Here is a 57671-nt window from a genome sequence, read left to right as displayed (position 1 = left end):
CTCATCGGCAGAGGGATCGGCCTCATCGCCGGAGGCATCGCCTTCATCATCGGCAACTGGCGATTCCGTGGCGTCATTTATCAGAGGACTTTGATTCGTCGTCAGCGGATTCGGATTCCTCAGCCGTGGTGTCGTCGCTGAGTTCGGCGTCCTTTGCGTCCTCCGCAGGCGCTTCGGTGGGGGTTGCTGGGGCGGTAATTGGAGCTTCTGTTGGTGGTTCAGTCGGCTCATCGGCGGTAGCAGGTAATGCAGCCAGTCCCATCGTGCTGAGCGCAAGCGCAGCAACGGCACTGATTGACCCACCCGCACGCATGCTTGCGCGGGACATATGGTTCCTTCACGTGAAACAATACGGACCACCTAAGGTTAACCCTTGCCAGTGAATTGCGCCATAACGATTTGCTATGTGGGAGCATAACATCGCGCTAACACTTGGCGTCCCACAAATAAACGTCCCTTGTTTCCGCGTTATTTCAATGTTCTGAGCAGACGAAAACTAGAACCTCAAAACAACCTGGCACCGTAGCTCAGGTATCTTTAAGGCACTTGATAGATACAATAATTTGGGTTGGCCATCCTCATAACAAGACCTTCATGTATTCGCGCAATCGGCGCTCTACACCCAGTTGACTCGCGTAGCGAGCTAGAACATCCAAACGTTTATCCGAGCGGCGCACATACCCCTTCAACGCTGCCGTGAAAGTCTGCTGGTCGATGCGGGAGCGGCTGCGTTCAAGGTCGCAGATAGTTCGCTCAAGGTCGTATGAGGCTACCGTGTTTCCGTCAGGAGTGAGTACTTCGATGCAACCCAGAGATAATAGTTCTGGCTTGATGAAGAAGGTGCGCACTCCATCACGACGTAGAAGTGAGGCGTTGTAACCCGAAGGAAGTGTTACTGTCAGGGCTTCCGGCTCACGCTCCACCAGACCGTGTAGCAACAAAGCAGACTCGTGGGAAAAGACGGCCCTATCGGAACGCAGAGATAACACGTACATCTCATCGACCCACGTATCCGGGGCGGCATACACTCCAGGAGAGATTCGTTCGAGCCTGTTGGCATGCACGAATTCCATGAAACTAGGACGACTCACACCGTTAGCCTCGGCGGAAGCAGTGCGTAGCACTCCGCCACCACTTGCAGAAAGCTCGAATAACTTCTCAGCAACACTCACCACAACCACCTCCTAACAAACATGCTTATATAATACTTTAAGTAAGCATGTAAGGTAAGCAGTGGATGCGTGCCAGTTCATCTGGCCAGCCCCACTCAACCTCTAACAGCAGCTGATCGCCCGTCGGACGGAGTTCGCACTTAGGACGCGAAGAGTTGTTAACAGATCCCCTGATCCACCATCGCATCGGCCACCAAGCGGAAGCCTGCCACGTTGGCTCCCAGCACGTAATCGCCAGGGTGCCCCATTTCCTCCGCCGCTTCGAGGCAGGTGTCATGAATGTTGATCATGATTTCATCGAGCCTTCCAGCGGCCTTATCAAAGTCCCACTGCTGGCGAATGCTGTTCTGCTGCATCTCCAAGGCGGATGTTGCCACGCCGCCGGCGTTGGACGCCTTTCCGGGGGCGTAGAGGATCCCGGCTTCCTTGTAGATGTCGATCGCTTCTGGGGTGGAGGGCATGTTGGCACCCTCAGCCACAAGCTGGACGCCGTGATTGGCGAGCTTACGGGCATCGTGGCTCGTGATCTCGTTCTGGGTGGCACAAGGAAGGGCGATCTGGCCTTCCTCGATGGCCCACACCTTCTTGCCTGAACGGAAGCTGGCGCCTGGACGGCGCGCGACGTAATCGGAAACGCGCCCGCGGCGCACTTCCTTCACATCCTTGAGTAGATCAAGATCGATTCCCTCAGGATCGTACACGGCACCGGCCGAATCAGAGATTGAGACTACCTTGGCACCGAAAGCCTGAGCGCGTTCGATCGCGTAGATCGCCACATTTCCCGATCCAGACACGAGAACGGACTTGCCCTCAAGAGATTCGCCCTTCGCCTCAAGCATGGACTGAGCAAAACGCACAGTGCCGTAGCCGGTAGCTTCGGTACGGGCGAGCGAGCCGCCCCAGCCCAGTGCCTTGCCGGTCAGGACGCCCGCATCAAAACGGTTAACGAGGCGCTTGTACTGGCCAAACAGGTAGCCGATCTCGCGGCCACCCACGCCAATATCTCCCGCCGGAACATCCGTGTTCGGGCCGATGTGGCGATGCAACTCCGTCATGAAAGACTGGCAGAAGCGCATGACTTCGCCATCCGACTTGCCGTGAGGATCAAAATCCGCGCCACCCTTGCCGCCGCCGATTTGCTGTCCCGTCAGAGCGTTCTTGAATACCTGCTCAAAACCGAGGAACTTGATGATGCCAAGATTGACGGATGGGTGGAAACGAAGGCCACCCTTGTACGGGCCAAGTGCGGAGCTGAACTCCACGCGGAAGCCGCGGTTCACGCGAACCTTCCCCTGATCGTCAACCCACGGCACACGGAACATGATCTGACGTTCCGGTTCGACGAGTCGCTCAAGAACCGCGTAATCAACGTATTCTGGGCGCGAAGCTCCCACCTCACCCAACGATTCGATCACTTCATGAACGGCTTGGTGAAACTCTGGCTCCACTGGGTTGCGTGCAACTACTGTCTCGTAAACTCGCTCAAGGCGGCGATCCATGGGTGACTCCCTCTGTTACCACGTGGAGGTCACTGCGCCTCCATGTTACGGGTACGTTTCTACCTCAGTATTGAGCATGAATGAATCCCTGTCCAAATGAGGAAACACTCTCCCCCTTTTAGTTGGCGCGTCGAGGATCCCCAAGTGAGCTGGTCCAGAGTGCATCAGATTTGGCGACGCCCCAACAGACGGGACCTTCTTCCTATGTTTTTCTATCGAAGTGCGAAAAAATAGACCCACGTCACATTATCCTGAATTTAGGAGAAAGCGATGAAAACCAAAAAAAACTGGGTCCGCGCTTGTGGCCACACTTGCACTTCTCGGATCGACACTGTTGGGAAGTAGCGTCGCAGTAGCGGACATCCAACCCCAAGACGAAACTCAACCAACACAAGTCAACTCACTTTCAGCGGGCGAGGTTCAAGAATTAGAAGATTTCTGGTCAGACTATGAGGTCCCAAAGACGACGCAGGCAGACCTTCTCTCCAAGCTCGAGCAAGGGAAGGTATGGGACTCTCTCGATCCCGAAACTTCACCAGCAACGACGGAAGAACTCACCGTCGATTCTAAGAACGTCGTGGTTGAAACCTACCCAGACGGATCTATTGCGGTGTCGAGTACATCAGTTCCAATACAGAAAACCGACGCAGTTTCCCCGCAAAGCGTCACGAATTGCAAACAAGGAAGCGGAAGCAACAACTACCAAATCAAGTACGTTGGATGTAAGGCTGACGTCAATTTTGGGTTAGTGCGTATGGGATTCAATTTTGACTACACCGCGTACAAAGGTGCTCACGGCGTGATCACTCGGTACTACAACCAATTCAATCACATCGTTGGCGGGGCACTTTCCAACCATAGGTTCAGTAAAATGTCTCAGAGCCAAGTCCGGTACTCAGCAGATTTCTCGGTTGCATTTGAAGGATTCCCGGCTGGATGGACGGCTTGGATGCAGGCCAATGTTACGGGCTCCAAGGCTTGGACAACACACAACTAGATTGGACAAATATGACCGGAGGAACAATCGCAGGAGTGATCGTTGTACTCATCGTTGTAGGACTCATCATCGGAGTTAGCTACTGGTTGCGGAAACGACCATCCAAAACAAAAAACGACCAATGAACAAGACTTGTGCCGAGGCACATTGATCTATTACAGAATTGTGGCGAGGCGAAAGGGAAGGTCGAGATTTCGATCTTCCCTTTCGCCTCGCCATTTACCTACCTCGCACAGACCGTCAGAAACATGGACTGGAAAGCTTCGCGACGAACTATTCGTCAATCGGCAACTTCCTGGCAGAGAACGTTAATCGAAGATCGACCGCAGCACCTGATCGGACTGAGTGGCAAACTCGGCCACATCGAACAAAATCGTGTCACTGCCGGACCATCCGGCCGGCTCGGCCGGGCTAATGGTGAGCAGTTCGCCGCCCGTGGTCCCGATCCGCACGGCCTGAATCGCTTCGGCTTCAGCTGCCGCATACACAACGTCCAGAAGGTGCTCGGGAACCTCCAGCAGAACGCGCGCTTGAGACTCGGAGAACAGAGCCGTGAAGGAATCGATACCGTCACGGTCGCACAGCGGCCGCAGATCGATCGCACCACCGATGCTATTGTTTCCCGCCATCTCCACCAGTGCCTGCGCGAGGCCTCCGGTGGACAGATCGTGGGCGGCCTCAATCACCCGTCCAAGTTCACCAGTCTGCGCACCGTGCAGGGCCAGCAGCACACGCCCAAGGGCCATCTCTTCGTCCAGATCCACCCGCGGCGGCACTCCGCCCAGATGATCGTGGACGATGCGGGCCCACGCGGAACCGTCCAGTTCCTCGTACGTCTTGCCCAGCAACACAATCGCGGAATCCTCGCGTTGGAAACCGGAGGGAGCTGCTTGGCGCACATCGTCCATCACGCCCAGCACACCTACCACGGGAGTGGGGTTGATGGAGGAGTCCATCCGTCCCTTCACCACGCCGGAGGAGTTGTACAAGGACACGTTGCCGCCAGTGACGGGAATACCCATCTGTTGGCATCCATCTGCCATCCCCGTCATAGCCTCCACCAGCTGCCACATCGCGTCCGGATCCTCGGGATTGCCGAAGTTCAGGCAGTCAGTGACGGCAAGAGGAGTGGCCCCCACCGTGCACACGTTGCGGTAGGACTCGGCGAGTGCTTGGCGCGCCCCCTCATACGGATTGAGCTTGGTGTACCAGCCGTTGGCATCGGTGGATAGTGCGATCCCACGGCCGGTGGCTTCGTCCACTCGGACCACTCCGGCGTCGTCCGGCTGCGAAAGCGCCGTGTTACCACGCACGAATCGATCGTACTGATCCGTAATCCACCCCTTCCCGGCCTGATTCGGACTCAAGGCGACTCGGCGAATCAACTCGCTCAGATCCTCAACGGACGTCGCGCTGGTCAGATTGGCGGTGGTGTTCTCGATCAGATCGTCCTGCCACGCGGGACGGGCGTACGGGCGGTCATAGACGGGGCTGTCCACGGCAACGGTGGCCGGATCCACGTCAACAATCCGCTGGCCGTGATGGTCAATGATCAGGCGGCCATCGCCCGTGACCTCACCGATGACGGCCGTTTCAACATCCCACTTCTGGGTGATCGCCATGAAGGCGTCCCGCTGAGCCGGCGTCACAATGGCCATCATGCGCTCTTGGGATTCGGACATGAGGATTTCACCAGCGGTCAGGGTGGGATCGCGGAGCAGCACATTCTCCAGATCCACGCGCATGCCCGTTCCGCCGTTGGCGGCCAGCTCGCTCGTAGCACACGAAATGCCTGCAGCACCCAAGTCCTGAATCGCCTCCACAACGCCTGCGTGGAACAGCTCTAGGCAACACTCGATGAGCACCTTCTCCATGAAGGGATCGCCCACCTGCACCGAAGGGCGCTTGGTGGGCATGCCTTCCTCGAAGGTTTCCGAGGCAAGAATCGAGGCGCCACCAATACCATCGCCACCCGTGCGCGCGCCGAACAACACCACAAGGTTGCCCACGCCTTCAGCGTTGGCCAGATGAATATCCTCGTGGCGCATCACGCCGATGCACAATGCGTTCACCAAGGGGTTGCCCTGATAGGACGGATCGAATTCGGCTTCTCCGCCAATGTTTGGCAGGCCAAGGCAGTTGCCATAGCCGCCAACGCCGCCCACCACGCCGTGCACCACACGCGCGGTATCCGGGTTGTCCACCGCGCCGAAACGCAGCTGATCCATCACGGCAACCGGGCGTGCACCCATTGCGATGATGTCACGAACGATGCCGCCAACGCCCGTCGCGGCACCCTGATAGGGCTCCACGAAGCTCGGGTGGTTATGCGATTCCACCTTGAAGGTGACAGCCCAGCCATCGCCAATATCCACCACGCCGGCGTTCTGCCCCATGCCTACCAGCATGTGCTCACGCATCTCGTCCGTGGTTTTGCCGCCGAACTGCTCCTTGAGGTGCTTTTTGGAGGACTTGTAGGAGCAATGCTCGGACCACATGACCGAATACATGGCCAGCTCAGCGTTCGTGGGGCGGCGGTCCAGCAGGGCGCAAATGCGCTCGTATTCTTCGGGTTTCAGGCCCAGTTCAGCAAACGGCATCTGCTGATCGGGTGTTGCTGCGGCATCGGAGATCGTATCGTAAGACTGTTCCATGAGTGCTCCGTATCGGCTAAACGGCGAGGGTTGCGTGCAATGCGCTGGTGAAGAACCGGAGGCCATCGGTGCCAGCCCGCGAGCCGGCGGGCGAATGGACGCCGAAGCCGGATTCCACGGCATGTTCCGGGTGTGGCATGAGGCCCACCACGTTGCCGCGCGCATTCGTGATACCGGCAATATCGTTCATTGAACCGTTCGGGTTGAGCCCGGCGTACCTGAATACCACGCGGCCCTCCCCTTCCAGTTCGGCCACGGTTTCTTCGGTGGCTTGGAAGTTTCCTTCCCCGTTCTTGAGCGGAATGGTGATGGTTTCGTTCGCTTGGAAATCTCGCGTCCATGCCGTGGAATTATTGACGACGACGAGTTCCTGATCCCTACACACAAACCTCTGTTGGGAGTTGCGGATCAGGGCTCCGGGCAGGAGGTGTGATTCACACAGGACCTGGAAACCGTTGCAGATGCCCAGAACGGGCACGCCCGCCGCTGCGGCGGTCACCACGGAGTTCATCACCGGGGCCAGTGCGGCGATTGCTCCACACCTCAGGTAGTCCCCATAGGAGAATCCGCCGGGGAGCACCACGGCGTCCACGCCTTTCAAATCATCGGAGGCATGCCAGAGAGCCACCGGGGTGGCTCCTGCTAGGCGGATAGCGCGGGCGGCATCGGCATCATCCAGCGTTCCGGGGAAGGTCACAACACCGATCTTCACCGGCCAACCTCCGCGTCATAGATCGCCACTACATCTTCGATAATCGGATTGGAGAGAACCGATTCGGCCGCCTTCGCAGCATCCGCGAGCGCCTCGGGAGTAACCGGCCCGTCCACAGTTAATTCGAATCGCTTGCCCTGACGGACATCCGTGAAAGCTTCGATACCCTGCCGCGGAAGTGCACCGCGCACGGCCTTCCCCTGAGGATCTAGGATTTCGGGTTTTGGCATGACTTCAACAATGATGCGCCCCACGCAGGAACTCCTCATCTCGCTATTTGGGCGGCATATGCCGCTAACTCGTCCAGTTTATGAAACTCGGTGGGCCGAGGCCACTTTGTACGCGTTGTGGGCGTGCGATACTGCCCACGTTCGCCACGCCTACTGCCAGTGGCGCCCAGTGAGAGTCTCATAGGCTTCGATGTAGCGGTCACGCGTGCGTGCCACGACCTCTTCAGGAAGCTCTGGCGGCAGTTCTCCGGAAGTGCGGTCCCATCCGGATTCTGGTGACATCAGCCAGTTGCGCACGAACTGCTTGTCCAGCGAGGGCTGAACCTTGCCGGGTTCATACTTGTCCATCTGCCAGAAGCGGGAGGAATCTGGGGTGAGCACCTCATCAGCCAGAATGATGTCCGGTTCGCCCGTATTAGTGGAGCGGCCAAACTCAAACTTCGTGTCCGCGATGATGATGCCACGTTCAGCGGCGATCTCGTGGGCACGGGTATACAGCTGGATGGTTTGGAGCCGGAGTTTGCGGGCATCGGATTCGCCAATGCGGGCGGTCATCTCCTCAAAGGAGACATTCTCATCATGCTCTCCAAGCTGGGCCTTGGCAGCCGGCGTAAAGATGGGCGAATCCAATCGCGAAGCTTCATCAAGGCCAGAAGGAAGAGGTACGCCGCACACCGCTCCCGTTTCCTTGTACTCGACTAGGCCGGAACCCGTCAGGTAGCCGCGCGCCACACACTCAATGGGGAACATGTTGAGGACCTGCGTGATCATCCCACGCCCTTGAACTTCTGCTGGAACATTGGTGGAGATGAGATGGTTGTACGCCAAATCCGATAGTTGCTCAAACCACCACACAGAGAGCTGGGTGAGGATCTTTCCCTTGTCAGGAATCTGGGTGGGGAGCACATAATCGAAGGCGCTGATGCGATCCGACGCAACCATGAGATAGGAATCTTCGCCCCGGTGGTTGGATGCTCCGGCGGCGACGTATACATCGCGTACCTTCCCCGAGTACACATGGGTCCACGAAGAAATCTCGTTGGTTTTGGTTTCCTCCGTCATCATGATCACTTTCTATTCGTGATGTTTGGCTGCAGTTTGTGCCGCAGCTTTTGGTGTATATCTGACGTTTCCGATGGGTGTACGTACGTTCTTATTGTGTGGCAATTCCTTGCCCGCCAATATCGGTTCGGTAGTGCGATCCCTCCAGCACAATCCGCTCCACCGCTTGGTACACGGCTTCCCGTGCAGCCTCGGGACTGTCCGCGCTGGCCACAACCGCAAGAACACGCCCCCCGGCCGAAACCACATGGTCCTGACGAACAGCTGTTCCGGCATGAATGATATCCACGCCCGGAACCTGTGCCGCCGCGTCTAGCCCACGGACCGTATCGCCGGTGCGCACCTTGCCGGGGTAGCCGTGGGCAGCAAGCACCACGTCCACCGCAGCGCCATCGCTCCACCTCAGTGGAGAACCGCTCAAGCGTCCCTGTGCAGCACTCATGAGGAGTGTCCCCAACGGAGTCTTGAGGAGGGGAAGCACCACTTGGGTTTCTGGATCACCAAAGCGAACATTGAATTCCACCACGCGTAGCCCTCGTGAGGTGAGCGCCAGCCCGCAGTACAAAAGGCCAATGAAGGGGGTGCCCCGATGGGCCATTTCGTCCACTACTGGTTGAGCAACGCGGGCCACAACCTCATCAACTAGACCATCCGGAATCCACGGAAGCGGCGCATAGGAACCCATACCACCCGTGTTGGGGCCCTCGTTGCCATCGAACGCACGCTTGAAATCCTGAGCCGGCATCAGCGGAACAACATTCTTGCCGTCACACACGCAGAACAGAGAGAGTTCGGGGCCGTCCAGATACTCCTCGATCACCACGGCTGGCTGCCCCTTGGTGGTGCGGTCCCCTTCGTCCTTTGCCAAGCATGCGTGCGCATGGCTCAGGGCTTGTGAACGATCCGACGTGACAACAACACCCTTGCCTGCCGCCAGACCATCATCCTTTACTACGAAAGGCGGGCCAAACGTGTCAAGGGCATCCTCCACCTGATCTGCCGTTGTACACACGCGCGCCATCGCGGTTGGCACATCAGCCACAGCCATGATCTCCTTGGCGAAAGCCTTGGACCCCTCGAGGCGGGCAGCCTCTTGCCCCGGCCCAAATACGGCAATGCCAGCTGCCCTTACCTCATCGGCAATTCCGGCGACTAGTGGAGCTTCCGGCCCAACAACAACAAGATCCACATCTTGGTCCTGTGCCAGTTCCACAATGGCACCGCCATCCAAGATGTCCACGTCAATGTTCTCACCAAGTACGGCAGTACCCGGATTGCCCGGAGCAATGAGTAGTTCGGTGACGGCTGGGTCCCTTCGGAGGGCGAGTGCTAATGCATGCTCGCGGCCCCCTGAACCGATAAGAAGGATCTTCACCCCTTTAGCCTATGCGAGCACCCCCTGAGAATTCACCCGTTTCAGAGTTTGGATTGTTTTCGAACCTGTTTGTCTCTCATGTCAGAACACGCAACGTTGGCAGTATGGAGAGCTTTGGGTGATCGAGCTGTGGGTTGTATCAATTCCATGCTATGAGAGAGTCAAGTTCTCCTCGCGCAAAGTAACCGGAGGTTCTCCTGCTGCCCATCGTAGCCGGTAGGAGATTAAATGCGACAAACGCCATGAAAACTTATACACTCAATGCGTAGTTATTCAGGGTTCCTAGGTATTCGTGTCCAGCCTCATACGGGTGCAAGCTAGCCCTACAAGTAGGCGATACCCTATGCTAGGATAGTTTCACACGATCGGTTATCTGTCACAAGCGGAAGGCGGTTATTGCATGCGCACCACAATCAAGCGCGTCGTCAATTTTCTAGCAGCTCTACATAAGTCCAACCCCCGGCACGAATGGGAACCACGGATCATGCCTGTGTTCATGCACAGGCCCTCCCCCACTCTGATTCGGTGAGCGTTGCCTCGTTGAGTTGATAAGCCGGCTGCCCAAGGTAGCCGGCTTTCACATTTTCATGGTTAACACTAGCGCTGACGTTGAGTGGCTAAAGTTATCCCATGACTCTCTACGGCGCGATCGGTTCGCTTCAGCCAACACCACAGGATGCCCCTGCCGTCGCCACGGCGTTGCGGATCATGGCGAATAGTCCCGAGCAGATGCTGGCACAGCCTGCCTCAGATTACCCGTCCATGTGCATTGACGGACGCCCGTATGCATCACACCCGAAATCACATGCACCACAGGTTGCGGGAGGCACACTCACCACGTGGGTGGCGGATCTTCTCCTCACCAAGATTTTCCAATCCTCTGTTCTAGGAGCTCGAAACACCGGCTACGGCCTCGGTGAGCTCAGCCGCGACTACTCCGGGCCGCCGGCCACGGCATCGCTCCATTCACAGGCGGCGCCGAATACTGAGGTTCACAACGCCTTGGCTACGTGGCTGGCGAATACGTGTGACGCCCTCCGGCAGGCCGGGCTTCCCGTATCTGATCACCGCGCAGATTCCCACGGTCCCGGCGCCGCTGGTTGTGGTGCCGCCGACTCTCTGGGAGCGATCCTCCACCTGCTCGGCAAACGCCCGGAGGGTATCACCACCATCCTGTCCCGGTGGGGCATTGATCCGCGAAAGGTTCCGGTTGACGCTCTGGACCACGCCTCCCGGTTGGCCAGCGAAGTTCCCTCGGGGGAGGAACTGGTGCAAATTCTTGCGAATTATTCGACCGAACGCATTCCTGTTGTGACGGGGCCGCATCGCGAAGTGGCCGTGGTGGCCAATACGCGGGCGCACACTGTCATCAGGCGCGATGCCATCACCGGCGCCCTCGCCAGCGCATCGATACCCAGCCAATCTGACGCCTCGGGCGCCCAGAATGCCAGCCCCACTGGGCACCCCCAAGCGTTCTGCGTGGATGTCTGGGCCTTGCCAGAAATCAGCACGTTCTTAACAAACACGGCCTCTGCCCACGAGATCGAGCTGCACTGGACACCCGAGCAGATCACCGCAACAGCGGCCGCCTTCAACGCTGCAGCCATCCTCGTGCTGTGCGGGCCCGAGGCTCAAGACATCGTTCTCTAAACCACCGTCCAGCCGAACCGCGGTTGCGTACGGGAGGCTCCGCCGTCGTCGTCAAGAAACCAGAAAACCCACCCACATGCAAACGTGGGGCCCGGCAACTACCGGACCCCACGATTTGGTGTTAGAGATTAGCGAGCAGCTGCGATGCGATCGCGGAACTTGCCGAGCTCCTTGGTGATTTCAGCAGGCAGCTTATCGCCGAACTGGGAGAAGTACTCCTCCGTGTCGTCGATCTCTGCCGCCCATGCATCGGGATCGATCTCGAAGAGGGCATCCCACTTCGCGCGATCCACATCGATGCCGTCCAAGTTGAAGTCCTCGAACTTGGGGTAGCGGCCGGTCACGCCGTCCTCTGCCTCAACTTCGCCAGCGGCGCGGCGGACAACCCAGTCAAGAACACGGGAGTTCTCGCCGAAGCCCGGCCACATGAACTTGCCTTCATCGGTCTTACGGAACCAGTTGACCTGGTAGACCTTCGGGAAGTTCTCGCCCAGCTTGTCCTGCATCTCGAGCCAGTGACCCCAGTAATCGGCCATGTTGTAGCCACAGAATGGGAGCATGGCGAACGGATCGTGGCGGAGCGAGCCAGCCTTGACGTCCGTTGCAGCTGCGGTGACCTCGGAGGCAACCGAAGCGCCGATGAACACGCCGTGGGCCGGATCGTACTGCTCAGCAACCAACGGGACGTTCGTTGCGCGGCGGCCACCGAACAGGATGGCATCAATCGGCACACCCTGAGGAGCTTCCCAATCCTCGCAGATAATCGGGCACTGCGAAGCGGGAACCGTGAAACGGGAATTGGCGTGTGCGGCAACCTTGCCCTCAGCTGCGTCAGCCGGGGTGAAGTCATTGCCGTGCCAATCGATCAGGTGATCGGGCATCGGGGCGTCGATGCCTTCCCACCACACATCGCCATCGTCGGTCAGCGCAACGTTGGTGAAGATGGAGTTGGCCTTCATGGTGTCCATTGCCATCGGGTTGGTGTCATATGACGTACCCGGTGCCACACCGAAGAAGCCGGCCTCAGGGTTGATGGCGTACAGGCGGCCATCGGGGCCTGGGCGCATCCACGCGATATCGTCACCCACGGTGGATACCTTGTATCCGGGGATTGTGGGCTGGAGCATCGCAAGGTTGGTCTTGCCACAAGCGGAGGGGAAGGCCGCGGTTACGTGGAACTGCTTGCCAGTCTTCTCGTTGGTGAGGCGGAGGATGAGCATGTGCTCGGCCATCCAGCCATCGCGGCGGGCCATCGTGGAAGCGATACGCAGAGCGAAGCACTTCTTGCCCAGCAGAGCGTTGCCGCCGTAACCGGAGCCGTAGGAGAAGATCTCGTTGGTCTCGGGGAAGTGCGTAATGTACTTCTCATCGTTACAGGGCCAAGCAACATCCGGGCGCTCGGTGCCATCGGCATCGCGCAGCGGGTAGCCAACGGAGTGCAGGGCGGGAACCCACTGAGCGCCATTGGCGATCTCATTGAGAGCACCCTTGCCCATGCGGGTCATGATCTTCATGTTGACAACCACGTAGGCGGAGTCAGTGAGCTCGATGCCCACCTGAGAGATCGGGCCGCCAACCGGGCCCATGGAGAACGGCACCACGTACATCGTGCGGCCGCGCATCGCTCCATCGAACACCGTCTTCAGGGTGGCCTTCATTTCAGCGGGATCTGCCCAATGGTTGGTGGGGCCAGCATCCTCTTCCTTCTCGGAGCAGATGAAGGTACGGGACTCCACACGAGCCACGTCTGAGGGAAGGGAACGGCCGAGGAAGCTATTGGGGCGCTTTTCCGGATTAAGGCGGGTCAGAGTACCGGACTCCACCATTTCATCGGTCAGCCGGGTCCACTCTTCTTCGGAACCATCGGCCCAGTAAATCTCCTCGGGCTTCGTGAGATTGGCCTGCTCGGTTACCCACTCAATGAGCTTCTCGGGGGCTTCGGCCGGAGCACCGGCGCGAACATCCTCAACGGAATAGGTCTTGTCGGTCATCGCGTATCCTTCCTTAGAGCGTGCGATGTGCATTGCCGTAGCGCCTAGGCACCGCGGCGTGAACAAGTTCTATTGTTCCCGATCACAAACCCGAATATCACAGTATTTCGTCCCAATTTCTTCCCGACGTATGGACTTTACGGAAACGCCGTCAAGCTCACGCACTGTGAAATCCGCCGAATCACGCCATTTGAGGGAATCGTGCATCGCATCACACAGTGATGCACATCTGACCACGTGGTTTCGAAGGGCCCACGAGGCAATCCAAAAACGACACGACGTGCTTCGAGCCGGGTTACTACACGGATCAGACGAACATACCTCGCCCATCCGCGGACGTCTTCTCACACTTTGCAACGCGAGTGACAGGACTTAGGTCCATCAGTAATGTATAGGCATGATCTCACAGCGCAAGAAACTTGTTCTCGCCGTGATACCCGCTGCCGCGCTCCTCGGTGCATGTCAGGTGGGCACCACGTTGAGCCTCAGTGAAGATGAAACGATCTCCATCTCCCTCGAAATGGAGGACGATGAAGGTTTGGCCGCAGGTATGACCTGTGCGGACTTTGAGGAGAACTTCGAAGGGGGTTTCCCTTACCTCTCAGACGTTGTTATTGATGATCTTGGCTCGGACCCGCTTTCGTGCCGGTTCACCGGAACGTTTGATCAGGAGTTCTACAGCATGGCGGTCACCACGTCAGGTGACTCCTACACAATGGACATCCCAGAAGAATTCTGGACTGCCTTCAATGACTCTTCACAGATTGAACAGTTCGGAAATATCGATTCCACGTTCACCATGGAGTTCCCGGGCAACGTGTCCGAAGCCAGCAACGGTGGCCAGATCGATGGCAATACCGTGACATGGGAAGGCTACGACACCCTGAGTGAGGGAGTCTCGGCCACGGGTGGCGCGCCCGGAGCCCCAGCGCCGGCAACCCCATCCGCAGAAGCGACAACTCCCGCGGGCGGCGAGCAAACTGCAACCGCACAGAACCCAGCGGCAGAACCAACAGATGCGGAATCCGATGAAGATTCTGGCGTTGACGTATGGGTGTGGATCCTTCTGGTGGTTGCTGTTCTTGCCCTGATCGGCGTATTCATCTACTTCATGAGAGCTCGTAACAAGAACCGCGGTGGCGAGGGAGATCCTCGAGTCCCCGGCGGCTACGTTCCTGACGGCCGCACGGCATATGGAGCTCCGGCCAATCCGATCCAAGGCGGCGCGCCGTACGTCAATCCTTCACAGTTCGAGCAGCCCGGTCAGGCACCACAACAGTTCGGACACCCACAGCCTGGCGGCCAAGAGCCATTGCAATACGGCCAAGACCACCAGACCCCTCCCAACCAACAGGACGGAACCGGCCCTTCGCAGCCAAGCTCTGGCAGCCCTCAGAACTAGCTAGGTTCCACCCCACGCGCCGGGCATCATTCCCGGGCGTGCCATACCACCACAGATGAGAGAGCAGGTAGACGGTATGACATCAACACATTCGCGCAAAGGGAGAGTGATGGCGGGAGTCTTACTCCCCGCCGCACTCCTTCTGTCCGCCTGTCAGTCAGCCAACACGGTGGAGATCACCGAAGATGGCGGCATGACCATGACCATGGACATGGTTGATACCACGGGCATGATGGCGGACTCTGGCATCACCTGCGACATGATGCAGAGCGAGGTTTCAGGCGAGGGAGATGACCTGATTCCCGGAGGAAGCTTCGATATTGAAGACATCAGTGAGGGCAGCAACCTCGGTTGCCGCTTCATCATGAGCACACCGGATGCAGTAGACGGTGAAGTACTCATCGACAATGGTGATAGCTTCACCTTGAACATCACGGCCGATGATATGGACATGGAAGACTTCACCGACGAGGATCTGGAAGAACTCGGCGGGCTTGACTTCACATTCAATGTCACCATGCCTGGCGAGATCACGGACGCAACGAATGGCGGTTCCATCAGTGGAAGCACCGTATCGTATTCGGATTACAACATCCTCAGCAGCGGCATTTCGGTAACTGGCGCGAAGTCTGGCGGCGGCGGTGGCGGAGCTCCCGCACCTGCACCTGCTCCTAGCCAAGGCCAAACAGTGCCCGACCCAGTTGCAGGAACCCCCGTGCCAGGCCCCGGTGCCGACGGCAATACAACTGATTCACAGAATAGCGATTCTGACGGCTTCCCCATCTGGGCGTGGATCCTGATCGGTGTGGGCGCTGTTCTCCTCATCGGCCTGATCATCTTCTTCCTTACTCGGGGCAAGAAGAATAAGAACGACGGCGGCTACCCCGGTGGTCCCGGCCAGCCGCCCTACGGTCAAACCCCTTACGGCCAACCCGGACAGCCTCAGGCCGGCTACGGCCAGCCAGCCCCAGGTCAGGCCCCCTACGGCCAGCCGACACAGCAGTTTGGCCAACCAGACCAGTCCGGTCAAGGCGGCCAACCGACTCAGCAGTTCGGCCAGCCCGGTCAACCAACCCAACAATTTGGCCAGCCCCAGCCTGGCCAGCAAGGTGGGCAGCCAACCCAGCAGTTCGGCCAGCCCCAGCCCGGCCAAGAAGGCCAGCCCGGTCAGAACGGCCAAAATGGCGGATGGACCCAGCAATAGGTAGTTAGCTGGCAAACACCGGCACTGCGAAGGAGGGGAGCAGCTCAGCGAGCTGCTCCCCTCCTTCATATGACTACCCGCCGAATCAGTCCAGCAGATCCTGACGAACGATGGTGGCCTCGCGCCCTGCGCCAACCCCGATCACGCTGATGCGGCAGCGCGACACTTCCTCGAGGTACAGCACATAATCCTGAGCGGCCTGCGGGAGGTCCTCGAAGGTGCGACACTCGGAGATATCTTCGCTCCAGCCGGGCCGGTATTCGTAGATCGGCGTGGCGGCAGCGAAATCAGCGGCGAAGGCTGGGACTTCGTCCACGCGTTCCCCGTTCACTTCGTAGGCAACGCACACGGGGATCTGATCGAGCCCGCCCAGCACGTCCAGCTTGGTGAGCGCGATGTCAGTCAGCCCATTGACGCGCGAGGAGTAGCGTACAACCGGGGCGTCATACCAGCCGCAGCGGCGCGGGCGCCCGGTTGTCACACCGTATTCGTGACCCTGCTCGCGTAGCCAGTCACCGGATTCGTCCAGCAATTCGGTGGGGAACGGCCCCTCGCCAACGCGGGTGATGTAGGCCTTGGCAACGCCGATCACGCGATCGATCTTCGTTGGCCCTACGCCGGTTCCGGTGCATGCACCGCCGGCTGTGGGGTTGGAGGAGGTTACGTATGGGTACGTGCCATGATCAATGTCCAGCATGGTGGATTGGCCACCCTCGAACACGATGGTCTTGCCGTCATCCAACCCGTTGTTCAGCTCCAGCGTGGTATCGATAACCATTGGCCGCACGCGATCCGCATATGAGAGCAGATCGGCCACGACCGCATCGGTTTCGAATTGCTCCGCACCGTATTCCTTAAGCAGGATGTTCTTCTGGGCTAGAGCAGCCTCTACCTTGGCCCGCAGCTCATCCTCGTGGAACAGGTCCTGCACGCGAATACCAGAACGCGATACCTTGTCCGCGTATGTTGGCCCGATCCCGCGGCCGGTGGTGCCGATCTTCTTGTCACCCAGCGCGATTTCTGACAGCGCATCCATCGTGCGCGTATAGGCGGTAATGATGTGTGCATTGGCCGAGATCTTGAGCCGGGATGTATCGATCCCGCGCGAGTCCAGATCCCCGATTTCCTCAAACAGAACCCCCAGATCAACAACAACCCCGTTGCCAATCACCGGCGTACACGTGGGCGAGAGTATCCCGCCCGGCAAGAGGTGTAGCGCGAACTTTTCCCCGTTTACCACCACGGTGTGCCCCGCATTATTGCCGCCGTTGTATTTCACAACGTAATCGGCGCGGGTCCCGAGCTGATCGGTGGCCTTTCCTTTTCCTTCGTCTCCCCATTGGGCGCCAAGGACGATGACCGCAGGCATACTGCTCTCCTTCATTGCTTTCGCTTCGTAAAGAGGCGGTGCCGCTTTACCTCCTCAGCATACTGAGGTTCGCCCGGCCCGTGTGATGAATACATCAGATGAGACGGATACCGCGCTCCACTACGTACGTGGGACACCGTCGTCGTCATTATTTTTTAACGACGACGGCGACGACGAACCTCTCCCTCATGTCCACACGTGGCGAACATCCATCCACGTTCCGAGATTCCCGCGCGCGAAGGCGCCTGCTCTGTAACGCTAACCACGTAGCACTTAGCCGGTATGGCAACGGACGCACGGATCGTCGGTTAGGCTAGGCGTGCAAGTTCTTTCGCAAGGAGATTCATTTATGTCCTCGGATCTGACGCAATCGCTCGGCTCGTTCGTTCGATCAGCCTCTGGAAAAACCACCGCAAATTCCTCAAGCACGGAGTACTGGGCGGGCCTATCCGGCCAAATCGTAAGCCAGCTGGCCGATAACTGGGAAGCCACCACGCACGCGTATCAGGCGGGCCGCCAGGAACACTACTTCTCGGCAGAGTTCCTCATGGGCCGCGCCCTCCTCAACAATCTGGCCAACCTAGGCCTGCTCGAAGAGGCTCAGGAAGCCCTTGCGGCTGGCGGTCAGGATTTGGCGGACGTGCTGGAATCCGAACACGACGCCGCGCTGGGCAACGGCGGGCTTGGCCGATTGGCCGCCTGCTTCCTTGACTCGTGCGCCACGATGGACCTTCCCGTGACAGGATATGGCATCCTCTACCGTTACGGCCTGTTCAAGCAGACCATTGATGACGGCTTCCAGAACGAGCACCCCGATCCATGGATGGAGGAGGGCTACCCCTTCGTGATCCGCCGCGAGGAGGAGGCACGCTACGTGCGCTTCGCGGATATGGATGTGCGCGCCATTCCTTACGATATGCCGATCACCGGGTACCAGACGAAGAACGTCAACACCTTGCGGCTGTGGAAATCTGAGCCCATCGAAGAATTCGATTACGATGCCTTCAACTCCCAGCGCTTCACCGATGCGATCGTCGAACGCGAGCGGGTCAACGATCTGTGCCGCGTGCTGTACCCGAACGACACCACGTACGAAGGCAAAGTCCTGCGCGTACGCCAGCAATACTTCTTCGTTTCGGCATCGCTCCAGACGATGATCGATGTGTACAAGCGCGAACACGGCGATGATCTACGCGGCTTCGGAGCGCTGAACTCCGTCCAGCTGAACGATACGCATCCGGTGCTTGCCATTCCTGAGCTCATGCGCCTGCTGATGGATGAGAACGGGCTGTCGTGGGAAGACGCGTGGGCTGTTGTACAGCAGACCTTCGCGTACACGAACCACACGGTGCTAGCCGAGGCGTTGGAAACATGGGAGATCTCCATCTTCCAGAAGCTGTTCCCCCGCATCCTAGACATTGTCAATGAAATCGATCGCCGCTTCCGCGAGGAACTGGCGGAGGCCGGGTGGCATCCCGGCAAGATTGAATACATGGCACCCGTTTCCGGAGGAAGCGTGCACATGGCGTGGATCGCCTGTTACGCCGCGTTCTCCATCAACGGCGTTGCGGCCCTGCACACCGAAATCATCAAGCGCGAGACTCTCCACGATTGGTATGACATCTGGCCGGAGAAGTTCAACAACAAGACCAACGGCGTGACACAGCGCCGGTGGCTGAACTCCTGCAACCGCCCGTTGGCCGGCCTGCTGACCGAGGAACTGGGTTCCGATGCGTGGGTCACCGATCTAGCTCAGCTAGAGAAGATCGAGGGCCGCGTGAATGACCCGGCGCTGCTACACCAACTCATCGATATCAAGCGCTCCAACAAGGAACGTTTTGCCACGTGGGTCAAGGGACGGCAGGGCGTGGACATCCCGATCGATGCCATCTATGACGTCCAGATCAAGCGTTTGCATGAATATAAGCGCCAGCTCCTGAATGCCATGTACATCCTTGACCTCTACTACCGGTTGAAGGACGATCCCTCGTTGGACATCGCTCCACGTGTGTTCATCTTTGGCGCCAAGGCTGCTCCCGGATACAAGCGGGCCAAGGCCATCATCAAGCTCATCAATGAGATCGGGCGCATCGTCAACAACGATCCCGATATTGCTGGCCGCCTGACCGTGCTGTGGGTGGAGAACTACAACGTCACCCCGGCCGAGTACATCATTCCCGCAGCGGATATCTCCGAACAGATTTCCACCGCCGGCAAGGAAGCATCCGGAACTTCCAATATGAAGTTCATGATGAACGGTGCCCTCACACTGGGCACGATGGATGGGGCCAACGTGGAGATTCACGAGGCTGTGGGCGATGAAAATGCCTACATCTTCGGCGCCCGCGAAGAGGATCTGCCCGAGCTGCGCAAGCACTACAACCCCCGCGATGCTTACGAAACCGTACCGGGGCTCAAGCGCGTGCTCGATGCATTCGTGGACGGCACCTTAGATGATGGTGGATCTGGTGATTTCCACGATCTGCTGGGGTCACTCCTGGATGGCAGCTCATGGGAAGATGCGGATGTGTACTACCTGCTCGGCGATTTCGCCGATTACCGGGATGTCCGCGATCGCATGGCTGAGGACTACAAGGATGAAGAAAAGTGGGCGAAGATGTGCTGGATCAACATCGTGCGCTCTGGCCGCTTCTCCTCTGACCGTACGATCAACGATTACGCCCAGCAGGTATGGAAGATTGAGCCGCGGGCGATCTAGGGCGGAGTTCTGAAACGAGGGGTGGCCCAGTGGGTCACCCCTCGTTTGTTCGGGCTGGTGGCACCGTGCGACGCTCCGTTGATGGGGCACTCTGTGTGGCATCTTTCGTTGAGGTAGGACAGTGCCGGCGGCTCATAGACGTTCGGACCTCCGGCCGGAATCACACGGAAACAGCAGGGTCGCTTGGCTATCCATTCCGCGTTGACGCACGGAATTTCGGGCAACACGGAAAGCTGTGTAACAGTTTGCAGAATGTTGCACACATGTGTTTAAATCGACACAAATGAACGGGCCACCGCCCACCCGCGGTGGCCGCACATGTCCAAAGGAGGGCAAACATGCGCGGTAAGAGGAAGATTGCTGCAATCAGTGCGGCAGCGACTCTCGCACTCGGAGGGCTCGCAGCTTGCGGCGGCGATGGTGACGATTCTGGAAGTGGCGATGGTGGGGACGGTAGCGTCTACTACCTGAATTTCAAACCAGAGCAAGAGGAGGCCTGGAAGGACGTTGCTGCAGCCTACGAAGAGGAAACTGGAGTCAACGTCAAAATCGTGACTGCCGCATCTGGAACATACCAACAGGTCCTCAAAACAGAGCTAGCTAAGTCTGACGGCCCCACCTTGTTCAACATCAACGGGCCAGTGGGTTACCAGACGTGGCAGGACTACACACTGGATGTCACTGACGAAGAATTCACTCAGCACCTGTCCGATCCAACAATGGCCGTCACAGGTGAGGACGATCGTATCTACGGCGTCCCGTTTGCCACCGAGGGATACGGCATTATCTACAACGATGCCATCATGCAGCAGTACTTCGAGACGGATGGAGCAAAGGCCTCCTCGGTTGATGAGATCAACAACTTCGATGTCCTCAAAGCTGTCACGGATGACATGCAGGCCAAGAAGGACGATCTCGGGATCAACGGTGTATTCGCAGCAACGTCGCTCGCTCCAGGCGAGGAATGGCGATTCCAAACCCATCTGGCCAATTACCCCGTGTTCTACGAGTTCCGCGATGAAGGCGTGGACGATAGCGCCGATCTGAAGGGGACGTACGGAGACAACTATCAGGATATTCTCGATCTCTATCTGACAAACTCCACCATCGACCCAAAGCTGACCAGCTCCGCTACAGTGACGGATTCAATGGCGGAGCTTGCGCTTGGCCAAGCCGCCATGGTTCAAAACGGTAACTGGGGGTGGAGCCAGATCTCCGAGGTGAGCGGCAACACGGTAGCAGAAGAGGACATTCACTTCCTCCCCATCTACATGGGCGTTGAGGGCGAAGAAGAGGCCGGAATCGCCATCGGAACCGAGAACTTCCTGTCCGTCAACTCTCAAGCCTCCGAAGCCGATCAGCAAGCATCCATCGATTTCGCGAATTGGTTGTTCACTACTGAGAATGGCACCAAAATGGCGTCCGAAGATTTGGGCTTCATCGCACCGTTCGATACATTTACCGATCTCGCACCTTCTGACCCTTTGGGCAAAGAAGTTGTTGAGTACATGAACAACGATGATCTTTACACGGTCAACTGGGTGTTCACCGTCTTCCCAAGCCAAGATTACAAGAATGGGCTGGGCGAATTGCTCGCACAGTATGCAGCTGGAAACAGCGAGTGGTCGGACGTCATCGACTTCATGACGGACCAGTGGAACGCCGAAAAGGCCGCAGCTAACTAAGTCCGCGATAGAGAGGGCTCGGTTCCATTCGCTAGATGGCTGCCGGGCCCTCTCCACGCACACTTCCTTTTTCCAACGTCCGAGAGAACATCATGACTCAAGCTCTCAAGAAATACGGCCTAGTGTTCACTGGGCCAACGCTTATCGCGTTCATCATCGCATTCCTTCTTCCCTTCTTCGTGGGCCTGTATCTCTCGTTCACACAGTTCACCACCCTCACAAATTCGGAATGGGTCGGCCTTGACAACTATCAAGCAGCCTTCGATGAGTCTCAGGGATTCGGCTCGGCGCTCCTGTTTACTGCACTTGTTGCAGTAGTTGCCATCATCAGCGTCAACGTTGGTGCCTTCTTCCTTGCTTATCTTCTGACACAGAAACTCCGCGGCACCAACTTCTTCCGCACTATCTTCTTTATGCCGAACTTGATCGGCGGCATTGTATTGGGCTATACGTGGCAGGCAATGCTCAACGCAGTGTTAGCAAAGTGGCAAACAACAATTGTCGTTGATTGGCATCTGGGCTTCGCAGGGCTTGTGTTACTCATCAATTGGCAGCTCATGGGCTACATGATGATCATCTACATCGCTGGCCTACAAAATGTACCTCCCGAGCTCATCGAAGCGGCGGAAATCGACGGAGCTTCACGCTGGCAGGTACTCAAGAGCGTCACCGTCCCGATGGTCATGCCGTCAGTGACGATCTGCTTGTTCCTGACTCTCGCGAATACGTTCAAAATGTATGACCAAAACTTGGCGCTCACCGCGGGAGCACCACTCGGGCAAACCGAGATGGCAGCACTAAATATCGTGAAAACCATGTATGACAAAGTGTCGATGGAAGGAATTGCTCAGGCTAAGGCCGTGATCTTCTTCCTCCTTGTCTCGACTATCGCCCTTCTCCAACTTCGAGCCACCCGCTCAAAGGAGGTTGACCAGTGAGTATCCAACTGCCAGGTGCTGGAGAGATAAAACCTGCCAGCGATATCGATCCCCAAGCGCGGCCCGAGGTTCTGGACAAGAAGGACATGCCGAACATCGGACCGAAGCCCAAGCGCAGCGGGGGGAGGGCGGCCCTCACAGGGTTCTTGGCCATTCTGGCCGTCATCTACATGATCCCGTTGGCGTTCATTCTGCTCAACTCTTTCAAGGGAAAGTTCTTCATTTCGGACAGCCCATTCTCTATTCCTTCGGGCGACACATTCGTCGGGCTGGAGAACTTCGCGACCGGATTGGCTCTGTCAGGCTTTGCCCGAGCCATCGGCTGGTCCCTGTTCATCACCGTGTTCTCGGTGATCGTCATCGTATTCTTCTGCGCCATGACCGCCTACTACATCACGCGAGTCAAGACGTGGTGGACCGGTATCCTGTACTACCTATTCGCCTTCTCCATGGTGGCACCATTCCAAATGGTCATGTTCCCCACCGTTGGAATTGCCGATGCCCTTCATCTCGCTTCGCCGTGGGGAATGGTCGTCCTCTATCTCGGCTTTGGCTCCGGCCTTTCCGTATTTCTCTACTCTGGATTCGTCAAATCTATCCCAATAGATATTGAGGAAGCAGCGCTCATTGACGGTTGCTCCCCTATCCAAAACTACTTCCGAGTGGTACTTCCCCTGCTCAAGCCGATTGCCATCACGGTAGCGATCCTGAACGCCATGTGGGTGTGGAACGATTACCTGCTGCCGAACCTCGTGATTGGCCAAGATGAACGTTACAAGACCATTCCGATCGTCATTCAGATGCTCGTTGGCTCCAATGGCAATCGTGACATGGGTGCCCAAATGGCCATGCTGGTTTTGGCAATCATCCCGATTGTGATCTTCTATCTCTTCTGCCAGAAGTACATTATCGAAGGTGTCGCTGCCGGAGCCGTCAAAGGATAATCACTCTATGGGTCCAGAGTCATCCATATATCGCGCGCTCAGCGTATTTGCGGACGTTGTCATCATCAACGTCCTGACACTCGTTGGGTGCCTACCTATCGTGACGGCTGGCGCTTCGCTGACCGCCGCGAGTCGGGTCACGAACGAAGTGGTGCGTGATACGGATAGCTACATTGCCGGATCGTGGTGGCATGCGTTCCGAGGGAATCTACGGCAGTCTCTGGCATGGTGGGTTCCCTCGGTAATCCTCATCGCCGGAGCATGGGCACAGAACTGGGCTCTGGGCGGCACAACGGATGCCACACTCGCTGGTGCGCTAACGAGCTTGGTTCTGGTAGCCGTTGTGCTCATTCTGGCACTCCTAGTATGGATATTACCTCTCAGTGCATTCTTCACGAACACAGTCACAGGGCACTTAGGCAACGCCGCGATACTTGCAGTTCGGCACGCTGGACGAACCCTGCTTTGCGTGGCGGCCACCAGCGCACCCATCCTCGTTTTCGTCCTACTCCCCGGTGCCCGAACGGCCACGATGTGGTTCATGGTGCTCGTTGGGCTCAGTTTTCTCAACTACCTCAATGCACTCATTCAAAAGCCGGTGCTCGATGGCTTGCTCGAGGCAGCCACCGGCACCGGACAGTGAATGACAAGGTTAGATCCTTCCAACCACATTTGAGAGGCGCGCATTCGTCACCTCGATGTCACCGTCTTCCACGTCAAAACCGAGTGCAGAGCCAGCCGGTTCGTTGATGCGAGCACTCAAGGCAATGTCCTCGAGATACAGAACAGCAACGCCTTCGTCCACGATGAGCTGAAGGTGAATTAGTCCACCAGCACTCACGTTGGGAAGCGGACGCTCGAGACCCTTGTTGTCGTATCGATTCCACGGCCAGTTGGGCTGGCGATCGAAGGTGAGCCGGTTCTGCGTCAGATCAATCGTGTAGCCATACCAATCGTCCAGCTCTGGGTCACCCGCAAACTGCAGTGTGAACTGGCGCGTTCCCGGCGCAATCGTTACGTCTGCCTCGAATCCGTAAGAGGTGGAGGAGGCGTCTGCCACCACGCAGGACACCCGCCCGTTCCCTGCCTCGATCCGTTCTGGGGCAAGCGTGTGTGCACCTGCCATGACGGCCTCAGTCAATTCCGTCGGAGGAACAACACCGAGCGTCCCGTTCTCGCGCGTGACCACTTCGTGCACCACAAGCGTTCCGCCCCACCATGAGGTGTTCGCATCACGGTTGCCCTGTTTGTTGGCCACCCAGCCGAACAGAAACCGGCGTTCGCCATCGCTCGCCGTGCGCGCCGCATAGTACGCGCGCCCGTCAAAGGCATCGTCAGGGGGCCGGTGCCATGGCCCCACAGCCGAATCGCTCCGAACATACACAGTTTTTGACTTGTCCGAGTATTCGGTAGTGAGCAAATACCATGTCTCCCCGATGTGGAATTCGTCCGGCATCTCATGCCCCGTATACAAACCGGGGGCGTACAGATCGCCCTCAAACGTCCAGTCCTTAGCATCCGGCGAGGAAAACCAAACGGTCCGCCCGGTGCGATGAATCTTCGGAACATCGCTCCGGGTCCCCAAGATAAGCGTCCACTGGGAGCGTTCTTCATCCCAGAACACAAACGGATCACGCCAGTCTCCCGAATCGTATCCGGGTTGGGGTGGAAGCTTGAAGGCTCCCTCCTTCGTCCAATGAGTCAGATCGTCACTAGAGGCGCGCATGAGTACCTGCGTAGGCTGACCAGTCCCCTCTCGCAGATCGTTGAATCCGGTGTAATTCGCCTCGAATGCCCCATCCGGGCCCCGATACACTGAGCCAGCGAAGATATAACGGTCGGGTGCCGCATCGCCCTCCCCGGAAATAACTTCGCCTTGGTCCTCAAAACGCACGAAGTCCTTGGTGGTCACAAGAGCCCACCCCAGCGGAACGCTGAGCGGAGCATCCAGAGCAGGGTCCCTCTGATGGAACAGGTAGTACTGGCCGTCCCAGTACATCGGCATACAATCTCCAAAGGCCGCGCCTTCGGGTTCATAGAAGATTCTCACGTTTCCCACGCTTTCTTGACCTTGGGTGAAACATCGCACTCTTTGGCTGAGCAGGTCCTGATCGCCAGCTTATCCCCGTTCTTCTGCCAACACAGCGGCATGTGTGAATCTCCGACACTCAGCGTAGTTTGAAGCTGACCTAGTAGCCTAAGAGGTATGAAGTTCTTGGGACGCCTTTCTGGCCCCGTCATCACCACCCTCGCGTGTGTCACCATCACCCTGATCGCACTGGCCTTTTTCTGGGTGTGGGGGCCATTTGGCAGCACAACCAACCAGCTCACACCGGGAGCCGCCGTCACGTTCCTGCTGATCTTTGGCGCAGGGGCCATTGCGCTGCCCGTGTTGCTCATTTGGTTGCTAAATCGGGCGTTCAAGAGCAAACGCGAACAAGCGGACGCCGATCTTACAGACGAGGCAGACGTCCCGCGCAGCCGGCGCGCGCTCAGAAATGCGGGATGGATGGCGGCGGCGTTCGTCGTCGTCGCCTACCAAGCGGCGCTCCTCTGGGCCGGATGGTTCGTGTATACGGACTCTGACGGCGTTAGCCGCGAACTGGGCAGCGAGGCCGAAACCTACTACGTACGCAACCTCAATCTTTTCCAAGCCGATTATGAGTACTATGCGGACCGCGGACCACTCCTCATGACACGCGAGGGCTGGCGTACCGGAGATTACCTGCTCAAGGCAGATGAGACTCCGGCAGATTGGATGCTCACGGCCTATACGTGTCAGGTTGAGTAGTTTTTGACGACGACGATTCCGTCAGTTGGCTCGCCGCACAAACAAGGTGAGGGAGGGGCCTCGGTCGTATACGGGCCTCTCCCTCACCTGTGCGGCTTGGCCGGCGCCTCTAGCCGGCGATCCAGACGGTGGTTTCTCCTGGGATCTCAACCTTGCCGTTCTCCACGAACACGGGCTCTGAACTCAGAGCAACCGTATCGGTGGCGTAGGCGTAGGGCTCTGTCCCGAAATTGGTGACAACCTTCCAGCCGTTGGGGCGTTCGAAGGCCAGAACATCGTCACGCCCTGTTTCGATCCACTCCATGGTCTCGCTTGTTTCCAACTGCTTACGCAAGGCGAGGGCCGAGCGGTACATCCGCAGAGGTGATTCAAGGTCACCTTCCTCAGTTTCCACCGAGTACTTCCCGAACCAGTCCGGCTGTGGGAAGTGAGAGCCATTCGCACCGAAGCCATGAGAGGTACCGCTGGCCGTCCAGGGCAGCGGTACGCGGCAACCATCGCGGCCTACTTCCTCTCCGTGCGTGCGGAAGAAGGTGGGATCCTGACGCTCGCTCGAATCAAGTTCGTACACCTCGTGCAGGCCCAACTCCTCACCTTGGTAGATGTAGGTGGATCCGGGCAGGCCCAAGATGAAGGTTGTTGCCGCGCGAGCGCGCCGCAAACCCTGCTCGCGCTGCAAAACTGGCCCATCTGGATCACGTTGCAGCCACTCTTGGCCATGCTTGATCGCTGGTTTGCCGTCCGCGCGCCGTGCCGGATTGGGCAATCCGTACCGCGTGGGATGGCGCACCACATCGTGGTTTGAAAGCACCCACGTGCTGGAAGAACCCGAACCAGCAGCAAGGCTCAGGTTGTGGGTCACGATCCTGCGGAACTGGACAGCATCGAAATCTGCTTCGAGTAGATCGAAGTTGAAGGACTGGCCAAGGCTATGAGGATTCGCGTAGCGCGGCACTCTGTCGGACGCTACCCATGCCTCAGCTACGGCCATGCGCGGCGGATCGTATTCGTTGAAGACGGCGCGCCACTGGGCGTACACGTCCTGAACTTCGTCACGATCCCACATCGGATGGTTTCCATCCACTGGAATAGCATCCAGCTCTTCCTTGGTAGGAAGCGGATCCATCGAGAGGTCCTTGACCAGCATGTGGGCCACATCGATACGGAATCCATCCACACCACGATCAGCCCAGAAACGGATCGTCTTGACGAAATCGGCGCGAACATCCGGGTTTGACCAATTCAGATCAGGCTGCTGTGGAGCGAAGTTGTGCAAGTACCACTGTCCATCTTCCACGCGGGTCCACGATGGCCCACCGAAACTGGCCACCCAGTCCGAGGGGATTTCGTCCCCGTTTGGACCCTTACCCTCCCGGAAAATGTAGCGGTCACGCTCAGGGGAACCGCGGCCAGCCTTGAGAGCCGCTTGGAACCACTCATGCTGATCTGAGGTGTGGTTGGGAACGATATCCACAATCACCCGAATGTCGCGTGAATGAAGAGCACTGAGCATCTTATCGAAATCAGCGAGGCTCCCCAATCGCGGATCAACGTTGCGGTAATCTGCTACGTCGTATCCGCCATCGGCAAGCTCAGAGGGATAGAACGGGCTGAGCCACACGGCATCCACACCCAGTTGCTGGAGGTAATCGGCGCGAGAGGTAATACCCGCGATATCGCCAAGCCCATCGCCGTTTGCGTCAGCAAAGCTACGCGGATAGATCTGGTATACAACTGCTTGGCGCCACCAATTCGCATCGGAGGCAGGGAAAATAGACAACTAAAAGGCCCTTTCTGTGCGCTGTCATGTACAGGTGTTGGGACGGGTTCACGGTATAGACAACCGCCGAGCGAGTCTACACAAAACGTGATGCATCATGTGGACCCGCTCGGATGGTTGTTCACCGTTTAGCGATGAGCTGATCGGGGTTGGGGTTGCCGTGGCGATGAGCCGCTTACCCCTTGACGGCGCCTTGAGTGACGCTCTCCATGACCCACCGCTGGGAGAATAGATACACAACAATGGCTGGTGCCATCGCCATCAGGTAGGAAGCGAACGATATGTTGTAGTTGTTGGAGAATTGAGTTTGGAACTGGTTCTGGCGAACCGGCAACGTTTGCAAATCCGGATCCGAAATCATCAGCGATGGCATCATGAAGTCATTCCATGCGTACAAGAAGGCAAAGATGCCAACCGTAGCAGCCATCGGCATGAGCAGCGGGAACACCAGCTTCCAGAACGTTTGCCACGTTGTTGCACCGTCAATGCGTGCCGCTTCCTCCAGCTCCAGCGGGATCGAACGCAGGAACGCCGTGAAGAGCATGACGCTGAAGGCCATCTGGAACATCGTGGCCAGCCAGATGACCCCTACTGGGTTATCCAGACTGAGCCGGCCTGTCATTTGGATCTGGGGAAGAGCCACCACGGGGAACGGGATGAACATAACGCCCATGAGGTAGAAGAACGAGTACCGGAAGAATCGCTTCTCCCAGTTACGTATCACCGCATAGGAGAGCATGGCAGCAAGGAGAACCGTCAAAATCACCGTTGAAGCGGTGACGATAACGGAGATCATCGCACCTTTGGGGAAGTTGGTCAGGTTCCACGCCTCCACAAAGCCCTCTGTACTGAAGGGATTGGGAAGGGAGAAAGCGTTGCCATCCACCGCTTGACCCGTTGTCTTGAATGCCATCGAAATGGTGACATAGAGCGGAATGAGGACGGCTAGCGAACAGACCATCAACACGATGGTGGTGGGCCAACCAGAGCGGTCCTTGGACATCTTGATGTTGCCGTTGCCCACTTCTGGTGTGGTGGAATCCTGATCGGACGCGGGTGCTTGGTTTTCTGCAGTTGGAGCGGACATCTGATTTAGTTCCTTCCACGATTCATCGAAAGCTGAAGCAAGGCGATAAGAATCGCGATGATGAAGAAGATCGTTGCGTTAGCCATCTGGTAGGCGTAATCGCCACCAAAGAATCCTTGAATAATGGACATCGCAACTGATCGTGTGGAAGTACCTGGACCTCCGTTGGTCAAACCCACGATGATGTCATACGCGTTGAGGAAGTTCTTGAACCCAATCACGATGTTGATCACTACGTAGCCCAACACCAGCGGCAAGGTAATCCGCATGAGCTGCTGGGTTTTGCTGGCGCCATCGATATCCGCTGCCTCGTACACATCTCCAGGAATCGAGAGGATTCCGGCAATGTAGATGAGGAGCGTACTGGGAATCGCCTGCCACGCGGTCACAATCACGATGGCAAGCCAGGCCATATCGGGATTACCGAGCAGGCTTTCCGATAGCCAGCCAATCCCCAGAGCCTCGCCAAGAGCTGGCAAGGAGTTGGAGAACAGGAAGTTGAACACGTAGGCGATGATGATTCCCGAGATCACCATGGGAATCACGAAGACCGCACGAAGAACAACCTTGAATCGAATCCGGGAGGTCAGTCCCACGGCCAACAGGAAGGAAATAATGTTCACCACGATCACCGTGACAAGCGAGAATCCCAGCGTGAACAAATAGCTCTGTAGGATCGCCGGATCAGAGAACATCACCTTGTAGTTCGAGAACCCGATGAACTCCCATTCTCCCACTCCGATGTAATTGGTGAAGGAGAAGAAGATTCCCACCACAGCAGGCAGTGTGATGCCTACTGACAGCAGTATCAACGTGGGGACAGTGAACAGATAGTAGATAGGTTCGGTACGGACCTTCTTGTGCTTGATTTTGCCCGTGACCTCGGAAGGCTTCGGGAGTGGTGGTGCGGCAGCTACTGGTGCAGACATTGCTAAACTCCTTCGGTCCTAGCTTCGCTCTGCCAGACGAGACCAGTCCTCGTCCAAAGTCTTGAGCGTTTGGGCTGGATCCTGATCAATCAGCATTGACTGGTTGTAGTTGAACATGGGGATGGTCCTTGGAACCAGAACTGATGGCCCTTGGTAGAACTTCGCCTGATCGTAATAATCCAGAACACCCTGGATTCGCTCATCATCTGGTTGTTTACCATCAGTCAGCGGATTGATTCCCAACTGAGATTCGTTGTAAGCGGCGATGATGTCCGGCTGATACAGGTAATCGAGGAAGTCCCTCGCCCCTTCCGGATTCGCAGCCTCGTTGGGGATCATCATGGCAAGATCAACATTCACGCGAACCTTGAGATCTTCCGGATCGTTCGTCATCGGCAAGGGGAACGTTCCCAGATTCATGTCCGGATTAGTCTTGGCAATCTCGCTGAAGGCCCACGGCCCCTGCAAGTACATGGCACCGCTGCCGTTGGCGAAGGCCGTGTTGCCGTCACCGTAAGAGCGGTTAATGGCGTCAGCATTCGCATAGTTATCGGACAGGAAGCGCATCTTCTCAATCGGCTCGGCAAAATCCTGCTCAAAGGAGACACTCGAATCCGAACCCACATCCGAGCCTTCGGCATCTAGATCTTCGAAGAACTGAAGAACATCGATGGAGCCACCAACGGAGTAATCGAACCATCCCTGTCCGATCGTCCAGTTGTCCGCTGAGGCGAGAGTGGAGTAGATAGGAGTGATACCCGCTTCGTCAAGCGCCTCGCACACTTCGATGAGCTCGTCCCAGGTTTGCGGGACTTCTAGGTCATATTCCTCAAAAATATCCTTGTTGTAGATCACGCCAGCGGCCATGATCGAATACGGCAAGGAGCTAAACTCTTGGCCCTCGCACACGCCGTACTGATCCAGCAGCGGTTGAAGCTCCGGGTTGATATCTTGAGCGGCTGAAACATCGGACAGGTCAGATACGGTGCATCATTCGACGAACCGCGACACCTCCATGTTGTAGTTCGCCATCATGAGGTCGGGTGGGTTTCCGCGCACAAAACTCGCGGAAACAGGATCGATGCCCGAACTGTCCAACTCAACGCGTACATCGTCCTGCGATGCGTTGTACTCATTGATCACTTCGCGCATGTACGGGATGGCTTCACGCTTGTTCAGAGTGAAATGGACTGCTTCGGGGCCCTCACCACTGTTGCCACAACCGACGAGAGTCGTAGATGCCAGTAGAGCCCCGATTGCGGCAGCAATAAGGGGCTTGCTTCTTCCACGCAGTTGCATAGACACGTCACCGTCCGTTCCGTCCATCATTGGACGTAGATGAATCTGCATACTTAATTCGTTCATCAAATTAAGTTGTTATGAGTGAATCTAGTGGCCATCACGGCGCCGGTCAAGGCGCTTAAGCAAAGATCTATCGAATTGATACGAACCCGTCACACTCGATATCGACTGGAGGGACCTAGGTCCAGAGCCTGTATCAAAGCGCAGCCGCGTACTCTAGAATCCCAAGTGGATGATTCGGCAGGGTTCTTCAAGCACCTCAACCGTCAAGCAGGCCACTTACACCAAGCGACCGGATTCCGGTGCCACGAGTCACGCCTTCAGGCATCGGCGATGAAAGGACGATACCGTGTCACCACGAAATGGTTCGGCCGCCCTCACACGGGCAAGTACAGCCGCCGCGTTGGACCATGCGTGGAGCTGCGGAGCCTTTCTGGCAGACGATGTAGCCCATGCGAAAGACCTCACGAAATCTACCGCGATGAAGGCAACCGAGATCCTCATCGAGGCAGGGCTGGTACGCGAACTCCCCAACACTCTCGCAGAAGGCAGCTACCGCTTTGGCAGGCCAGCACGCAGATTTGAACTTCGTGAGGATGCTGGACTTCTGGTTGGTACGGACGCCGGGCGCTCGCATATCACCACGGTGGTCGCCGATCTCAAAGGCCACATTCTGTCCAGATCCCGCCGCCCGATAGAACCAACCGAGGATCACGCTCTGGGCCGGCGCGTGGCGGTATCCGAAGCGATCACCGCAGCGCTCGAATCCGCAGGACAAGATCCAGAGAACGTTCTGGCCCTAGCCATCGGAATTCCCGCGCCAGTCACAGACGGCACATCACCTACCCATCACGCAGGATTCTGGGAGCGGATGAACCCGGGCTTCCGTGAATACTTCGCCGATAAGTTCCCCATCGTTCGGGTTGAAAACGATGCCGCTCTGGCTGCACTGGCCGAACGCTCACAGGGCGCGGCGCGATCACTCGAGAACTTTGTGGCGATGCTGGCCGGGAACCGGATGGGCGCGGGTGTGATGCTGGGAGGCCAACTTGCCTATGGTGCCCACGGCGGAGTGGGCGAACTCGGCATTCTCAAGTACTTGCACGGCGCCGGAAGCTCCAAGGGCCTCGTGGACCTCACCGATAGGTGGATTCGCGAGGCACTTGCCGACGGCTCGATCCCCCCGTCCCATCCCCTTGCGAATCTGGCGCCGGACTCACTCACCCCCGATACCGAACTCAGCTACATTTCGGCGGACGATCCGGCACTCGCCCTAGTGATCGAGAGGGCCAGCTCTCACCTAGCACGAATCGGCGAGCTCCTCGCCTACCTATACGATCCCGAAATCATCATCGTCTCCGGCGGAATCGCGAATAGCATCGGCCCCGTCCTCGCGCGCGCCAATGCCAAGCTCCAAGACACTTCGCACGTGCCAGCGCCTCCCCTCGTGGCCTCCACACTGGGTCACGACGTGGTGTCCATAGGGGCCGTTGCCGCCGCTAGTGATGCTGCCCGATCCGGTGTTCTCGCGCTCAAGCACGAGGGCTCCCTACGTACGTAAGACGGTGAGGATCACTCGCCCAGCAGATAGCGTGTGTAAGCCATTTTCCGCAACAGCGGTCAGGAGGAACCCGATTTTGCCGATGGCCTGCAAGCGATGCACTGAATGACCTTATCGCAGGCAAGAATATGATGGTAGGTGAACCCTCATGATCGCGGTAATCTGGATGAGTACATCTGTGCCTCCGAGAGAGGAATGCTGTGAAGGTCTTGGTGACCGGCGGTGCGGGCTTCATTGGCACCCACACTCTGATCGAACTCGTGGCGGCTGGGTATGAGCCCGTCGTCGTCGATAATCTTTCCAATAGCTCGCCGGAGGCGCTGCGCCGAGTTGAAGGACTAACCGGGCTCCCGGTCCCGTTCTATCAAGCCGATTTGCGCAACAAAGACGTACTAGACCACGTATTCACAGAGAACGACATACGGGCCGTCATTCATTTTGCAGGGCTCAAAGCCGTGGGGGAAAGCGTTGCCAGCCCACTGCTCTACTATCGCACCAACCTTGACGCCACACTGTCCCTCCTCGAATCGATGAGCGCGCATGGCGTCAAGAACCTTGTCTTCAGCTCCTCCGCAACCGTGTATGGCCGCGCTGAAAATCCCCCGTTCTCCGAGGATCTTCCACGCCAGTCCACGAACCCTTATGGCTGGACGAAGGTCATGATCGAGCAAATGCTTGAGGATGTGACGCGGGCAGACGCGGAATGGTCAATCACCGCCCTTCGCTACTTCAATCCGGTGGGTGCACATCCTTCGGGAATGATCGGCGAGGTGCCAAGCGGCGTTCCGAACAACCTGCTGCCATATGTCAGTCAAGTGGCATTCGGGCAACGCGATCACGTGTCGGTTTTCGGCGACGATTACGATACTCCGGACGGCACGGGCGTGCGCGACTACATTCATGTTGTGGATTTGGCTCGGGCCCATGTTGCGGCGCTGGCCCATCTTAGCCATCCTGGTCACTACAAGGTGTACAACATCGGCACGGGACAGGGTGTTTCCGTTCTTGAGGTGATCAGGGCCTTTGAACGCGCCTCGGGGCGCGCCATACCGTACGAGATCACTCAGCGCCGTCCTGGTGATGTGGCTTCAAGCTATGCCTCGCCAGTCCTTGCCTCACAAGAATTGGGGTGGACAGCCAAATTATCGATCGATCAGGCATGCTCTGATGCGTGGAACTGGCAAGTGAAGAATCCCAACGGCTTTGGTACCGTCCGAGGCTAGCGGGTCACCGACAGAAAAGTTCACAGGACGGCTGGAGCCTGCTCGGAGAACACTCTCCAGCCCCTTCCAGTTGAATACATTCCTAGGTCGGGAGCGCGCTAACTGCCGGGCGTGATCTGAGTGTGAGCCACGTAGTAATCGACCGGCTCACTATCCGGTTTGGGCTCAACCAAGCTCCTGTGGGGTATCAAGCGCAAGGAAGTGTGACCAGACGGCGCGTAGTGAGTTCGCCGAACCTTCGTACGTACGTATGGCTCCGTCGTCGTCGTTATTATTATTTTCGACGACGGCGACGGCGACGGCGACGAGACCTTGCTTTCACACAAATCTGGGGCCGACCCAAACGGGCCAGCCCCAGATTCAGCAACTAAGGTGCCGACATTACTTCATCTTGGTGCCAACGGAACCAAGGCGATCGCACGCCTCAACAACGCGGGCGGCCATGCCTGCTTCGGCGGCCTTGCCCCACGAGCGGGGATCGTACGTCTTCTTGATGCCTACTTCGCCGTCAATCTTCAGGACGCCGTCATAGTTCTTGTACATCCAGTCCGCAACCGGACGGGTGAAGGCGTACTGCGTATCGGTATCAACGTTCATCTTGATAACGCCGTTGGCCACTGCGGTGGCGATTTCCTCATCGGTGGAGCCGGACCCGCCGTGCATCACCAGATCGAAGGGGCGGTTGCCCACGCCGAACTTGGCGCCAACTTCTTCCTGAATGGTGCCAAGCAGCTCGGGGCGCAGCTTCACGTGGCCGGGCTTGTAGGCGCCGTGCACGTTGCCGAAGGTCAGAGCCGTGATGTAACGGCCCTTCTCGCCAAGGCCGAGGGCCTCAACCGTCTTGATGCCATCCTCGGAGGAGGTGTACAGCTTCTCGTTGATCTCGCCAACAACGCCGTCTTCTTCGCCGCCAACGGCGCCGATCTCAACCTCAAGAATGGTGTTGGCCTTGACGGACAGCTCAAGAAGTTCCTGAGCGATCACAAGGTTCTCGTCAAGCGCGATGGCGGAACCATCCCACATGTGAGACTGGAAGAAGGGCAGGCGGCCAGCCTTGACTTCTTCGGCCTCCAGCTCGAGCAGCGGGCGAACCCAGCTATCGATGTTCTGCTTGGCGCAGTGATCGGTGTGCAGGGCAACCGTCACCGGGTAGTTCTTCGCGATTTCGCGGGCGTAGGCCGCCATGGCCAATGAGCCAGCAACGCGATCCTTGATCGTGGAACCGGAGGCGTACTCTGCACCGCCAACGGAAATCTGGATGATGCCATCGGACTCGGCCTCAGCAAAGCCCTGAATTGCGGCAGTAAGGGACTGGGAAGATGTCACGTTAATTGCGGGGTAGGCGAACTTGCCTTCCTTCGCGCGGTCTAGCATTTCGTTGTAGACCTCAGGAGTTGCAATAGGCACAGAAACTCTCCTTCGATTTGTTCTAGGACAGGACCATTATCTCACCATCTAGGTAATTGGGCGAACACCGAAGGTCCTTATTTCAGCGGGTAAGACTTTTGCCCAATAAAGATGGTGTGGGGCGGAGTTCCGATCAAGCAAAAAATGCCTTGGCACATGCCGATCAGGTTCCCGACCGCTCATGGTTCGATGAACACATTGAAGACTCACCTCAAGTCCATCTACCGCAAACTGGACGGTACGGACAGGCAAAGCGCAGTACTCAAAGCGCGGCGCAAAGGCTGGATATAGCAGCGCAGGACTGCCCGGTTCCCCTTCCGATTGATGGGAGCCGCCCGTTAGTGTTGGTTTATGGATATTAAGAGAACACCCGAGGGCTTTGAGGCCTTCGTGGACGGTGAAAGAGCGGGCCAGATCGTTGTGGAGATTTCCGACGACGACGGCGTAGCAACCCTCCCCAGCACCACAACCGATCCCGAGTTTGGAGGCCGCGGTGTGGGATCAGCACTGGTCAAAGCGGCGATTGATTTGGCAGAGGCGGAGGGCCTGAAGGTGAACGCCGTATGCCCATTCGTCGTTTCGTGGCTGGACAAGCACCCGGCTGAGGCCGCGCGGGTTACGCAGGTCTAGCGGAATCCCCCGAGATGGTTGGGCCTACCAGCCCACGTCAAGCTACTCGGTTTACTCAATGCCACACGGCTCGGCTTCGAGATACTCGTTTGCCTCGATAATCTTGCCGTCTTCGGCGAGCCCTGTAATCGCATCCATCGCTTCATCTTCGCTGATGTCTCCCTTGGAGAAGTCCATCATGGCTTCATACATTGGGGTGATGGCCGCCATATGATTGGCCAATTCTTCATCCGCTGTATCCTCTTGAATGGACTTCCATTCGTTCACAAATTCTTCTAGCTCCGCCGTGTTCTCCTGAATGTTGTCGGATCCCGTGCCCCCGGGGGTGAGTGTCACACTGCCTTCAAGCTGATCCAAGCCCTCTTGAATCCTCTCACAGCTTGCTTCGGTGGATTCTCCAGCATCTTCGCTGCATGCGGTCAGGGCGGTCAAAGCGATTCCAGCGCAGGCTAGTCCTGCAGCAAATTTCTTCGATGTCATGGTTTCTTCTCCATGGCGAAACTATTCGGAAATTTCTGACCACCCTACAGGACACCGTCAAAAGATTTAGACAAAATGCCCAAAGTTAAAACGTCAGGCGAGCAGGCCGCCACCCGCGGAGCCAGCAGGAGCGCTCCGAACTCCCTCTGGACCAGTTGTGGCTCTTATGGACGTGGTATGCCATGTCCAAGTCGCACATAAGTGGTCCAAAACGATATAAGTGATCCGACCCCGAGAGTCCCAATGGACAGATTGGCCGGATTATGGGCTGGCGTGACTACCTGCGGTGCTGGGCCATCCACCAGTGCATCGCGATGGCCGCAGCCGCGGCAACGTTCATGGAACGCGTGGAGCCGTACTGTTCGATCCGCACTGCCTGCCCACATACGGCCTGAAGTTCGGGTGAGATACCCGTTGATTCCTGCCCAAACACGAGCAGGCAGTTTTCCGGTAGTTCCGTCTCCTCCAGCCTGGTGGAGCTTGGAGGATTATCCACGGCGACCAGTCGGTAACCGTTTCCTTCCGCCCATTCAGCGAGGCTCTGCGCGTCCGGATGATAGTGGATGTCAACATATCGATCGGTGACCAGCGCCCCGCGCTTGTTCCAGCGGTGGCGGCCCACGATGTGCACACCACCCACGTTGAAGGCGTTACCGGATCGGACGATAGAGCCGATGTTGAGATCGTGTTCGAGGTTTTCGATGGCGATGTGAAGCGTGGAACGCGAGGCATCCAGATCGGCCTTGATGGCCTCAACGCTCCAATACCGGTACTTGTCTAGGACGTTGCGGTGATCGCCTTCGGCCAGAAGTGCGGGATCCAGGCGGGGATCCTCGGGCCACGGCTCGGCCATGGGACCCACGCCAACCACGCGGCTCCCGGGGCGCGGCTGGTATGCGGCATCGTCACGCGTGTTTTCCCCATCGGCCGTGATGAAGGTTTCTTCGCTCACTCGGGTGCACCCTCCGAAGGTACTGAACTGGCAGCAGCGTGCAGATCGCTCGCGAGCGCGATGCGCGTTGGCTCAGCCTGAAAGTATTCGGCGTGGCCAAAGTGGAAGGCGCTGGCCACCAAGTTCGAGGGGAACGATTCACGCTTGGCATTCAGGTCCCTCGCGTTAGCGTTGTAGAACCGGCTCGCCTGATCGATTCGTTTGCTGATGCTCACCAACTCATTGCGGATGGAACTGAATGATTGATCGGCTGAGAGCTCCGCGTTCTGTTCGGCAAACACATGCGCGCGAGAGATCGCCTGCGAGAGATCATCTTCTCGCTTGCCTCGCTGGGTCATGCCGGTCACTGGCTCAGTAGCCGCACTACGCGCTTCGATAATTGCTTCGAGCGGCTCCGAATCTCGCATATAGGGTGCGGCGATTTCCACGAGATTAGAGATGAGCCCGTAGCGCGCGTTAAGCTCCAGATCGATTCTCCTGCGCCCTTCCTGCACGAGGTTGCGCAGCGTCACGAAACTCCTGTAGGTGATGATCAGCCACGCCGCGAGAACTATGATCACAACGGCAATAGCGACGATTGCAGCGATTGGCATCTCTTCCCTTTCCGAAATCGAACGAGACTACTTTAGCCTACTGAGGGTCCAGCCCTAGATCATCCAGAGTCAGCGCAGCCAAGTAGGGAACCCCGTAGGCTTCGATCTTTTCCTTGGCACCCGTGGCGCGATCCACGATCACGGCAACGGCCAGAACATTGGCGCCGGCGGCACGGGCAGCTTCCAGCGCCTGGATGGGCGATCCGCCGGTTGTGGATGTGTCCTCAAGGATCACGACGTCACGGCCAGCGATGCTGGGGCCTTCAACCTGCCGCTTCATGCCATGATCCTTGGCTTCCTTGCGCACAACGAAAGCGTCCATATCGAGCCCACGAGAGGCGGCTGCGTGCATGATGGCCGTAGCCACCGGATCGGCGCCCATGGTCAGCCCGCCAACGGCCTCCGCGATACCTGCACCAAAGCCGGCTTCCTCCAGCAGGTCCAACATGACATGCCCGATGAGTGGACCGGCTTCGTGGTGCAGCGTTGCCTGCCGCATATCCACGTAGTAGCTGGAGCTACGGCCGGAGGCGAGAGTGAACTCGCCATGACGTACGGCGAGTTCACTGACTAATTCGATGAGGCGCTTGCGCTGAGAATCGTTCACATCCCTAGACTAGACGTTTTGCGCCTGTGTCAGGTGCTCCGGACATTAATGGGATGAGTGGACATTCGGCGTTCGCAGCCGGATCGTATTCGCTCCGCGGATCGTCATCATCCCACACGAGCTCCGAACTTCCAGTCCCTGCCTTGGCGATATCCTCTTCGGAATTCTCTGCCTGTTGCATAACTGCCGTGGAAATCATCAACTTAATGCGGTTGAGCTGATTGACCTCAGAGGCACCCGGATCAAAATCAACCGCCACGATATTGGCCTCTGGATAGCGGTTGCGCAGAGTCCTGAACATGCCCTTACCCACAATATGATTCGGAAGGCACGCGAAAGGTTGAGCACAGATGATGTTGGGGCATCCGTGTTCGATCATGTCCACCATTTCGGCAGTCAGGTACCAGCCCTCACCGGCCTGATTACCCATTGACGCGATATCGGTGGAGCGATCGGCCATCTCATGTATATCGCGGTGGAAGTGGAACTTACCATTCGTCTTCTCGAACGCGTTCTTCACGGCTACTTCGTAGCGCTTCATCGCCCACAGTCCCAGCGGTTTGGTCCAGCGGACCGATCCGTCGATCCCCAGATTCTCCTGATTCCACTTGGCGGAAGCCATCGCGTTATGGAAGAACTGCAAAAGGCCCGGCAGTTCGGCCTCGCAGCCTTCCTCTTCGATCACGTCCACCGCGTGATTGTTGGCATCTGGGTGGAACTTCACGAGAATCTCACCTACGAGTCCAACACGTGGTTTGCGTGGAATATTGCGAAGTTCAAGCGCATCGAACTCCTTGACCGCCTGAGAAATCACGCGCTTATAGGAGAGGTGACCTCCCCACGTTGTGGAGTTTCCGCCACCCGTCAGCCACTCCGTGCAGATGCTATTCCACCGCTCGTACAGCTCCTGAGCAGATCCTGGAACAAGCTCATAGGGCCGGACGCGCAACAGCATTGCTTGGAGCATATCCCCCAGCACCACTGACTGGATGGCCTTGTGTGCCATGGGCAGCGTCATCTCGAATCCCGGATTGTCCTCGATCCCCTGAATGGAGGCGGCGATCACCGGAACCTGCGGGTAGCCGGCGTCGCGCAATCCCTTACGCAGCAGCGAGGCGTAGTTGGTGGCGCGGCACATGCCGCCCGTCTGCGTGATCGCCACGGCAGTGCGGTTCGGGTCCGAGCGCCCAGATACGAACTCTTCCAGTAGTTGGCCAATCACCACGATGGCGGGGTAGCACGCATCGTTGTTCACATACTTCAGCCCTGTCTCCATGGAGTCCCGGTTGGAGTGTTCGAGTACTCGCACGTTGAGGCCGGCGTGGCGGAGCACCGGCTCAAGCAGCTTGAACTGGATCGGCGCCATCTGTGGGGCCAGAATCTCCCACCCCTCCTCACGCATCTCCTTCGTGAACGCAACGCGCGGTTTCATGTGTCCAGCCTTGACCTGCTGGGCTTCCTCGGCCGCAGCTCGCTGGGCAGGATCTATCAAACTGGTATCAAGATGTTCGGAGAACGCGGGAAGCTTGCGCTCCTGACCAGCGTCTCCATCGCGAGAAGGCATGAGCTCGCGGCTGAGCTCGCCTACAGGAAGCTCGAATCCATCCACTATGTGCGTGGCGGGCCCTTCGCCCTCAGATTCGCCAACCTTACCGGCGCTCCCCTGACGCTCGGCAATGGCCGCGTCCAGCGAGCGTAGGCGGATCTTTGCTGCGCCAAGGTTGGACACCTCGTCAATCTTCAGGACCGTGTGGACATCACCGCGTCCCTCCAGAATCTCCTGAACCTGATCGGCGGTAATGGCGTCAACGCCACAGCCAAAGGAGTTCAGTTGAACCATCTCAAGATCGGGTTCATCGCCCACTCGCGCAGCTGCTTCATACAGACGTGAGTGATAGGACCACTGGTCGCGTACGCGCAGGGGCCTCTCCAATCGGCCATCTGTCACGCAATCTTCAGTCAGCACGCCCATTCCCAAGCCATTGATCACCTCGGGGATCCCGTGGTTGATCTCAGGATCAAGGTGGTAGGGGCGCCCAGCCAGAACAATGCCCCTGACCCCGCGATCGCGCATCCACTCGATGTATTCGGTGCCCTTCTCCTTGATCTCGCGCTTGACCGCCGCATCCTCTTCCCATGCCGCGTCCAGTGCCCTTCGCATCTCATCTTCGGGGATGTCCCAATCCGAGAATGCATCACACAGGTGCTTCGGTAGGTACTCGCGATTACCGAGATTGATGAAGGGGGTGATCAGCTTGAGATCCGGATCGTCCGAGCGCTCGAGGTTGTTGCGAATCACCTCAGGGTACGTGGCAACAACAGGACAGTTGAAGTGGTTATCGGCACCCTCGGATTCCTTCTGTTCGAAGCTGACCGAAGGGTAAAAGATACTCTTGATTCCCTTATCCAGCAGAGTCTCGATGTGCCCATGGACCAGCTTGGCCGGGTAGCACACGTTCTCCGAGGGAATGGACTCCATGCCCTTCTCAAACACATTGTGGTCCGAGCGCCCGGAGATCATGACCCGGAATCCCAGCCGCGTGAGCATGGTGAACCAGAACGGGTAGTTCTCGTACATGTTGAGCACCCGCGGAATCCCCATATCGCCACGGAACGCCTTCTTCTCCGTCAAGCGGCGGTACCCGAACATCCGCTTGTACTTCCAATCGTACATATTGGGAAGCTCAGATTTCTTCGGAACCTTTTCCAACGAGGCACCGCGTTCGCACCGGTTGCCTGAGACGTGGCGCTCCCCGTTGGAGAACGTGGAGATCGTCATCTGGCAGTGGTTCTGGCACAGCCGGCATGTCTTGCGGGTTGTCTCAACCTCGAATCCCTCAAGATCTTCCACACGCGCAAGGGTAGTCTCCTCGCCCGTATCGCCCATCTTCGCGGTGAGCGCTGCGCCGAAAGCTCCCATGAGCCCGGCGATCTGTGGGCGCACCACATTCCGCCCCGTCAACAGCTCGAAGGCTCGCAGCACCGAATCGTTGAGGAAGGTACCTCCCTGAACAACAACACGTTCGCCCAAATCGGAGGGATCCTTCAGCTTAATAACCTTGTACAGGGCGTTACGGATGACTGAGTAAGACAGCCCAGCGGAGATATCGCGAACATCGGCGCCTTCCTTCTGGGCCTGCTTGACCGACGAGTTCATGAACACGGTGCATCGGGTACCCAGATCCACGGGTTGCGTGGATTCCATGGCCGCCTTGGCAAAGCTTCGAACATCCGTCCCCATGGTGGCGGCGAATGTTTGCAGAAATGATCCGCAGCCGGATGAACACGCCTCGTTCACAGAGATCGAATCCACCGCATGGTCGCGAATCTTCAGGTACTTCATATCCTGACCGCCGATATCAATCACCGAAGTGACTCCTGGCATCAGGAAATCAGCAGCCCGAAAGTGGGCCATGGTTTCTACCAAGCCCTCGTCCATGTGCAGTGCCGAGGTGATGAGTCCCTCGCCGTAACCAGTCGCACACGCACGCCCAATCACTGCATCCTTGGGAAGCTCGGCACGCACGCGCCTAACGATGGCAACAGCCGCTCCCACCGGATCACCCTCATTTGAGGCATAGTGATCGAATACGATCTGATTGCTCTCATCAATGATCACAGCCTTGATGGTGGTGGAACCGGCATCAATGCCCAGCCAACAGCGCCCCTTCGCTTGCGAGATAGGAACTGTTGGAATCGTTTCAGATGCATGCCGGGTGAGAAATTCTTGGCGTTCGTCGTCGTCGATAGAAAGTGGACGCATACGCGCCGATTCCGAAGCAATCTCCCCGGATTCCAACGCGTCAATAAGTTCGGGCAGGGCGCGCGCGTAGCGGTGTTCCGAACCAATCGCCGCGGTATCGCCGGCCAACATAGCCGCCCCGGCGGCCACGTACAGCTGGGCATGATCGGGGGTAACGAATGAATCGGCCTTCGGGAGTAAATCCTCATACGCCTTCCTCAGCTGCGGAAGGAAATGAAGTGGACCGCCCAAGAACATGACGTTGCCGCGAATCGGACGGCCGTTGGCCAAGCCCGCGATGGTCTGAGTGGCAACCGCGGTGAAAATGGAGGCGGCCAAATCCTCGTGAGCCGCGCCCTGATTCAGTAGGGGCTGAAGGTCAGATTTCGCGAACACGCCGCAGCGCGAAGCGATCGGATAGAGCTGGGTGGCCCGTTCAGCAAGCTCATTGAGACCAGAGGCATCGGTGTTGAGCAACGTGGCCATCTGATCAATGAAGGCACCGGTTCCCCCTGCGCACGTGCCGTTCATGCGCTGTTCGGGCGTGGGATGAAGGTAGGTGATCTTGGCATCTTCGCCGCCCAGTTCCACCACCACGTCAACCTCAGGGTGCTGGCGGCGGGTGGCCTCCGTACCGGCGATGACCTCCTGAACGAATGGCACGCCCATGCGCTTGGAGACGGAGAATCCGCCTGAACCCGTCACTGCGGCTTTGACGCTGGCGTCTGGGTGTTCAGTTTCAATGTCCTCTAGGAGCCGAGTGAGTTCACCGCGCACGTCCGCGTTATGGCGGCGGTAATCGGAGAAAACAACCTGGCCACCGTCCAGCAACACCGCCTTGACCGTGGTAGATCCGATATCGATTCCTAAACGCAACGAAGTGCCATCGCGTTCTTCAGACATTACCTCTCCCATCCTTTGCACATTTTCATCGTATGGGGGTTACTGTAGAATTTCTACACTGATGAAATTAGGGCAAGCGGCTGGAGAAACACATGGCAAAAACCGCGAAATCACAGGAAAAGAACGGCAGCACATCGCCTAGGACCAAGGATCTAGGGATAAAAAGTGATGAAACCCTTGCCACTGCGGGGATTTCGGATGGCCCCAGCACTGGACCAGAGGTAGCCGAAAAGAAGGATTCGCCGAAGCGTGGCGGCAAGCAGGGCCGCGGCCCGAAGGCCGGGCGCGGAGCACTACGCGACACCATCTTGGCCAGCGCGCGAACGGCGTTCATTTCTCAGGGCTACGATGCCACGACGATGCGCGGGATCGCGCGCGAGGCCAACTGCGATTCCGCCCTTGTGTCCTACTACTTCGGATCCAAGCAACTCCTGTTTCGCGAATGCATGAACCTGCCGTCCGACCCCGCACAGATGGTTCTCTCGACGCTCATGGAAGGGCGCGAGGGAGCCGGCGAACGACTAGTTCGCACAGGCTTTCAACTCTATGAGGAACAGTTCACCAAGGACACCATGACCGCGCTCATGCGTGCACTCATGGCCAACGTCTCCACCAGCCAAAGATTCAAGCATTACGTCCGCACCGATGTGATCGATCGCGTAGCTAGTTTCTCCCGGCGCCCGGACCTGTTAGCTGAAGAAATCGAAATCACCATGTCCACGATGTATGGAATCGCCACCATGCGCTACATCGTTGGGCTCGAACCGCTGGCTTCCATGCCCCGCGAGCGGCTGATCCGGCAGATAGCCCCCACCATCCAGGTACGGATCGATCGGATTTTCACACTCTTTGAGATGTGAGGCGGCCGGGCAGTGTGAACGGGAAGCGCCTTGTTGAGAAGCGCCGTGTTTAGCTGGACGAGGTTCCGATTGCCGGTACACGGAGCTCATAACCCGTGCCGGGTTCGATGATCACGCCGGAGCCGCGAACCGTGTCCTCAGGCGGTTCTGAGCCCGGCGTAGAGGTCTCGGCTAGGGCCTGCTGTTCGTGGATTCTATCCATCAGGTCAGAAAGCGTGGCGGTTGCCGCATTGCCCGAGTGGCCTGAGCGGAGCAGATGCACGGGAGAGAGAAATAGTTGAGTCCAGGCACCAGCGGCCGCCCGATCAGCCTGCGCACTGTAGAAGAAGGTGCGCTTGGCGAGCTGCGCCGTGGCGTCCTCAGCACTGATGGCCCCCGATGCGGCCTTGGCCAAGATGACAATCGAATTGAGAGTCTCGGCCATCGGTGCCAAATCCCGCGCCGGTAAGAATGCTGGTTCTGCCCCCAGCCCGTAGAGCCAAAAGCCCGCGCAGCTCGCGCCGGCTTGCAGTCCGTCATTGAGCAAGCTCACCAGCCGAGCCTTGCGAATGTCCAGACCGGCGCTCTTGGCCGGGGCGGGCCCTCCCAGCTGCCGAACTAGGGCGCCCGAATTCAAGAACACATGAACCGCGCCATCAACCAGCGGGCTGTTTTCGGCGCCCTGTCCCGTTGCGCAGGCAACAACCGCGTCCCAATGAGCAACCGGATCCAGCCGTGTGCGAACTGCGCGCGCCTTCGCCGGATCTACATGACGTGGCGGCCCAGGCAGGAGGCTGTGCCCACCTACCACTCCCTCAGCCCCGTGGACCTCTCCCAGATCTAGGGGAACCAGCGGTGTGGCGCCCAACGAAGGTGACGCATCGCCGCCCACGCCCAACGGACGCAGGTCGGGTCCGGGCGCCGCTGTGGTTCGGTGATTCTCGGACTCTGCTGCCGGTTCCTTAGATCCCTCACGCATGCTTGCAGCTACTCCCGTCCTGAGAGGCCGGGACCCGCAAACCGGCGTACCAGCGAACGCGGCGCCATACGGAGCAGCCCGGCGGCAACCCTGTAGCGCACCGTTGGTGTGACCACCACATGCCCACGCCGCACCGCCTCGACAGCAGCCCTCGCGATGGTTGACGGCTTGGAGAACGCAACGGCTGGCCACTGTGAGGAATCCACGTGTGATCGCTCGTGGAACTCTGAATGGATAAGACCCGGGCACACGACTGTGGCGTTCACACCAGTGCCCTCAAGGCTTGCCGCAAGCCCCTCAGTGAACGTGCGAACCCAGGCTTTGTGCGCCGAATACGTTCCCTGTGCGGTGAGCGCTGTCATGGAGGCAACGTTGAGGATCCCGCCATATCCGCGCTGGGTCATGGTGGCTGCGGCGGCGTGGCACGTGATGAGAACCGAGCGAACCATGGTGTCCAACCCTTCCAGCTCACGGTCCAAGCCGCCACCTACAAATCCTTGCCCAAGTCCAAATCCCGCGTTATTCACCAGAAGACCGATCGGGCGAGAGGCGCTGGATACGCGATCTGCCACCGCAAGCGCACCCGCCTCCGTAGAGAGATCGGCGGGCAGGACTTCCACCCGAACATTGGCGATCTGCCGCATCTGTTCGGCAATCGCGGCGAGGCGATCAGCGTTGCGAGCCACCAGCACCAGATCATTGCCTTCTGCGGCCAGCTCCCACGCTATTTCGAGCCCAAGCCCTGAGCTCGCTCCTGTGATGAGTGCAGTTCCCATATGCCCCAGCCTAACGGGTTGGTCCCGCCACCAAGGATTCTGTCCCCACTCCGGCGTGACCCGAAGGGACAATCGCGCTACCGCACGGCTAGGCTTGCCCCATGAGGATCGCAACGTGGAACATTAACTCCATTCGGGCCCGCGCCGAACGCGCACTGGGCGTGCTGGAGCGCTGGGACCTGGACGTCCTGTTGCTCCAAGAAACCAAGTGCAAGCCCGAACAGTTCCCCGTGGCCGCGTTTGAGGAAGCAGGATATGAGGTGGCAGCAGCCGGGCTCAACCAGTGGAACGGCGTGGCCATCATCTCCCGAGTTGGCCTCGATAACATCCAGACATCCTTCCCCGGCCAGCCCGGATTCGCCAAAGAAGATGCCGCAGGCGCCCTCCTATCGGATCCCGTGGTGGAGGCCCGCGCCATCGGAGCCACGTGTGGCGGGATCGATGTGTGGAGCCTGTATGTTCCCAATGGCCGGGCCACAGCAGATCCGCATTACCGCTATAAGCTCACGTTCTTGGAAAAGCTCAACGCTGCGGCGGCCGGCTGGCTGGCTGACAACAAGAACGTGTTCCTGGCGGGAGATTGGAACGTGGCCCCTTTGGATCACGATGTGTGGGACGTTTCGGTGTTTGAGGATGGCCTGTACGTCAGCGATTTGGAGCGCGCCGCATTCAACGCCTTCGGAACCACTGGGCTGCGGGAAATCACCCGTGATGCAGATGGAGCCGATTACACCTTCTGGGATTACCAGAAGCTACGCTTCCCCAAGAATGAAGGCATGCGCATCGATTTCGCTTGGGCCGCCCCTGCCGTAGCGGATCGGGTTGCAGCAGCACACATTGACCGCAATGAGCGTAAGGGAAAGGGTGCATCGGATCATGTGCCCGTCGTCGTCGAACTCAACGATCTGTAGAAAACCCATAGTCCCCCACGAACCGCTCACACATCAAACCGTAGAAAACGAAGAAGGTACCATGCCGGATTACTCATTTGCCAGCATGAGCGCACCAGCGGCGCTACGCATCGCGGACGGGTGGCGGTACGAGGCGCCCTACGATTTTTTCAATCCGGCGGCGAACGCGCAGACGTACGAGGATTTCACGAACCCCGAGCGCTGGCCGGGAGTTTTCCAGCAGGCCAAGATCGGTGGTCTGGTGGCTGGCTTTTTCCGGTCCGAGCTGGCCGAAACCGCGGACGGCTCAGGCATCAGCGCGGACATTTCGTTGGGGTTGCATCCGGACCTGACCGATCAGGGAACAGGCGCCGGTTTCCTCACCGCGTGCCTGCTGCGCCTGCGCGAACTGCACCCCGAGGTGACAACCGTGACGGCGGAGATCCCCGAGTTCAACACTCGGGCCCTGCGCGTATTTGAGGATTGCGGCTTCGATGTGATCGGCCGCCAGAAGCAGATTTCCGGCGGCGCCAAGCTGCAAATCCTCCTTCTCAGCGGGCACTTCGCCGGCTAAACCCAGCGATGCCCCGCTTGCTTCCGCCCTACTTATCGAGCTTGTGCCCCATCTGCTCCAGCCACAGCCGCTCGGCAATGTTGCCAATGCCGTTGTGTACGTAATCGGGGCGGAACGGGTACTTCTTGATGTTCTTTTCCTTGGTGGAGCCGGATAGCACAAGGTGCGTTTGAAGCCCGGATTCCATGCCGGCCAAGATGTCCGTATCCATCCGATCGCCAACCAGCGCGGTCTCTTCGGAATGGGCATCGATCCTGTTGAGTCCCATGCGGAGCATCACCGGGTTGGGCTTACCCACGTAGTAGGGCTCCTTGCCGGTTGCCGCGGTGATCATCGCGGCCACTGCGCCCGTTGCCGGGATCGCACCAAGCGCCGATGGACCGGTCACGTCCGGGTTGGTGGCGATGAATCGGGCGCCGTTATCGATGAGGCGGATCGCCGTGGTGAGGGCATCGATCGAATAGGTGCGGGTTTCGCCAAGTACCACGATTTCAGGATGATCGTTGGTCATCACGAACCCGGATTCGTACATGGCCGTGGTGAGGCCGGCTTCGCCCACAACGTAGGCGCGGCGCGATTCAGTTTGCGGGGCAAGGAAGGTGGCCGTTGCCAGCGCAGAGGTCCAGATATTCTCCTCCGGGACATTCAGGCCCGCCGATTCGAGGCGCGCCGAAAGGTCACGAGGGGTGTAGATCGAATTGTTGGTGAGAACAAGGAAGGGAATTTCCTTCTCTTGAAGAGTGGTCAGGAACTCGTTAGCCCCGGGAAGCGCATTCTCCTCATGGATGAGGACACCGTCCATATCGGTGAGCCAGTTCTTAATTACTCGTGTCATAGCTTCAGCTTACTTGCGTATCGCCGGCAAAAGGTATGATCGTGCGCTCAATTTGGGGCGATTTTTCGCGGAAATATGCCCACGGCTTAGTTCTGTAGCACAGCCGGAAGCTCATCGGGATACACAATGTCGATTTCCGATATCCGTTTCGGAAAATCCTTCCGATTGTTGGTGATAAACAGATCCGCACCGGCGAACACAGCCGTCGCCAGATGTGCTGCATCAGCAGCGCGCAACCCATATTTCGTTGCCAACCCAACCGATAACTGCGCAACAGTCTGGTCAAACGCGATCAGACGCAGCCGCCCCAGCAACCCCGCCAATAGCTCGACTTCCTGAGATTCTGGGTCATCCCGCAGAGGTTTTGTCAATATCTCGGGAAGGAGCAAGACCGAGCCGATTCCGGCATAGTCTTCATCATTGCCAAACAGTTCGAAAACATGCTGCCCTAAAGCATGGCCGGGAACCGCAGCATAGATAAGTGCATCCGAATCAAAAGCAATGAGTGCGTTCACCGGGCAGTCCGGCCCGTCCGGATCTCACGGCTCAGCTCTTCAGCGCGTTCTTCGGTGATTGACGGGAGTGGGAGAGAGCGCGCACTTCCTTGCGACAGAAGTTCGCCAACGCGATCAGCGCGATCCCATGCGTCCTTGGCCCGCGCCATTCGAAGGGACTGCGGACTCACCAAAACTGCTATTACACGCCCATGACGCGAGATCGCCACTTCCTCACCGGCCTCCACTCGATCAAGCTGGGCGGGAAGTGTTTGCCGTGCTTGAGAGGCGGAAATCGTTGACATGTGGAAAATAGTACATGTTTGTACGTTACTGTACAATAGTGAGTCTGTCTGGTTCTCAGGCCCCGTGCCCACGAGCTTCAAGAGTTCTCACACCTCACGTCAAAAGGTGGCACACTAGGTGCGTGGTTTCTTCCGATTCATTTGACGACGACGGCGGAGCAGGCACCCCCGCCCCAACTTCTCCACTCAAAACGGACGCATTTTCGTTCGAACACGCACTCGCAGTTGTGGACGGGGCCTCCGGTGAGCTCTCGCATTCGTCCGGCCAGCTGGACAGAGTGTTTCAGCTGGCGTCAGTCACCAAGCTGTTCGCGGCCTGGGGCACACTAATCGCGGTAGAGAACAAGGTGATCGGGCTGGCAGATCCCTGCGGACCTGCCGGTTCAACGGTGCGGCATCTTCTGGCGCACGCCTCTGGGCTGCCGTTTGATCAGGGCGCGAGGCTGGCGAAGCCCGGCGAGCGGCGTATCTATTCGAACCTGGGCATCGAGACGGTGAGCGATGCGGTGGCGGGGTGCCTCGGGCTGAGCGTGGAAGAGTGGCTGCGATCCTCTGTACTGGAACCACTCGGAATGGGCGACACAACGGTGCCGGATTCTCCCGCAACGTCGGGGCTTTCAACGGTCGCGGATCTTTCGCTCTTCGCTGCCGAGCTCCTCCGTCCGTCCCTGATCAGCCCCATGATGGCCAGCGAGGCCACCTCCGTCCAATTCCCGCGCCTCTCAGGCGTGCTCCCGGGGTATGGGCGCCAGGCTGATAATCGTTGGGGGTTGGGCCTCGAAATCCGTGGGCACAAGCAGCCTCACTGGACAGGGAAGAAGTTCTCAGCGCGCACCTTCGGCCACTTTGGCCAATCGGGCTCCTTTATCTGGGTGGACCCAACGGTCCGTAAGGCTGGCGTGTTCCTTGGCATCGAGCCCTTCGGGGCGGAGCACAAGGAAAAGTGGCCGGCACTAACGGAGGAGATGCGCGGGCTCTAAGGGCGACTAGGAGCTAACGCATCGCGCCGGAGGTGATCAGCTGGTGCGCTCAACGGCGATGGATTGGAACACTGACACAAGTGAATCTGGCACAGGCGCATATTGCCCACGATCAGGGCCGCTCAACATACTCGCGTTGTTCCACACCTCGGGAGTTACGCGGGCGAAATCGAAGGCGAACTTCGACTGCTCCGCTACGTGTTCCATGAACACTTTGGACGTGCGCCCATTACCCTCGCGAAACGGATGAGCTTGATTTACGTAGGCGAACACTGTCGCTGCGAGAGTTCCAAATGCTTCGCGGTCAAGACGGTCCCACGACGTGCCGATGATGAGTTTGTGTGCGTCTCCCAGATACCGGTTGATTTGACCGCTACCAGCATCAGCAAAGTTGCTCATCCCCTTCGAGATCTCGACATTGCGAAAATCACCTGCCCACTCGTATACATCCTGAAACAAGTAATAATGTATTGAACGTATATGCGCGGAATCGTAGGTACGCGAAATGGGCACTAGGCCAAGGAGCAGTTGTTCCGCCCTAACTGATGTACGTACGTATTCGCGGCGTGCGAGGGCAGCAGCATCACGCTCACCAAGTAAGTTGCGGAGCACTCCCTGACCAGTGTGCCAATCATAGGTTTCAGGATAAAAGTACGATTCCCATGTGTCGAATGACGTCACGATCTCAACGATCAGCGCTAGCTAGACCCACTGAGCGGAGTGCAGCGGCATCTGCTCGCCGCACGTACTCGTCGAAATCGATTGCGCCCCGGGTGTAGTCCGTCAGGTTCTCTACATCCTCGCGGGCGGGCTCGAATCCTTCGTGCCAGCCGGCGGCCAGAGACTGACGTACGGCGTTGCGTTGAGTCCCATCGAGCTGTTCAAAGAGTTCAGGCCAGCGGTCCTCAATATCAAACTTCTCCATGGCAACCCACCTCCCGTAAATCGTGTAGTCATTCTACCCGGTAAGCCAAGAACCATCCATGGTAGGGAAGGTCCCGCTAGCTCCGTCCTTGACCGGAGCCGGGCCGATCGCGGCGATCACGGCGCTTGTCCTTGATTAGCTCAGCAACATACTCAAGTCCAAGCCATACAACCGCAAAGCTCACAACACCGAAGAATGCACTGATACCCTGTTTCGGCGATTCAAATATCGCATCTGCTGTGCCGAACCAGATTGCGGTTGGAACGGCGATAATCGCAAAGCATATGACGCCAACCAGCCACACCTGAGCCTTCTTGGACAAGTCCCGCAAGAAATTAATCAAGGTACGCTCCCCCAGTCACCATCGGCAATCGCCACTGTCATATCGTACGTCAGCCAGGGCGGCGAGTACCGTGACTGGGGCCTGCCTTTGCGCCTCGTACTGCTTACTCGCGGTGTGTCACACTCAGCTCCAGACCTGATTCGTTGGCCACGCCGAACTCCGCGGCATTGGCCACGTCTTCAGCAGAGAACCCGCGTACATCGGCCTGAACGGTATCGCCATCCTGCACCTCGCCGCCTAGCAGCATGCGAGCAAGCTGGTCCCCGATCTCCCGCTGAATGAGCCGCCGCAAAGGCCGTGCACCGTAGCTGGGATCGTAGCCGTCCATAGCGAGGTAATCGCGTGCGCCCGGCGTCACGTCCAGCGTGATGCGGCGATTCTCCAACCGTTCAGCCAACTGCGCGACCTGAAGATCAACAATCTTCCCGATTTCCTCCATCGAGAGCGCATCAAACACGATCACATCGTCCAACCTGTTGATGAACTCAGGCTTGAAGGCGGCGCGAACGGCGGCCATGACAGTCTCACGCCGGTCATGATCGTCCAGCGTAGGATCGGTCAGCGCCTGCGAGCCGAGGTTCGAGGTGAGAATCAAGATGGTGTTCTTGAAATCCACGGTGCGGCCCTGACCATCGGTCAAGCGGCCATCGTCCAGCACCTGCAACAGAATGTCGAACACGTCAGGGTGGGCCTTCTCCACCTCGTCGAGAAGGATGACGGAGTATGGCCGGCGCCGAACCGCCTCGGTGAGCTGGCCGCCCTCTTCATATCCCACGTACCCGGGAGGAGCACCGACCAGCCGAGAGACCGTGTGCTTCTCGGAGTACTCGGACATGTCGATGCGGACCATGGCGCGTTCGTCGTCGAACAAGAAATCTGCCAACGATTTAGCCAACTCGGTCTTACCCACACCGGTGGGCCCAAGGAACATAAACGAACCGGTGGGCCGGTTCGGATCGGCAACGCCGGCGCGCGAACGGCGCACGGCATCGGAGACGGAGCGAACGGCGGCCTTCTGGCCGATCAGGCGCTCACCCAGCACGTCCTCCATGTGCAGGAGCTTCTCGGTTTCACCCTGAAGCAGCCGGCCAACGGGCACGCCGGTCCATGCGGACACTACCTCAGCTATCTCATCGGCATCCACATGATCGGCGATCATTGGCTCGGTATCGGCACTGCCGCCGCGGGCCTCCTCCGCCTCAGCCGCTTCGATCTCCGCCTGAATCCGTGGGATGTCACCGTTCTGGATGCGTCCGGCATCCTCGTATCGGCTCTCACGCACGGCGCGCTCAAGTTCGGTATGCAGCTCGTCTAGCTTGACGCGGAGGTCACCAACGCGATTACGGCCAGCCTTCTCGGCCTCCCATTTGGCGTTGAGAGCCGAAAGCTCCTCGGACTTGTCCGCGAGCTCAGCGCGCAGCTTCTCCAACCGGTCCGCCCGCCCCGCATCATCCTCGACGTCCGTATCAACCAGATAGGATTCCTCCATCTTCAACCGGTTAACTTGGCGCTGGAGAACATCGATCTCCTCGGGGGAGGAATCCAACTCCATGCGAAGCCGCGATGCCGCCTCATCCACCAGATCGATGGCCTTGTCCGGCAGCTGGCGGTCCGGGATGTACCGGCTGGACAGCTCGGCGGCGGCAACAAGCGCCCCGTCCGAGATGGTTACCTTGTGGTGAGCCTCGTACTTTGGCGCGATCCCACGCAGAATCGCCACGGTGTCCTCAACGGACGGCTCGCCAACGTAGACCTGCTGGAAACGCCGCTCCAACGCGGGATCCTTTTCGATCCGCTCACGGTACTCGTCCAACGTTGTTGCGCCGATCAGCCGCAGTTCGCCGCGCGCCAGCATGGGCTTGAGCATGTTGCCAGCGTCCATAGCGCCTTCGGCCCCGCCGCCGGCACCAACAATGGTGTGAAGCTCATCGATGAAGGTGACAACCTCACCGGAAGAATCTTTAATCTCCTGAAGAACTGCCTTCAGCCGCTCCTCGAATTCGCCGCGATACTTCGCACCGGCCACCATGGAGGCCACGTCCAATTGCACGAGGCGCTTGCCGCGAAGCGATTCGGGAACGTCACCATCCACCATTCGCTGGGCCAGTCCCTCAACAACGGCTGTCTTGCCCACACCGGGTTCGCCAATCAGCACCGGGTTATTCTTGGTACGGCGCGAAAGCACCTGAACCACGCGGCGAATCTCCGCGTCGCGCCCGATCACCGGGTCCATCTTGCCCTCGCGGGCTAGGTCCGTCAGATCCGTACCGTACTTTTCGAGGGCCTTGAAGGTTCCCTCCGGATCGGCGGAATCCACCTTGGAGCTGCCGCGAACATTTGGCAGCACAGCCGCCAGCTGATCGCGCGATGCGCCAGCCGAACGCAGAATCTCCCCAGCCTGACTCTGGGATTGAGCGATGGCCATGAGCAGATGCTCTGTTGAAATGTAGGAATCGCCCAGCGCTGTGGCTTCCTTGCCAGCGTCCGTGATCACCAACGAAAGTGGGCGCGAGGCCTGCGGCTGGCTCACCGACGAACCGGAGGCACCCGGCAGAGCCGCGATGGCCGCCTTCGTCCGGCTGGTCACATCCGCACGATCAATCCCCATCGCGTCCAGCAGCGCAACGGCCACCCCACCCTGCTGATCCAGCAAAGCGTCAAGAAGATGCAGGGGTTCAACCTGCGGGTTGCCCGCCCCCGAGGCCGCGCTGATTGCGGCAGCCAGCGCCTCCTGCGACTTCGTTGTTAGCTTGTCCATTTCCGTCCCCCTCAGGGCTTTCTCAGTAATCCAATAACCATTTAATACAACGTTCTAAAGTTGAGTGTATTCCGCTCAACTTTAAGGTCAAGTCCATCGGGTCGTTTGGAAAGTGATTTGGACGACGACGAGCGCTCCGCGATGTTCAGCCACGTGCGCCTTGGCACCGACCTCTCACATCTCACATACTGAAGTCCTATTCCCCACGTGACATAAGGGTTTAAGCTGACTGCGTTCGCCGTCGTCGTCAAAAAAACTCAATGCGGAAACCACGGGCTTTCCCGAACCACCTACTCAACCACTCGAAGGAATCACCATGACACTCTCTCGTTTCGCCACATTCGGTGCCGGCCTAGCAGTATCAGCCCTAGCGCTTTCGGCCTGCGGCGCTGCAGAGGAAGAGCCGGACGCCGGTTCGGTATCTGCCTCCGGGTCAAACGGCCGCACCGTGGAAGAGATTCAGGATGCGGGCAGCATTCGCCTTGGCGTCTTTTCGGACAAGGCTCCGTTCGGCTCCGTTGATTCCGAGGGCGAATACGTTGGATATGACATCGAATACGGTAAGCAGATCGCCGATGATCTTGGCGTTGAACCTGAGTGGGTGCCCGTGGATGCCTCCGCGCGCGTCGAATTCCTCGAATCGGACAAGGTGGACGTGATCCTCGCGAACTTCACCGTGACGGACGAGCGCGCAGAGAAGGTGGATTTCGCCAATCCCTACATGGAAGTTTCGCTGGGCGTGGTGAGCCCCGTAGCCGATGAGATCACGGATGCCGATCAGTTGGCCGATCAGAAGCTCATCATCGTGCGCGGTACCACGGCCGAATCCTATCTGGATGCCAACCTCCCAGATGCCGATGTGCAGAAGTACGAACAATACACGGAAGCAACCAACGCCCTGATCGATGGGCGCGGGGATGCGTGGGTGACCGACAATACCGAGGGCCTCGCCTGGGCTCAGAACCACGACGATTTCACCACGGGCATCACCTCGCTCGGGGACCCGGATACCATTGCTGCGGCGGTGAAGAAGGGCAACACGGATCTGCTCGATTGGCTCAACAATGAGCTGACGGAACTTCCGTCCGATTTCTTCCACAACGCGTATGAGGCAACGCTGCTCCCGGTGTACGGCGATCAGGTGAGCCCCGACGAGCTGGTCATCGAAAACGGCGAGTTTGAGTCCAATTAATCAGGTCATCAGGTCTTAACCGGGCTTATCAGGCCTCGCACCCAACTCATCGGATCTCATGGATTTTGACATCATCGTCGAGTACCTCCCACGGTATCTTGACGCCACACTCTTAACGTTGCGTATCGCGTTCTTCGGGACGGTTTACTCGCTCGTACTGGGGCTGGTGTGCAGCCTGATCCAGTATCTGCGGGTGCCGGTGGCGCGGCAGATCGTGGGCGCGTACGTGGAGCTATCTCGGAACACTCCACTTCTCGTCCAGCTGTTCTTCATCTACTTCGGGCTGCCCAAAATCGGGATCGTCTGGTCATCAGAAACATGCGCCATCGTAGGGCTCGCCTTCCTCGGCGGCTCCTATATGGCCGAGGCCTTCCGATCAGGATTCGATTCGGTGGAGAAGATCCAGATGGAATCGGCCCGGTCCCTCGGGATGAAAACGGCTACGGCGATCCGCTACGTGCTGCTCCCGCAAGCTCTGGCAGTGGCCTTGCCCGGAATCACGGCAAACATTGTGTTCCTCGTCAAAGAGACCTCGGTGGTGTCCATCATCGCGCTCCCCGATCTCATGTTCGTCACGAAGGACATTATCGGCACGGACTACAACACGTGGATCGCACTAGGGATGCTGGTTGTTTTCTACCTGATCATCCTCCTCCCCATTTCACTGATCGCTGGCCACGTGGAAAAGAGGCTGCGTCATGTCTGATTGGGGAATCACCGTCCTGTTCGAGGGCACGAACTTTACGCGGCTGCTGTATGGCCTGTGGATCACGATTCGCATCGCCGGAATTTCGCTCATTTTCAGCATGGTCATTGGCATATTCGTTGGGATAGCCATGACATCCCAGAACCGTGTGGTGCGCTTCCTCATGCGTATCTACCTCGAGTTCATCCGGATCATGCCGCAGCTCGTGCTGCTGTTCATCGTGTACTTCGGGTTGGCGCGTAGCACCGGCATCAACCTGACCGGTGAGATTTCAGCGATCATCGTGTTCACCCTGTGGGGTGCGGCGGAGATGGGCGATTTGGTGCGCGGTGCGCTCACGTCCATCCCCGCACACCAATACCAAAGCGCGGCAGCCCTCGGCTTAACCCGCGCGCAGCAGTATCGCTACGTCATCCTGCCGCAGACGATCCGCCGCCTCGCACCACTGTCCATCAACCTTGCCACCCGCATGATCAAGACAACCACTCTCGTGGCACTCATCGGTGTTGTGGAGGCACTGAAGGTTGGCCAGCAGATCATCGATGCCAATCGCTTCGAATTCCCGGATGCCGCACTATGGATCTACGGCGTCATCTTCATCCTGTATTTCATTATTTGCTACCCGCTTTCGGTAGCCGCTCGCAAACTTGAGAAGAAGTGGGGTAAGTAAATGACAGACCCGAACGTACAAGCTCCGATGCTCGAACTGGAAAACATCGTCAAGGTTTACGATGACGAACGCTTGGTACTGCGTGGAATCGACCTGTCGGTAGCTCGTAGTGAGATCGTGGCGGTTGTTGGGCCATCCGGGTGCGGGAAGTCCACGCTTCTTCGCTGCATCAATGGTTTGGAGCAGATTCAGGACGGTTCGATTTCGCTGGCCGGCCAACTGGTCAGCGATGGATCCCAATCATGGGACAAAGTCCGCGAGCGCGTGGGCATGGTTTTCCAAAGCTACGAGATATTCCCTCACCTGTCCATCATGGACAACCTGCTACTTGCTCCACTCAGGGTCCGCAAGGAAAACAAGGCGGTGGCCACTGATCGCGCCGAGACATTACTCGCGCGCGTAGGACTTGCCGACCGCGCGAGTTCCTATCCCAGTCAGCTCTCCGGCGGGCAAAAGCAACGCGTTGCCATTGTTCGCGCCCTCATGATGGAGCCCGAGGTGCTCCTTCTGGATGAGATCACGGCGTCTCTGGATCCTGAGATGGTCCGCGAAGTGCTGGACGTGGTAGCCGGGCTGGCCAAGTCCGGCATGACCATGGTGATCGTGACCCATGAGATGCAGTTCGCCGAAGCCGTAGCCGATCGTGTGGTGTTCATGGACGAGGGGAAGATCGTGGAAGAGGCACGGCCAGCCGAGTTCTTTAACAATCCCCAGACCAAGCGCGCCAAGCAGTTTCTGGACATCTTCAGCTTTGATACGGATAACGCCCCGAACTTGGAAGACGCGGCGGGTCGAGAAGGCTAGGCCGTCGCGGG

Annotated in this window: 52 protein-coding genes; 21 read left to right on the top strand and 31 right to left on the bottom strand. The window is 58.1% G+C overall.

Annotated features, from left to right (window positions below):
• Positions 1 to 73 precede the first annotated feature (73 nt).
• The 3 genes from ACTHV6_RS04910 to gdhA form a co-directional block, all read right to left on the bottom strand.
• Positions 74 to 328, bottom strand: a complete 255-nt coding sequence (locus tag ACTHV6_RS04910) for a hypothetical protein (RefSeq protein WP_441386160.1) — start codon at positions 326 to 328, stop codon at positions 74 to 76.
• 250 nt (positions 329 to 578) lie between these two features.
• Positions 579 to 1175: a type IV toxin-antitoxin system AbiEi family antitoxin domain-containing protein gene (locus ACTHV6_RS04905; protein WP_441386159.1), complete on the bottom strand. Its 597-nt coding sequence runs from the start codon at positions 1173 to 1175 to the stop codon at positions 579 to 581.
• 155 nt (positions 1176 to 1330) lie between these two features.
• On the bottom strand, positions 1331 to 2671 hold the full coding sequence (gene gdhA, locus ACTHV6_RS04900; protein ID WP_441386158.1) for an NADP-specific glutamate dehydrogenase: 1341 nt from the start codon (positions 2669 to 2671) through the stop codon (positions 1331 to 1333).
• 301 nt (positions 2672 to 2972) lie between these two features.
• Between gdhA and ACTHV6_RS04895 the strand changes: the two genes are divergently transcribed.
• A complete protein-coding gene (locus tag ACTHV6_RS04895) occupies positions 2973 to 3668 on the top strand; it encodes a hypothetical protein (protein WP_441386157.1) in 696 nt (231 codons plus the stop codon).
• Positions 3669 to 3976: 308 nt separating this feature from the next.
• Here ACTHV6_RS04895 and purL read toward each other — a convergent pair whose 3' ends face one another.
• The 5 genes from purL to purD all read right to left on the bottom strand — a co-directional run bounded on the left by purL (position 3977) and on the right by purD (position 9701).
• A complete protein-coding gene (gene purL, locus ACTHV6_RS04890) occupies positions 3977 to 6322 on the bottom strand; it encodes a phosphoribosylformylglycinamidine synthase subunit PurL (RefSeq protein WP_441386156.1) in 2346 nt (781 codons plus the stop codon).
• 16 nt (positions 6323 to 6338) lie between these two features.
• Positions 6339 to 7034, bottom strand: a complete 696-nt coding sequence (purQ, locus tag ACTHV6_RS04885) for a phosphoribosylformylglycinamidine synthase subunit PurQ (RefSeq protein WP_441386155.1) — start codon at positions 7032 to 7034, stop codon at positions 6339 to 6341.
• On the bottom strand, positions 7031 to 7288 hold the full coding sequence (locus ACTHV6_RS04880) for a phosphoribosylformylglycinamidine synthase subunit PurS (RefSeq protein WP_441386154.1): 258 nt from the start codon (positions 7286 to 7288) through the stop codon (positions 7031 to 7033). The genes purQ and ACTHV6_RS04880 overlap by 4 nt, the downstream gene beginning before the upstream one ends.
• Positions 7289 to 7414: 126 nt before the next feature.
• Positions 7415 to 8329, bottom strand: coding sequence for a phosphoribosylaminoimidazolesuccinocarboxamide synthase (locus ACTHV6_RS04875; protein ID WP_441386153.1), 915 nt, complete (start codon positions 8327 to 8329; stop codon positions 7415 to 7417).
• Between the two features lie 88 nt (positions 8330 to 8417).
• A complete protein-coding gene (purD, locus tag ACTHV6_RS04870; RefSeq protein WP_441386152.1) occupies positions 8418 to 9701 on the bottom strand; it encodes a phosphoribosylamine--glycine ligase in 1284 nt (427 codons plus the stop codon).
• Between the two features lie 630 nt (positions 9702 to 10331).
• On the opposite strand from purD, the gene ACTHV6_RS04865 reads away from it, so the two are divergent.
• On the top strand, positions 10332 to 11351 hold the full coding sequence (locus tag ACTHV6_RS04865; protein WP_441386151.1) for a hypothetical protein: 1020 nt from the start codon (positions 10332 to 10334) through the stop codon (positions 11349 to 11351).
• A gap of 128 nt (positions 11352 to 11479) precedes the next feature.
• Here the strand turns inward: ACTHV6_RS04865 and ACTHV6_RS04860 are convergent, their stop codons facing one another.
• On the bottom strand, positions 11480 to 13342 hold the full coding sequence (locus ACTHV6_RS04860; RefSeq protein ID WP_441386150.1) for a phosphoenolpyruvate carboxykinase (GTP): 1863 nt from the start codon (positions 13340 to 13342) through the stop codon (positions 11480 to 11482).
• 397 nt (positions 13343 to 13739) lie between these two features.
• On the opposite strand from ACTHV6_RS04860, the gene ACTHV6_RS04855 reads away from it, so the two are divergent.
• Complete coding sequence (locus tag ACTHV6_RS04855) at positions 13740 to 14744, top strand: LppM family (lipo)protein (protein ID WP_441386149.1); 1005 nt, start codon at positions 13740 to 13742, stop codon at positions 14742 to 14744.
• A gap of 109 nt (positions 14745 to 14853) precedes the next feature.
• On the top strand, positions 14854 to 15948 hold the full coding sequence (locus ACTHV6_RS04850) for a hypothetical protein (RefSeq protein ID WP_441386148.1): 1095 nt from the start codon (positions 14854 to 14856) through the stop codon (positions 15946 to 15948).
• Positions 15949 to 16033: 85 nt separating this feature from the next.
• Here ACTHV6_RS04850 and ACTHV6_RS04845 read toward each other — a convergent pair whose 3' ends face one another.
• On the bottom strand, positions 16034 to 17317 hold the full coding sequence (locus ACTHV6_RS04845) for an adenylosuccinate synthase (RefSeq protein ID WP_441386147.1): 1284 nt from the start codon (positions 17315 to 17317) through the stop codon (positions 16034 to 16036).
• A 349-nt stretch (positions 17318 to 17666) separates the two neighbouring features.
• Here ACTHV6_RS04845 and ACTHV6_RS04840 point away from each other — a divergent pair, with 349 nt between their 5' ends.
• From ACTHV6_RS04840 to ACTHV6_RS04820, 5 genes are all read left to right on the top strand, one after another.
• Complete coding sequence (locus tag ACTHV6_RS04840; protein ID WP_441386146.1) at positions 17667 to 20036, top strand: glycogen/starch/alpha-glucan phosphorylase; 2370 nt, start codon at positions 17667 to 17669, stop codon at positions 20034 to 20036.
• A 338-nt stretch (positions 20037 to 20374) separates the two neighbouring features.
• Positions 20375 to 21721: an ABC transporter substrate-binding protein gene (locus ACTHV6_RS04835; protein ID WP_441386145.1), complete on the top strand. Its 1347-nt coding sequence runs from the start codon at positions 20375 to 20377 to the stop codon at positions 21719 to 21721.
• A gap of 92 nt (positions 21722 to 21813) precedes the next feature.
• Positions 21814 to 22659, top strand: coding sequence for a carbohydrate ABC transporter permease (locus ACTHV6_RS04830; RefSeq protein WP_441386144.1), 846 nt, complete (start codon positions 21814 to 21816; stop codon positions 22657 to 22659).
• An 86-nt stretch (positions 22660 to 22745) separates the two neighbouring features.
• Entirely contained in the window at positions 22746 to 23603 is an 858-nt protein-coding gene (locus ACTHV6_RS04825) for a carbohydrate ABC transporter permease (protein WP_441386174.1), read from the top strand.
• A gap of 7 nt (positions 23604 to 23610) precedes the next feature.
• Positions 23611 to 24246 (top strand): DUF624 domain-containing protein, encoded by a 636-nt coding sequence (locus tag ACTHV6_RS04820; protein WP_441386143.1) that lies wholly within the window; start codon positions 23611 to 23613, stop codon positions 24244 to 24246.
• A gap of 9 nt (positions 24247 to 24255) precedes the next feature.
• On the opposite strand, the gene ACTHV6_RS04815 is transcribed toward ACTHV6_RS04820, so the two are convergent.
• Complete coding sequence (locus tag ACTHV6_RS04815) at positions 24256 to 25653, bottom strand: hypothetical protein (RefSeq protein ID WP_441386142.1); 1398 nt, start codon at positions 25651 to 25653, stop codon at positions 24256 to 24258.
• Between the two features lie 156 nt (positions 25654 to 25809).
• Between ACTHV6_RS04815 and ACTHV6_RS04810 the strand changes: the two genes are divergently transcribed.
• Positions 25810 to 26394, top strand: a complete 585-nt coding sequence (locus ACTHV6_RS04810) for a hypothetical protein (protein WP_441386141.1) — start codon at positions 25810 to 25812, stop codon at positions 26392 to 26394.
• A 109-nt stretch (positions 26395 to 26503) separates the two neighbouring features.
• Here the strand turns inward: ACTHV6_RS04810 and ACTHV6_RS04805 are convergent, their stop codons facing one another.
• From ACTHV6_RS04805 to ACTHV6_RS04785, 5 genes are all read right to left on the bottom strand, one after another.
• Entirely contained in the window at positions 26504 to 28174 is a 1671-nt protein-coding gene (locus ACTHV6_RS04805; protein ID WP_441386140.1) for a glycoside hydrolase family 13 protein, read from the bottom strand.
• Between the two features lie 175 nt (positions 28175 to 28349).
• On the bottom strand, positions 28350 to 29261 hold the full coding sequence (locus tag ACTHV6_RS04800) for a carbohydrate ABC transporter permease (RefSeq protein WP_441386139.1): 912 nt from the start codon (positions 29259 to 29261) through the stop codon (positions 28350 to 28352).
• Positions 29262 to 29266: 5 nt separating this feature from the next.
• Positions 29267 to 30190: a carbohydrate ABC transporter permease gene (locus ACTHV6_RS04795; RefSeq protein ID WP_441386138.1), complete on the bottom strand. Its 924-nt coding sequence runs from the start codon at positions 30188 to 30190 to the stop codon at positions 29267 to 29269.
• Positions 30191 to 30208: 18 nt separating this feature from the next.
• Positions 30209 to 31165, bottom strand: a complete 957-nt coding sequence (locus ACTHV6_RS04790) for an ABC transporter substrate-binding protein (protein WP_441386173.1) — start codon at positions 31163 to 31165, stop codon at positions 30209 to 30211.
• Positions 31166 to 31180: 15 nt separating this feature from the next.
• Positions 31181 to 31555: a hypothetical protein gene (locus ACTHV6_RS04785; protein WP_441386137.1), complete on the bottom strand. Its 375-nt coding sequence runs from the start codon at positions 31553 to 31555 to the stop codon at positions 31181 to 31183.
• A gap of 286 nt (positions 31556 to 31841) precedes the next feature.
• Here ACTHV6_RS04785 and ACTHV6_RS04780 point away from each other — a divergent pair, with 286 nt between their 5' ends.
• On the top strand, positions 31842 to 33053 hold the full coding sequence (locus ACTHV6_RS04780) for an ROK family protein (protein WP_441386136.1): 1212 nt from the start codon (positions 31842 to 31844) through the stop codon (positions 33051 to 33053).
• A gap of 200 nt (positions 33054 to 33253) precedes the next feature.
• Entirely contained in the window at positions 33254 to 34276 is a 1023-nt protein-coding gene (gene galE, locus ACTHV6_RS04775) for a UDP-glucose 4-epimerase GalE (RefSeq protein WP_441386135.1), read from the top strand.
• 381 nt (positions 34277 to 34657) lie between these two features.
• Here galE and fbaA read toward each other — a convergent pair whose 3' ends face one another.
• A complete protein-coding gene (fbaA, locus tag ACTHV6_RS04770; protein ID WP_441386134.1) occupies positions 34658 to 35683 on the bottom strand; it encodes a class II fructose-bisphosphate aldolase in 1026 nt (341 codons plus the stop codon).
• Between the two features lie 351 nt (positions 35684 to 36034).
• Here fbaA and ACTHV6_RS04765 point away from each other — a divergent pair, with 351 nt between their 5' ends.
• On the top strand, positions 36035 to 36313 hold the full coding sequence (locus ACTHV6_RS04765; protein WP_441386133.1) for a GNAT family N-acetyltransferase: 279 nt from the start codon (positions 36035 to 36037) through the stop codon (positions 36311 to 36313).
• A gap of 51 nt (positions 36314 to 36364) precedes the next feature.
• Here ACTHV6_RS04765 and ACTHV6_RS04760 read toward each other — a convergent pair whose 3' ends face one another.
• The 5 genes from ACTHV6_RS04760 to ACTHV6_RS04740 all read right to left on the bottom strand — a co-directional run bounded on the left by ACTHV6_RS04760 (position 36365) and on the right by ACTHV6_RS04740 (position 43590).
• Positions 36365 to 36793 (bottom strand): hypothetical protein, encoded by a 429-nt coding sequence (locus ACTHV6_RS04760; RefSeq protein ID WP_441386132.1) that lies wholly within the window; start codon positions 36791 to 36793, stop codon positions 36365 to 36367.
• Between the two features lie 277 nt (positions 36794 to 37070).
• The gene (locus ACTHV6_RS04755; RefSeq protein WP_441386172.1) at positions 37071 to 37727 is read right to left on the bottom strand and encodes a TrmH family RNA methyltransferase; all 657 of its coding nucleotides are present in this window, start codon (positions 37725 to 37727) and stop codon (positions 37071 to 37073) included.
• Between the two features lie 14 nt (positions 37728 to 37741).
• On the bottom strand, positions 37742 to 38338 hold the full coding sequence (locus tag ACTHV6_RS04750; RefSeq protein ID WP_441386131.1) for a LemA family protein: 597 nt from the start codon (positions 38336 to 38338) through the stop codon (positions 37742 to 37744).
• Positions 38339 to 38375: 37 nt separating this feature from the next.
• Positions 38376 to 38945, bottom strand: coding sequence for an orotate phosphoribosyltransferase (pyrE, locus tag ACTHV6_RS04745; RefSeq protein ID WP_441386130.1), 570 nt, complete (start codon positions 38943 to 38945; stop codon positions 38376 to 38378).
• A gap of 4 nt (positions 38946 to 38949) precedes the next feature.
• The gene (locus ACTHV6_RS04740) at positions 38950 to 43590 is read right to left on the bottom strand and encodes an acyl-CoA dehydratase activase-related protein (protein ID WP_441386129.1); all 4641 of its coding nucleotides are present in this window, start codon (positions 43588 to 43590) and stop codon (positions 38950 to 38952) included.
• A gap of 92 nt (positions 43591 to 43682) precedes the next feature.
• Here ACTHV6_RS04740 and ACTHV6_RS04735 point away from each other — a divergent pair, with 92 nt between their 5' ends.
• Positions 43683 to 44450: a TetR/AcrR family transcriptional regulator gene (locus ACTHV6_RS04735; RefSeq protein ID WP_441386128.1), complete on the top strand. Its 768-nt coding sequence runs from the start codon at positions 43683 to 43685 to the stop codon at positions 44448 to 44450.
• 49 nt (positions 44451 to 44499) lie between these two features.
• Here ACTHV6_RS04735 and ACTHV6_RS04730 read toward each other — a convergent pair whose 3' ends face one another.
• Together ACTHV6_RS04730 and ACTHV6_RS04725 are read right to left on the bottom strand one after the other, a co-directional pair.
• Entirely contained in the window at positions 44500 to 45408 is a 909-nt protein-coding gene (locus tag ACTHV6_RS04730; RefSeq protein WP_441386127.1) for a hypothetical protein, read from the bottom strand.
• 8 nt (positions 45409 to 45416) lie between these two features.
• A complete protein-coding gene (locus ACTHV6_RS04725) occupies positions 45417 to 46184 on the bottom strand; it encodes an SDR family NAD(P)-dependent oxidoreductase (RefSeq protein WP_441386126.1) in 768 nt (255 codons plus the stop codon).
• A gap of 101 nt (positions 46185 to 46285) precedes the next feature.
• Here ACTHV6_RS04725 and ACTHV6_RS04720 point away from each other — a divergent pair, with 101 nt between their 5' ends.
• On the top strand, positions 46286 to 47095 hold the full coding sequence (locus ACTHV6_RS04720; RefSeq protein WP_441386125.1) for an exodeoxyribonuclease III: 810 nt from the start codon (positions 46286 to 46288) through the stop codon (positions 47093 to 47095).
• 61 nt (positions 47096 to 47156) lie between these two features.
• Positions 47157 to 47648 (top strand): GNAT family N-acetyltransferase, encoded by a 492-nt coding sequence (locus tag ACTHV6_RS04715; RefSeq protein WP_441386124.1) that lies wholly within the window; start codon positions 47157 to 47159, stop codon positions 47646 to 47648.
• Between the two features lie 28 nt (positions 47649 to 47676).
• Here the strand turns inward: ACTHV6_RS04715 and ACTHV6_RS04710 are convergent, their stop codons facing one another.
• The 3 genes from ACTHV6_RS04710 to ACTHV6_RS04700 all read right to left on the bottom strand — a co-directional run bounded on the left by ACTHV6_RS04710 (position 47677) and on the right by ACTHV6_RS04700 (position 49282).
• Positions 47677 to 48483, bottom strand: coding sequence for an HAD-IIA family hydrolase (locus ACTHV6_RS04710; RefSeq protein ID WP_441386123.1), 807 nt, complete (start codon positions 48481 to 48483; stop codon positions 47677 to 47679).
• An 86-nt stretch (positions 48484 to 48569) separates the two neighbouring features.
• Positions 48570 to 48998 (bottom strand): PIN domain-containing protein, encoded by a 429-nt coding sequence (locus ACTHV6_RS04705; protein WP_441386122.1) that lies wholly within the window; start codon positions 48996 to 48998, stop codon positions 48570 to 48572.
• Positions 48995 to 49282, bottom strand: a complete 288-nt coding sequence (locus ACTHV6_RS04700) for a type II toxin-antitoxin system Phd/YefM family antitoxin (RefSeq protein WP_441386121.1) — start codon at positions 49280 to 49282, stop codon at positions 48995 to 48997. The genes ACTHV6_RS04705 and ACTHV6_RS04700 overlap by 4 nt, the downstream gene beginning before the upstream one ends.
• Before the next feature lie 122 nt (positions 49283 to 49404).
• Here ACTHV6_RS04700 and ACTHV6_RS04695 point away from each other — a divergent pair, with 122 nt between their 5' ends.
• Positions 49405 to 50262, top strand: a complete 858-nt coding sequence (locus ACTHV6_RS04695) for a serine hydrolase domain-containing protein (protein ID WP_441386120.1) — start codon at positions 49405 to 49407, stop codon at positions 50260 to 50262.
• A 36-nt stretch (positions 50263 to 50298) separates the two neighbouring features.
• Here the strand turns inward: ACTHV6_RS04695 and ACTHV6_RS04690 are convergent, their stop codons facing one another.
• From ACTHV6_RS04690 to clpB, 4 genes are all read right to left on the bottom strand, one after another.
• Positions 50299 to 50943: a Fic/DOC family protein gene (locus ACTHV6_RS04690; protein ID WP_441386119.1), complete on the bottom strand. Its 645-nt coding sequence runs from the start codon at positions 50941 to 50943 to the stop codon at positions 50299 to 50301.
• Positions 50944 to 50947: 4 nt separating this feature from the next.
• Positions 50948 to 51187 (bottom strand): hypothetical protein, encoded by a 240-nt coding sequence (locus ACTHV6_RS04685; protein WP_441386118.1) that lies wholly within the window; start codon positions 51185 to 51187, stop codon positions 50948 to 50950.
• A gap of 76 nt (positions 51188 to 51263) precedes the next feature.
• On the bottom strand, positions 51264 to 51530 hold the full coding sequence (locus tag ACTHV6_RS04680; RefSeq protein ID WP_441386116.1) for a hypothetical protein: 267 nt from the start codon (positions 51528 to 51530) through the stop codon (positions 51264 to 51266).
• 103 nt (positions 51531 to 51633) lie between these two features.
• Positions 51634 to 54288 carry an ATP-dependent chaperone ClpB gene (gene clpB, locus ACTHV6_RS04675; RefSeq protein WP_441386115.1) on the bottom strand — a complete coding sequence of 885 codons (2655 nt, stop codon included), beginning with the start codon at positions 54286 to 54288 and terminating at the stop codon, positions 51634 to 51636.
• Positions 54289 to 54604: 316 nt separating this feature from the next.
• Between clpB and ACTHV6_RS04670 the strand changes: the two genes are divergently transcribed.
• The 4 genes from ACTHV6_RS04670 to ACTHV6_RS04655 are packed head-to-tail and all read left to right on the top strand — an operon-like array spanning position 54605 to position 57660.
• Positions 54605 to 55480, top strand: a complete 876-nt coding sequence (locus tag ACTHV6_RS04670; RefSeq protein WP_441386114.1) for a transporter substrate-binding domain-containing protein — start codon at positions 54605 to 54607, stop codon at positions 55478 to 55480.
• A gap of 58 nt (positions 55481 to 55538) precedes the next feature.
• The gene (locus ACTHV6_RS04665; RefSeq protein ID WP_441386113.1) at positions 55539 to 56186 is read left to right on the top strand and encodes an amino acid ABC transporter permease; all 648 of its coding nucleotides are present in this window, start codon (positions 55539 to 55541) and stop codon (positions 56184 to 56186) included.
• Positions 56179 to 56856, top strand: coding sequence for an amino acid ABC transporter permease (locus ACTHV6_RS04660; RefSeq protein WP_441386112.1), 678 nt, complete (start codon positions 56179 to 56181; stop codon positions 56854 to 56856). Before ACTHV6_RS04665 ends, ACTHV6_RS04660 begins: the two co-directional genes overlap by 8 nt.
• Complete coding sequence (locus ACTHV6_RS04655) at positions 56857 to 57660, top strand: amino acid ABC transporter ATP-binding protein (protein WP_441386111.1); 804 nt, start codon at positions 56857 to 56859, stop codon at positions 57658 to 57660. It abuts the gene before it with no gap.
• Positions 57661 to 57671 lie beyond the last annotated feature (11 nt).

Source organism: Ancrocorticia sp., from assembly GCF_052089425.1.
Classification (GTDB): Bacteria; Actinomycetota; Actinomycetes; order Actinomycetales; family Actinomycetaceae; genus Ancrocorticia.
Note: the sequence above shows the minus strand (reverse complement) of the source record. Positions and strands in the feature narration are given on the sequence as shown.

Excerpts from the sequence above, each read along its gene's own strand:
- ACTHV6_RS04850 (WP_441386148.1), top strand. The coding sequence starts at position 14,854 with ATGGCGGGAGTCTTACTCCCCGCCGCACTCCTTCTGTCCGCCTGTCAG.
- ACTHV6_RS04875 (WP_441386153.1), bottom strand. The coding sequence starts at position 8,329 with ATGATGACGGAGGAAACCAAAACCAACGAGATTTCTTCGTGGACCCAT.
- ACTHV6_RS04665 (WP_441386113.1), top strand. The coding sequence starts at position 55,539 with ATGGATTTTGACATCATCGTCGAGTACCTCCCACGGTATCTTGACGCC.
- ACTHV6_RS04670 (WP_441386114.1), top strand. The coding sequence starts at position 54,605 with ATGACACTCTCTCGTTTCGCCACATTCGGTGCCGGCCTAGCAGTATCA.
- ACTHV6_RS04735 (WP_441386128.1), top strand. The coding sequence starts at position 43,683 with ATGGCAAAAACCGCGAAATCACAGGAAAAGAACGGCAGCACATCGCCT.
- clpB (WP_441386115.1), bottom strand. The coding sequence starts at position 54,288 with ATGGACAAGCTAACAACGAAGTCGCAGGAGGCGCTGGCTGCCGCAATC.
- purL (WP_441386156.1), bottom strand. The coding sequence starts at position 6,322 with ATGGAACAGTCTTACGATACGATCTCCGATGCCGCAGCAACACCCGAT.
- ACTHV6_RS04860 (WP_441386150.1), bottom strand. The coding sequence starts at position 13,342 with ATGACCGACAAGACCTATTCCGTTGAGGATGTTCGCGCCGGTGCTCCG.
- ACTHV6_RS04785 (WP_441386137.1), bottom strand. The coding sequence starts at position 31,555 with ATGAACGAATTAAGTATGCAGATTCATCTACGTCCAATGATGGACGGA.
- ACTHV6_RS04910 (WP_441386160.1), bottom strand. The coding sequence starts at position 328 with ATGTCCCGCGCAAGCATGCGTGCGGGTGGGTCAATCAGTGCCGTTGCT.
- ACTHV6_RS04845 (WP_441386147.1), bottom strand. The coding sequence starts at position 17,317 with ATGCCTGCGGTCATCGTCCTTGGCGCCCAATGGGGAGACGAAGGAAAA.
- ACTHV6_RS04730 (WP_441386127.1), bottom strand. The coding sequence starts at position 45,408 with ATGCGTGAGGGATCTAAGGAACCGGCAGCAGAGTCCGAGAATCACCGA.
- ACTHV6_RS04825 (WP_441386174.1), top strand. The coding sequence starts at position 22,746 with ATGCCGAACATCGGACCGAAGCCCAAGCGCAGCGGGGGGAGGGCGGCC.
- ACTHV6_RS04710 (WP_441386123.1), bottom strand. The coding sequence starts at position 48,483 with ATGACACGAGTAATTAAGAACTGGCTCACCGATATGGACGGTGTCCTC.
- ACTHV6_RS04720 (WP_441386125.1), top strand. The coding sequence starts at position 46,286 with ATGAGGATCGCAACGTGGAACATTAACTCCATTCGGGCCCGCGCCGAA.
- ACTHV6_RS04685 (WP_441386118.1), bottom strand. The coding sequence starts at position 51,187 with ATGGAGAAGTTTGATATTGAGGACCGCTGGCCTGAACTCTTTGAACAG.
- ACTHV6_RS04655 (WP_441386111.1), top strand. The coding sequence starts at position 56,857 with ATGACAGACCCGAACGTACAAGCTCCGATGCTCGAACTGGAAAACATC.
- ACTHV6_RS04760 (WP_441386132.1), bottom strand. The coding sequence starts at position 36,793 with ATGACATCGAAGAAATTTGCTGCAGGACTAGCCTGCGCTGGAATCGCT.
- ACTHV6_RS04795 (WP_441386138.1), bottom strand. The coding sequence starts at position 30,190 with ATGTCTGCACCAGTAGCTGCCGCACCACCACTCCCGAAGCCTTCCGAG.
- ACTHV6_RS04660 (WP_441386112.1), top strand. The coding sequence starts at position 56,179 with ATGTCTGATTGGGGAATCACCGTCCTGTTCGAGGGCACGAACTTTACG.
- ACTHV6_RS04855 (WP_441386149.1), top strand. The coding sequence starts at position 13,740 with ATGATCTCACAGCGCAAGAAACTTGTTCTCGCCGTGATACCCGCTGCC.
- ACTHV6_RS04865 (WP_441386151.1), top strand. The coding sequence starts at position 10,332 with ATGACTCTCTACGGCGCGATCGGTTCGCTTCAGCCAACACCACAGGAT.
- ACTHV6_RS04830 (WP_441386144.1), top strand. The coding sequence starts at position 21,814 with ATGACTCAAGCTCTCAAGAAATACGGCCTAGTGTTCACTGGGCCAACG.
- ACTHV6_RS04820 (WP_441386143.1), top strand. The coding sequence starts at position 23,611 with ATGGGTCCAGAGTCATCCATATATCGCGCGCTCAGCGTATTTGCGGAC.
- ACTHV6_RS04740 (WP_441386129.1), bottom strand. The coding sequence starts at position 43,590 with ATGTCTGAAGAACGCGATGGCACTTCGTTGCGTTTAGGAATCGATATC.
- ACTHV6_RS04800 (WP_441386139.1), bottom strand. The coding sequence starts at position 29,261 with ATGTCCGCTCCAACTGCAGAAAACCAAGCACCCGCGTCCGATCAGGAT.
- ACTHV6_RS04725 (WP_441386126.1), bottom strand. The coding sequence starts at position 46,184 with ATGGGAACTGCACTCATCACAGGAGCGAGCTCAGGGCTTGGGCTCGAA.
- gdhA (WP_441386158.1), bottom strand. The coding sequence starts at position 2,671 with ATGGATCGCCGCCTTGAGCGAGTTTACGAGACAGTAGTTGCACGCAAC.
- ACTHV6_RS04840 (WP_441386146.1), top strand. The coding sequence starts at position 17,667 with ATGTCCTCGGATCTGACGCAATCGCTCGGCTCGTTCGTTCGATCAGCC.
- ACTHV6_RS04765 (WP_441386133.1), top strand. The coding sequence starts at position 36,035 with ATGGATATTAAGAGAACACCCGAGGGCTTTGAGGCCTTCGTGGACGGT.
- ACTHV6_RS04700 (WP_441386121.1), bottom strand. The coding sequence starts at position 49,282 with ATGTCAACGATTTCCGCCTCTCAAGCACGGCAAACACTTCCCGCCCAG.
- ACTHV6_RS04835 (WP_441386145.1), top strand. The coding sequence starts at position 20,375 with ATGCGCGGTAAGAGGAAGATTGCTGCAATCAGTGCGGCAGCGACTCTC.
- ACTHV6_RS04750 (WP_441386131.1), bottom strand. The coding sequence starts at position 38,338 with ATGCCAATCGCTGCAATCGTCGCTATTGCCGTTGTGATCATAGTTCTC.
- ACTHV6_RS04810 (WP_441386141.1), top strand. The coding sequence starts at position 25,810 with ATGAAGTTCTTGGGACGCCTTTCTGGCCCCGTCATCACCACCCTCGCG.
- ACTHV6_RS04715 (WP_441386124.1), top strand. The coding sequence starts at position 47,157 with ATGCCGGATTACTCATTTGCCAGCATGAGCGCACCAGCGGCGCTACGC.